Below are 57671 nucleotides of genomic sequence, written 5' to 3' on the forward strand. Positions count from 1 at the left end.
GGCGCAAGCGACGGGGATGAGGGGGCGGCGGTCGCTGGCGTCGGGGGTCGCCGCCGTCGGCCGTCTTGCGGAATCGGCCGTACCTGCCACGCGTTCCGCCGGGGCACGGGCATCCTTGAGGGGCGTTGCCAAGGGCCCGCGGAAGGGCCCGTAGAAGGACCCGTACCGCCCGCGGGATCCGTAGCACCCACGGGATCCGTAGCACCCGCGGGACCCGTACCGCCCGCAGGACCCGTAGCACCCGCAGGACCCGTAGACCTGCCGACCGTCCCGACGAAGGGAACACCCCGTCATGCGTTTCGCCGTCCTCGGCACCGGGATCGTGGGCCGCACCCTTGCGGCCAAGCTCGACTCCCTCGGCCACGACGTGGTCATCGGCACCCGCGACCCGGCCGCCACCCTGGCCCGTACGGAGACCGGCCCGACCGGCGTCGGACCGTACGCGGCCTGGCAGGCGGAGCACGCCGGGATCCGGCTCGCCGGTTTCGCGGAGGCCGCCGCCCACGCCGACTGTCTGGTCAACGCCACGGCCGGGCAGGCCAGCATCGAGGCCCTGGCCGCCGCCGACGCCGCGCACCTCCAGGGCAAGGTGCTGCTGGACATCGCCAACCCGCTCGACTTCTCCCGCGGTTTCCCGCCCGGGCTGGACCCGGTGGACGACGACAGCCTGGGGGAGCGGATCCAGCGGACGTTCCCGGGGCTGCGCGTGGTGAAGACCCTCAACACCATGAACTGCCAGGTCATGGTCGATCCCGGGCGGGTCGCGGGCGAGCACCACGTCTTCGTGTCGGGGGAGGATGCCGACGCCAAGAAGACCGCGCGGGAGCTGCTGTACTCCTTCGGCTGGCCCGAGGCGAGCGTGCTGGACCTCGGCGGCATCGAGACCGCGCGCGGCACCGAGATGCTGCTGCCGATCTGGCTGCGGCTGATGGGCTCCCTCGGGCACACCGACTTCAACTTCCACATCCAGGGCGCCGGGGGGCCGGGCGCATGGGGCGGCCACTGAGGGGGCCACTGACGGGGCCGCCGAGGGGCGGCCACTGACGGGAGGCCAGATGTTGCCGGTGCCCGGGGGCCGCCCGAGGGTGGTCGTGACGGAAGGAGTCCCGCATGAGAGTCATGCTCCGGGCGCACATCGACACCCAGGCCGGCAACGAGGGCGTCAAGACCGGTGCGCTGCCGCAGGCCATGCAGCGGCTGACGGAGGCCGTCAAGCCGGAGGCCGCGTACTTCGGCCTGTCGGAGGGCGTGCGCTCCTGCTGGATGGTCTTCGAGATGACGGACAGCGCGAAGCTGCCGGCGCTGCTGGAGGACCTGTTCCTGCAGTTCGACGCGAAGATCGAGGTCGCTCCGGTGATGAACGCGGAGGAGCTGAGGAAGGGGCTGGCCGAGCTCCGCGCCTCGGGCTGAGGCGCGGCCCGGCCGTCGCCCGTCGCCCGCCGGCCGCGCCCGGCCGTGCCCGGCCGTGCCCGGCTGTCCCGGCCGTGCCCGGCTGTCCCGGCCGGGTCTCCGGGGCGGGTCTCCGGGGCGGGCGGGGTCAGGAGGGGGCGTCCTCGCCCGTGGTGAGGCGGTGGGCCTGGGCGCGGCCGACCTCGCGCGTGCGGTGGAGGTAGTCGGCGATGACGGCGAGTTCCTCGTCGGAGTAGGTGTCGAGGACCGCCCCGAAGGCCTGGGCCGGGGTGTCCCAGGCCTGGGAGATGCGGCTGCGGGCGGCCGGGGCGAGCGCCACGAGCGAACGGCGGCGGTCGCCCGGGTCGGAGTGGCGTTCGACGATCCCCGCCTTCACCAGGCGGTCGACCAGGCGGGTGGCGGAACCCGAGGTCAGGCCGGTGAGCCGGGCGATGTCTCCCGTGCTGACCGGCTCCTCCTCCAGGTCGAGCATGGCCACGCACTGCAGGTCGGTCGGGTGCAGGCCCACCGAGTCGGCCATGGCCTGGTTGAAGACCATGTAGTCCGCGTAATGGCGCTGGCTCTCCACGATGACCCGTGCCATCAGCTCGGCACGGGTCCATTCACCCGAACGGGGGGAGTTGGTTGACATCGGATGCTCCCATGCTCCAAATTTGTGTGCGTGACGCAGAGAGTGCGTTGCGAACAATCTGTGTCGTGGAGATTGTAGCCGCGATGCACGATCCGAGGGAGCTTTCCATGTCGATCCTCGTCACCGGCGGACGCGGCGCCGTCGCCCGAGGCCTCACCGCCCTGCTGACCGAGCGCGGGATCCCCTTCCGCCTCGGCTCCCGCGAGCCCGGCACGCCCGGCGCCGTCCACTGCGACCTGACCGACCCGGCCACCTTCCCGGCCGCACTCCACGGGATCCGGTCCGTCTTCCTCTACGCCGAGGCGGAGGCGGCCGACGCCTTCGTCAAGGAGGCCGTCGCCGCAGGCGTCGAGCACGTCGTCCTGCTGTCCTCCTCCAGCGTGCTCGCCGAGGACGCCGACAGTGCCCTGTCCGCCGCGCACCTCGCCGTCGAGCAGGCCCTGCTGGCCTCCCCGCTGACCGTCACGCTGCTGCGCCCCGGCGCCTTCGCCGCCAATGCCCGGGGCTGGGCCGGGGCCGTGAGGTCCGGTGTGCCGGTCCGACTGCCGTACCCCGGGGCGTATGCGGACCCGCTCCACGAGGCCGACCTCGCCGAGGCCGCCTTCGCCGTCCTGACCGACCCCGCCCTGGCCGGCGGCTCCTACACCCTCACGGGGCCGCAGTCGCTGAGCTTCGCCGCGCAGCTGGCGATCCTCGGCGATGTCCTCGGACGGCCGGTGCCGTTCGAGAGCGTCACGCCCGAGGAGTGGAAGGCCGGCGTGGAGGGCTATATACCGGGTCCTTACGCGGACGCCCTGCTCGCCTACTGGGCCGCCCAGGACGGCCTGCCCACCGAGATCACCGACACCGTCGAGCAGCTCACCGGTCACCCGGCCCGCAGCTTCGAGAGCTGGGTGCGGGAGCACGCCGCCGACTTCTCCGCCTGACGCGGGGGTGCCGGTGGCGCGGGGGAACGCAGAAGGCCCCGGTCCGCACGAAGCGAACCAGGGCCTCCACCAGGGTGAGTGACGGGACTCGAACCCGCGGCCACCTGGACCACAACCAGGTGCTCTACCAGCTGAGCTACACCCACCATGTCCGGTCGGTTTTCCGACCGGCCGAAGAAAAGGGTACAGGGTCCGGGAGGGTGCTCGCTCCCCCCTTTCCCGCCGACCCTCTCTCCGGGGGGTTACTCGGTGGGCAGGACGTGCTTGGCGGCGATGGACCTGGCGGTGTCCGAGTCCGGTCCGGGCTGCGGCACGAAGACGGCCTCGCGGTAGTAGCGCAGCTCGGCGATGGACTCCTTGATGTCCGCCAGCGCCCGGTGGTTGCCGTTCTTCGGCGGGCTGTTGAAGTAGGCGCGGGGGTACCAGCGGCGCGCCAGCTCCTTGATCGAGGAGACGTCCACGATCCGGTAGTGCAGATAGTCCTCCAGCGTCGGCATGTCCCGCAGCAGGAAGCCGCGGTCGGTGCCGACCGAGTTCCCGCACAGCGGCGCCTTGCCGGGCTCCTTCACGTGCTCGCGCACGTACGCCAGGACCTGGGCCTCGGCGTCGGCCAGGGTGGTTCCGCCGGCCAGCTCGTCGAGCAGGCCGGAGGCGGTGTGCATCTCGCGCACCACGTCGGGCATGGTCTCCAGGGCGGCGTCCGGCGGGCGGATCACGATGTCCACGCCTTCGCCGAGCACGTTGAGCTCCGAGTCGGTGACCAGCGCGGCCACCTCGATAAGTGCGTCGTCCGTCAGCGAGAGCCCGGTCATCTCGCAGTCGATCCACACCATGCGATCGTTCATGTGTCCCACCTTAGGGGACCCCCACGTCATCGGACCGGGCCCGACGGACCTTCGTCGCCCGGCAGACGCCCACGCACGAGGTCCCCGCGCCGGTGGTGGCCGGCGCGGGGACCTCGGTCCTCCGCGATGACGTGGTTACGCGTGCTCGCGCAGGGCACGGCCCGGGGCATACAGCTCGGTGACCGTGGGACCGGTCGCGGCCAGGGCCGCCGCCGCCCGCTGGGGCTGCGGAGTGCGCTGGTGCGGCACCGGGTTCCCGGAGATGTCCGGGACGCTGTCGCCCTGGGGGCGGCGCGCCCGGTAGGCCGAGCGGTAGGCCGCGGGCGAGGAGCCCAGCTGCCGCCGGAAGTGCCCGCGCAGGGCGACCGGCGAGCGGAAGCCACAGCGTCCGGCGACCTCGTCGACCGAGTAGTCGGAGGTCTCCAGCAGCCGCTGTGCCTGGAGCACCCGCTGGGTGATCAGCCACTGCAGCGGCGCGCTGCCGGTCAGCGAGCGGAAGCGGCGGTCGAAGGTCCGCCGGCTCATGTACGCCCGGGCGGCGAGCGTCTCCACGTCGAACTGCTCGTGGAGGTGCTCAAGGGCCCATGCGACGACCTCGGCCAGCGGGTCGGCGCCGATCTCCTCCGGCAGCGACCGGTCGAGATACCGCTCCTGCCCGCCCGTGCGCCGCGGCGGGACGACGAGCCGGCGGGCCAGGGCCCCGGCCGCCTCGCTGCCGTGGTCGGTGCGCACGATGTGCAGGCACAGGTCGATTCCGGCCGCGGTGCCCGCGGAGGTCAGCACGTCGCCGTCGTCCACGAACAACTCGCGCGGATCGACATGGACCGACGGGTACCGCTTGGCCAGCGTCGGCGCGTACATCCAGTGCGTCGTCGCGGGCCGCCCGTCGAGCAGGCCGGCGGCGGCGAGCACGAAGGCCCCCGTGCACAGCCCGACGATCCGGGCGCCCTCCTCGTGCGCCAGACGCAGGGCGTCCAGTGCCTCCGGAGGTGGCGGCGATGTGATCGAGCGCCAGGCCGGAACGACGACCGTGCCTGCCCGGGCGATCGCCTCCAACCCGTACGGCGCGGTCAGTTCGAGTCCGCCGGTGGTCCGCAGTGGACCGTCCTCACCGGCGCACACGAGCAGTCGGTAGCGTGGAACTCCCGCGTCCTGCCGGTCAATGCCGAACACGGAGAGTGGAATGGAACTCTCGAAGATCGGACCGCCGCTGAAGAGCAGCACCGCGACAATCTCCCTGCGGCGGCGCCCCGCGAGCTTCCGGCCGGCGTCCGTGACGACGGCGGTGGAGTCCTGGCTCATGGCGCTAAGCCCCCCTTGGGTGTCGCGACTCCTTGGTCTGGTCGCACCTGCACGTTTCCCCTCGGCCTTGCACGTGTCCCCCGCCGTAAATACATGATCGAATCTACTGCGTCGCGTGGTGTCGGCGTGACAAGTTCAGCACGCACCGCTATGTCGACTTGGCAACTTGGCGAAAAGCATTCGATCAGGAAGCGTTCCACTCCGCGACCTTGGTGGGAAGTGCGCCTTCCGCCTGTGGCCAGTACGCATAGGGTCACCACGCCCCCCTTGATCCGTCGTCGCTGGTGGTGGCGGGGTCGGGTGGACATTCCGGCAACGGTTGCCACGGATGGTGAAGTTGGCTGAAAACATGCGGGAGCGGGTGTGCGAACCGGTCAGTCGTGGGGGGAGATCCCGCCGGACCCGTGGCATCCGCGGTGCGCGCCGGCGCCCGTGCGGGAGTGCCGGCCGCGGTGTCCGGGAGCCGACTGCTCGGCGGCGAGCAGCCGTCCCGCGGCGCGTTCGGCCTTCTCGGAGTGCCGCAGCATCACCCGGCACGCGGCCGTCACGGCGACCAGGCCCAGGGTCGCCACCGCGGCCCCGCCGAAGGAGGTCCCGTAGACGACCAGCACCACCGGGACCAGCAGGCAGCTGAATGCCGCCCAGCGCACCACGTCACCCGCAGGGTCGTCCTGCGGACGCCGGTGAGGGGAGTGCACGGACGGGTGAACGGAGTGACGGGCGGCGTGATGGGCGGACGGCGTCGGCTGGGCGGACTGGCCGGGATGGACCGGACGACCGGACACGGCGTGCTCCCTGCGGGCTCTGGCGGGCTGGCACCTCTGGGGCTGCTGACTCCTGGTCCAACGCGGCGCCAGGGGCCCCGGTCACTGCGCGCACGGGTGGCTCGTCACTGGCTGTAGGGGCCAGCGGCCATTGCCAAGGCGGCCCCTCTCATGCATGCTCCCTGGGACGCTCTCCAAGGGCCACAAGCCCTGTGCAGGACAGGAGTGTCGCCGTACCCTGGTGGGTAAAGGCCTGGGAAGATGCTTCCCGGACGCACGTTCCGTCACCCTCCGTTGCCGAATACTGAGGACTCTTCGCCGAGACACCCATGGCCGGTCACGAATTTCCCGAACCCGCGCACCGCAAGCGCAAGCGCCTCGCCGACCCCGTGTCGGCCGATCTGCGTGCGGTGGAAGAAGCACGCCACCCGTGCGACCCGGCCTTCCGGCACGGTGTCGTCGTCGGCTTCGACGGCTCGACCTCCAGTGAACGTGCCCTGGCCTACGCGATCGGGATGGCCCGCCGCTCCGGCTCCGGTCTGATCATCGTGCACGTGGCCAACCGGCTGCCGACCACCGTGTGGGCGGGCTGTGAGCCGCCCGTCTTCGTGGACGTCCCCGACCACCGCACCGAGGTCCTGGGGCTGGAGCTGGCCTGCGCCGACTACCTGGCCGAGGTCCCGTGGATCCTCGTCGAGCGCGGCGGGGACATCTGCCACGAGTTGGAGGAGGTCGGTCGCGAGTACTCGGCCGACGCCATCGTGGTCGGTTCCACTCACGGCATCGTGGGGCGGATTTTCGGCTCCGTGGCCGGCCGGCTCGCCAAGCGCGCCCAGCGTCCGGTCGTTGTCATTCCGTGACCGGTCGATCGCTCATTGTGCGGTTGTGCCCTCATGTGAAGGGTACATAAGAGTCGCTGGGTAGCAGCACAAAACTGCAGATCGAAGGGAGCCCGCCGTGGACAATGACGTCACCGCGGGAAGCAAGGCCTCCACGTCGACCCTGGGGAACCTGGCCCTGGGTCTCACCCTCCTCGCGTTCGGAATCGGCCACACCGGAGTGATCAGCGGGGTCTCCGCGGCGGATTCCGTTTCCCTCGCCACCTTTGTCGGTGGCATCGCCCTGTTCCTCCTCGGACTCCTGGAGTTCCGCGGCGGCAACGGCTTCAACGGCACCGCCTTCGCCGGTCTCGGCGCCTTCTGGTTCACCTGGGCCAGCGGAGCCGGGGACAAGGTGTCGCACCACGCCGCCGGAACGTTTCTGGTGCTCTTCGCGTTGCTCGCCCTGACCCTCGCGGTGAGCGCGCCGGGCGGGCTGTTCGGCCAGGGCGTCCACGGGCTGCTGTTCCTGGCCCTGCTCCTGCTGGCGACAGGCGCGTTCCTCGACAACGGCGCACTCGGCAAGGCCGGCGGCTGGGTGGCGGCGGTCACCGGGCTGCTCGCCTGGTACGGCACCACGGCGGCGCTCGCCGGCTGGCCCACGGCACTGGGCCGGGCCTCCGGCCGGGCGGTCGCCGCGAGCTGACCCGCCTTCCGGGGCACTGCGCGGCCAACGGGGAGAACGGTGACGGCCCCTCGTGCGAGGACGCACGAGGGGCCGCATCATGTCCGGCGGGCCGACTACTCGACCGTGACCGACTTCGCCAGGTTGCGCGGCTTGTCGATGTCCCGGCCCAGGGCCAGGGCGGTGTGGTACGCCAGCAGCTGGAGCGGGATGCCCATCAGGATCGGGTCCAGCTCGTCCTCGTTCTTCGGCACGACGATGGTGTGGTCGGCCTTCTCCTGCTCGCGGTGGGCGACCGCCAGGATCCGGCCGCTGCGGGCCTTGATCTCCTCCAGCGCCGCCCGGTTCTTCTCCAGCAGGTCGTCGTCGGGGACGATCGCCACGGTGGGCAGCGAGGGCTCGATCAGCGCCAGCGGGCCGTGCTTGAGCTCGGACGCGGGGTAGGCCTCGGCGTGGATGTAGGAGATCTCCTTCAGCTTGAGGGAGGCCTCCAGGGCGACCGGGTAGCCGCGGACCCGGCCGATGAACATCATCGACTTGGCGTCGGCGTACTGCGCCGCCAGCTTCTTGATGTCCTCCTCGCCGTCCAGGATCTCCTGGATCTGGGCGGGCAGCCGGCGCAGGCCCTCGATGATCCGCTTGCCGTCGGTGACCGACAGGTCCCGGATGCGGCCGAGGTGCACGGCCAGCAGCGCGAAGGCGACGACGGTGTTGGTGAAGCACTTGGTGGACACCACGCAGACCTCGGGGCCGGCGTGCACGTAGACGCCGCCGTCGGCCTCGCGGGCGATGGCCGAGCCGACCACGTTGACCACGCCGAGGACGCGGGCGCCCTTGCGCTTGAGCTCCTGCACCGCGGCCAGCACGTCGTAGGTCTCACCGGACTGCGAGACGGCGATGTAGAGGGTGTCGGGGTCCACGACCGGGTTGCGGTAGCGGAACTCCGACGCCGGCTCGGCGTCGGCCGGGATCCGCGCCATGCCCTCGATCAGCGAGGCGCCGATCATGCCGGCGTGGTACGAGGTGCCGCAGCCGAGGATCTTGACCCGGCGGATGCCACGGGCCTCGCGCGGGTCCAGGTTCAGGCCGCCGAGGTGGACGGTGTTGAACCGGTCGTCGATCCGGCCGCGCAGCACGCGGTCGACCGCGTCGGGCTGCTCGGAGATCTCCTTGTGCATGTAGGTGTCGTGGCCGCCCATGTCGTAGGAGGCGGCCTCCCACTCCACGGTCTCCGGGGTGGCGGTGGTCGACGTACCGCTGGTGGTGTACGTACGGAAGTCCTCGGCCCGCAGGGTGGCCATCTCGCCGTCGTTCAGGGTGACGACCTGGCGGGTGTGGGCGATCAGGGCGGCGACGTCGGAGGCGACGAGCATCTCCTTCTCGCCGATGCCGAGGATGACCGGGGAGCCGTTGCGGGCGACGACGATGCGGTCGGCGAAGTCGGCGTGCATGACGGCGATGCCGTAGGTGCCCTCGATGACCTTGAGCGCCTCGCGGACCTTCTCCTCCAGGCTGGCGGCCTGGGAGCGGGCGATCAGGTGCGTGATCACCTCGGTGTCGGTCTCGGACGCGAAGACCACGCCCTCGGCCTCCAGCTTGGCGCGCAGCTCGGCGGCGTTGTCGACGATGCCGTTGTGGACGACGGCGACCTTGTTCTCGGGGTCCAGGTGCGGGTGCGAGTTGATGTCGCTGGGCGCGCCGTGGGTGGCCCAGCGGGTGTGGGCGATGCCGGTGGTGCCCGCGAAGCGCTTGGGGACGCGCGCCTCCAGGTCCCGGACCCGGCCCTTCGCCTTGACCATCTTCAGCGCGCCGGACTTCGGGCTGTTGACGACGATGCCCGCGGAGTCGTACCCGCGGTACTCCAGCCGCTGCAGGCCTTCCAGCAGCAGCGGTGCCACGTCACGCTTGCCGATGTAACCGACGATTCCGCACATAGAGTTGCCCCTCCTGTATGTCCCTGTCCTGCGGCTCAGCCGTAGACGATGCGGCGCAGCTGGCGGAGCGAGAGCTCCGCGGGCGCCACGGCGCGGTGCGGCAGTTCCGCCGCGATCCGCTCGAAGATCTCGGTGTTGACCGCCCCGCCGGACTGCAGCTCGCGGTGGCGGCGGCGGACGAACTCCTCGGTCGTCTCGTCGAAGTACGCCAGCACGTCGAGCACCACCCGGACGGCCTCCCCGCGCTGGAGCGCGGTGCTGCGCACCAGGTGGTCGACAAGATCGTCATACGACGGGCGGCGGTCGAGCACCCGTAGATAGTGACGTCTGGGGCCCCGGAACGCAAAGATCCTGCCCGATTCCGGGCAGGATCCCTCTGGTCTGGACCAGAAAGCGGGCGCGAACGCGTCACGCAGGGGGCCGGAGGGGAGGCTCAGAACCGCCGCAGCACGGCCTGCTTCGCCGCCGAGAACTCGTCGGCGGTCAGGACCCCCGACCGGTGCAGCTCCCCGAGCTCGCGCAGCCGGCGCAGCAGGGCGTCGTGGTCCTCCCCGGCGGCCGGCGCGGACGCGGGCCCCTTCGCCAGCTCGTGCACCGGGGCCGCCTCGACCGGCGCCGGCGCCGAAGGGTGCGGCAGCCGGGCCAGCACGGCCGCCGCCACCAGGGCCATCAGCGGGTCCTTCTTGAACCCGAAGAGCTCCACGGCGTGCGGGTCGTACTTGGGGTCCGGCGCGGAGGAGGTGCTGTTGGCCAGGGTGAAGCGGAGGTAGCCGTTCTCCAGCCCCACCGCGGGGAACCACTCCACCGCCTTCAGGTCCTCCACCCCGAAGCTGCGCGGGCCCCCGGAGCTCTTGGCCTCCTCCGTCTTCCAGTTCCAGGTCAGGGTGATGCGGCTGCCGTCGAAGGCGGCCGTGCCGTCCCCGGCGCCCGCGGTGATCGGGACCGCCGGGCCGGGCAGCAGGTAGCGCCCGGCCGGGCCGGCGTCCACCTGGTCCAGCAGCAGGGCGTTGCGCACCTCGTCCACGAAGTACTCCGCGACCCCGGTCCGGTCCGACTCCACCGTCAGCACGTACGGGTCCGAGGCCTCCGCCAGCCGCCCGGCCGTCACCTGGAGCAGCGGGTCCGCCCCGTCACGCAGCCGCAGCCGCAGCCGTCCGGCCTTGCGGCCCGGCTCGTGACTGATCCCCGCCAGTGCCTGCAGCGGTACGGTCACCGCGCCCAGCGTCTGCCGCAGCAGACCGACGCTCTTGTCCCGGCCCGGCACGATGTGCACCGCGTCCCCGTCGAAGGTCCACGTACCGTCCTTCTGGATGATTTCCGCCATCCACGCATTCTCCCAAAGCCCCGGGCAAGGGAGTTGACCTATATCTGGGCTCCATGAGAGTCCTGCGCACCTGCGCCGTCCTGCTGGCCCTCGCCGCCACCCTCTCCTGCACGGCCGCCCGCGGCGCCGGCCACGACGGGCGCTCCGGTGACGACGGACGCCCCGGCGAAGGGCGTTCCGCCGGCCCGCGCCGGGTCGCCGAGCTCGGGCCCTACGAGCGGCTGCTGCCCGCCCCGCTCGGCGCGCAGGGCGGCGGCCCCGGCTACGCCCTCGCCCCCGGCACCGTGATCCGCACCCCGGTCGGCGACCGGGAGGTGCGCCGGACCGGTGAGCGGCTGGCCGGGGAGCTGCGCGCCCGCAGCGGTTTCCCGCTGCCGGTGGTCGACGGCACCGAGGGCGGCGGCGTCGTGCTGCGGCTCGACCGGGCCGAGGACACCGCGGGCCTCGGCGAGGAGGGCTACCGGCTGGAGACCACGGCGCGCGCGGTCACCCTCACCGCCCGCACCCCCGCCGGCCTGTTCCACGCCGTGCAGAGCCTGCGCCAGCTGCTGCCGGCGCCCGGGGCGCCGGCCGTGGTGCCGGGCGGACGGATCACGGACGCGCCACGGTTCGCCTACCGCGGGGCGCTCCTGGACATCGCCCGGCACTTCTTCACCGTGGAGCAGGTCGAGGCCTACGTCGACCAGCTCGCCCAGTACAAGATCAACACGCTGCACCTGCACCTGACCGACGACCAGGGCTGGCGCCTGGACATCGCCTCCTGGCCGCGGCTGGCGGCGTACGGCGGCGCGAGCGAGGTCGGCGGCGGACCCGGCGGCGCGTGGAGCAAGGAGGACTACCGCCGGCTGGTGGCCTACGCCGCCGAGCGGTACGTCGAGGTGGTCCCCGAGATCGACATGCCCGGCCACACCAACGCCGCCCTCGCCTCCTACGCGGAGCTGACCTGCGACGGCAAGGCCCCGGCCCGCTACACCGGCATCAAGGTCGGCTTCAGCTCGCTGTGCGTGGCCGCGGAGCGCACGTACGACTTCGTCGACGACGTCCTGCGCGAGGTCGCCGAGCTCACCCCGGGCCGCTACCTGCACATCGGCGGGGACGAGGCGCATGCGACGAAGCCGGCGGACTACGCGGCGTTCATGGACCGGGCGCAGCAGGTGGTGGCCCGGTACGGCAAGACGGTCGTGGCCTGGCACCAGCTCGCCGGGGCCAGGCCCGCGCCGGGGGCCGTCCTCCAGTACTGGGGCCACGACCGCACCCCGGCGGCGGACAAGGCCGCGCTGGCCGAGGCGGTCCGCAGGGGCCACCGCCTGATCCTCTCCCCGGCGGACCACGCCTACCTCGACATGAAGTACGACAGCGCCACCGGGCCGGGCCTGGCCTGGGCGGGCTACGTCCCGGTGCGACGGGCGTACTCCTGGGACCCGGGCGCGCACCTGCCGGACGTACCGGAGTCGGCGGTCCTCGGGGTGGAGGCCGCCCTGTGGACGGAAACGGTGGCGACGGTCCCGGACCTCCACCACCTGGCCTTCCCCCGGGCCCTGTCCCTGGCAGAACTCGCCTGGTCCCCGGCCACGTCCCACGACTGGCCCACCCACCGCCTCCGCCTGGCCGCCCAGTCCCGCCGCCTCACGGCCCAGGGCATCGCCTTCTACCGGTCACCGGAGGTGCCGTGGGAGTAGGCGCTCCGGCCCCCGGGCATGACTGTGCCCGCGAAGGGGGCCAGTCAGGGCTTCGCGGGCACAGGGGGGACGGGCGCGGGGTTCCGAGGGACCGTTTCAGGACACCGCGCGCCCGTCCCCTTGATCACCGTCGCGCGTAGGGCGCGACGGGGTTCTTGAGGGTGCCGATCAGCTGGAGCGCGGCGGACGGGTCGGCGAGGTCGACCATCTGCTTGTTGTTGCGCAGCTGCAGGCGGTTCAGGCAGGAGAGCTGGAACTCCTCCGCGAACAGGTCGTAGCGGGCGAAGCGGTCCGCCAGGGCCGGGACGGAGTCCTGGTAGGCGTGGGCGCAGTCGGCCACGGCCCGCCAGAAGGTGTCCTCCTCGCAGATGCCCTCGGAGACCAGGATCGAGCCGAGGAAGCGGAAGAAGCAGTCGAAGACGTCGGTGAAGATCGACAGCAGCTTCATGTCCTCCGGGATGTCGGCGCGGATGCGCTCGACCGCCGGCGGGAGGACCGCCTCGGGGTCCATGACCACGATCTCCTCGGCGATGTCCTTGAAGATCGCCCGCTGCACCACGCCGTCCCGCAGGACCAGGATGGTGTTCTCGCCGTGCGGCATGTACGCCAGGTCGTAGGCGTAGAAGCAGTGCAGCAGGGGGAGCAGGTACGCGTTCAGGTACGAGCGCAGCCACTCCTGCGGGGTCAGCCCCGACTCCTCGATCAGCGCGCCGACGAACGAGCGGCCGTCGGCGTCCAGGTGGAGCAGGGACGCCATGGTGGCCAGGCGCTCGCCCTCCGCGAGGGAGTTCACCGGGGACTCGCGCCACAGGGCCGCCAGCATCTTGCGGTAGGGGGAGTAGCGGTCGGTCGCGCGCTCGTACTGGCGGTGGTGGTAGCCGATGGCCGCCCGCTCGCGGATGATCGAGAAGCCGACCGACCGCAGGACCTCGTCGCCCTCGACGAGCTGGTGCAGCCAGTCGTTGATGGCGGGCGTGGCCTCCATGTAGGCCGCCGACAGGCCCCGCATGAAGCCCATGTTGAGGACCGAGATCGCGGTCTTCACGTAGTGCTTGGTGGGCGTGGTGGTGTTGAAGAACGTACGGATCGACTGCTGCGGCAGGTACGCGTCCTCGCCCTCGCCCAGCAGCACCAGCCGGCGGCTCGCGATCTCGGCGGCGAAGGTGACGGTGGTCTTGTTCCACCACTGCCAGGGGTGGACCGGGAAGAAGTGGTAGTCCGCCGGGTCCAGGTCCAGGGCGCGCAGTTTCGCCGCGAAGCCGTCGACCGCCGCGTCGCCGAGCTCGGCGCGCAGGAACGAGTCGTGGTCCAGGCCCGAGCCCGCGGTGAAGGTGGAGACGTCCTTGTGGGCGGCCGTCCACACCAGGTGCACCGGGCTCGCGGCCTCGGGGGCGTACGCGAGGTACTCGTGGACACCGAAGCCGAGGCGGCCGTTGTTGGCCACGAAGCAGGGGTGGCCCTCGGTCATGCCGGTCTCGATGTCCTGGAAGGAGGACTTGGCGAGCACCGCGGCCGGGACCTGCTCCTTGGTGTACTTGAACGCGGAGCCCGCCAGGGTGGAGGAGATCTCCTCCAGGTAGACCGGCAGCACCTCGGCGCTCAGGCCCAGGCTGTCCTTGAGCTCGATGTGGAAGTCGAGCGCGTCCAGCGGCCGCTCGGCCCCGTCCTTGTGCCGGGTGATCGAGGCCGCGTCCACGGCCCAGTGGTCCAGGGCGTGCCGGGCGGCGGCGAAACGGTACTCCACGCTGCCGTCGTCGCTGCGGACGGCGTACGTGCCGTCCCCGAGGTCCTGCGGGGTCAGCAGGCGCTCGTGCGCGAACTCGGCCAGCGCCTTGCGGACCAGGGCGCGGTTGGCGCGTGCCCACAGCTCGGGGGAGAGGTGGGTGACGGCGTCGGTGAGGCTCATGCCGACACCTCCGCGCTGCCCGCGGCGAAGATGCCGGTGGCGGCCTCGAACCGGTCCCGGGTGCAGAAGGACAGCAGCGCCGCCTTCTCCGGCTTGCGGACCTCGCGCTCGGGAACGAAGCCCACGGCCTCGTTCAGGGCGTGCACGGCGGTGTTGCGGACGTCCGGCTCGACGACGACACGGCGCGTGGCCGGGTCCTCGAACAGGCTCGCCATCACCGTGGTGATCACGGCGCGGGTGAAGCCGGACAGCGGGGTGTCGGTCGGGGCGACCAGGAAGTGCATGCCGACGTCGCCGGGCTCGGCGTCGTACAGGCCGACCAGCTCCAGCCGGCTCGGGTCGTACTTCTCCATCAGGAAGGCCGGCCGGCCCTCGTGCAGGCCGATGAACGCCTCGTGGTGCTCGGCCGCCGCGATCTCCATGTAGGCGCGCTCCACGTCGGGGAGGGAGGCGTCCTGCATCATCCAGAACGTGGCCTTGGGGTGGGTGACCCAGCCGTGCAGCAGCTCCGCGTCCTCGAAGGGGTCCAGCGGGCGTATCGCGAAGGTGCCGAGGACCTCGTCCTGGCGCGTGTAGAGGATGTCGGTGGTGCTCATGCCAGGGTGCCTTCCGGGGCGGCGAACTGCTGGAACGCGATGGACTTCTCGACCTTGTAGTACTCGCGGCCGAGCAGCTCGGCGACGATGAAGGCGTTGCGGTACGCCGCCATGCCCAGGTCGGGCGAGGTGATCGAGTGGTTGTGCGTCGTGCCGTTCTGCAGGTAGACCGCACGGCCGGTGGTGTCGACGCTGTAGTTGCGGGCGGCGTCCAGACGGCCGTGGCCGTCGAAGTTCAGCCGCTCGCGCACCGGGGCGAGGAACTGCGGCACCTGGTACTTGTAGCCGGTGGCCAGCACCAGCCCCTCGGTGGTCAGCGAGAAGTCCCGCTCCTGCTCCTCCTGGCGCAGCCCGAGGGTGTACGTGCCGGTGGTGGTGTCGTACGCGGCGCTGTGCAGGGCGGTGTTGGTCAGCAGGGTGGTCGGGACGGGCCCGTCCATGGTGACCTTCTTCTGGTAGAGCAGGTCGAAGATCGCGTTGATCAGCTCGCCGTCGATGCCCTTGAAGAGGTTCTTCTGCTGGGTCTCCAGCCGGTAGCGGGTGTCCTCGGGCAGGGCGTGGAAGTAGTCCACGTACTCCGGTGAGGTCATCTCCAGCGTCAGCTTGGTGTACTCCAGCGGGAAGAACCGCGGGGAGCGGGTGACCCAGTTGAGCCGGTAGCCGTGGGTGTCGATCTCGGACAGCAGATCGTAGTAGATCTCGGCCGCGCTCTGCCCGGAACCCACCAGGGTGATCGACTTCTTCTGCTGGAGCTCCGCCCTGTGCTGCATGTAGGTGGAGTTGTGCAGGTAGTCGCCGCCGAGGCCGGTGCAGGCGTCCGGCACGTACGGCGGGGTGCCGGTGCCCAGGATCAGCCGGCGGGCGCGGTGGGTGTCGCCGCGGTCGGTGCGGACCTCGTACAGCTCGCCCTGCTCGTCGTAGGTGACCTCGGTGACGGTCGTGGAGTACAGGACGTTGTCGAGGCGGTCGGCGGCCCAGCGGCAGTAGTCGTTGTACTCGGTGCGCAGCGGGTAGAAGTTCTCGCGGATGTAGAACGAGTACAGCCGGTCCTTGTCCTTCAGGTAGTTGAGGAAGGAGAAGGGCGAGGTGGGGTCGGCCAGGGTGACCAGGTCCGACATGAAGGGCGTCTGGAGGTGGGCGCCGTCCAGGAACATCCCCGCGTGCCACTCGAAGTGCGGCTTCGACTCGATGAAGAGACCGTCCAGCTCCTCGATCGGCGCGGTCAGGCAGGCGAGCCCCAGGTTGAACGGGCCGAGGCCGATGGCGATGAAGTCGTGGGTCTCACGAGGCGAAGGCAAGGGATTCTCCCAGGTACTGCTCGGCGTGTGCGGCGAGGAGGTCGAGGACGGCGGCGATGTCGGCCGTCGTGGTCTGCGGATTGAGGAGGGTGAACTTCAGGTACTGGTCGCCGTCCACCTTGGTGCCCGCCACCACGGCCTCACCGGAGGCGAACAGGGCCTTGCGGGCGTGCAGGTTGGCCTCGTCGACCAGGTCGCGGCGGACCTCGCCCGGCGGCACGAAGCGGAAGACCAGCGTGGACAGCTGCGGCCGGACGACGACCTCGAAGCGCGGGTCGGCGTCGATGAGCTTCCAGCCCTCGGCGGCCAGTGCACAGACCTCGTCGAAGAGCGAGCCGACGCCGTCGGCGCCCATCACGCGCAGGGTCATCCACAGCTTGAGGGCGTCGAACCGGCGGGTGGTCTGGATGGACTTGTCCACCTGGTTGGGGATGCGCTCCTCGGCCATGCGCCGCGGGTTGAGGTAGTCCGCGTGGTACGTGGCGTGCTTGAGGGTGTCGCGGTCGCGGACCAGCACGGCGCTGGAGGAGACCGGCTGGAAGAAGGACTTGTGGTAGTCGACCGTGACCGAGTCGGCGAGCTCGATGCCGTCCAGGAGGTGCCGGCGGGTGGGGGAGACCAGCAGGCCGCAGCCGTAGGCGGCGTCCACGTGCATCCACGCGGAGTGCTCGGCGGCCAGGCGGGCGATCTCGGGGAGCGGGTCGATGGACCCGAAGTCGGTGGTGCCGGCGGTGGCGACCACGGCCATCGCGAACAGGCCCTCGCGCGCGCAGTTCTCCAGCTCCAGGGCGAGCGCGGCGGTGTCCATCCGCTTGGTGCGGTCGACCGGGACGGGGATGACGGCCTCGTAGCCCAGGCCCAGCATGGCGGCCGACTTCTTCACGCTGAAGTGGCTGGCCTCGGAGGCGAAGATGCGCAGCTTGGGCAGCACCTCGGACTTGGGCAGCTCCCGCTCGCTGTTCTTCATCACCAGGCGGCAGGCCTCGTCGCGGGCGAGCAGCAGGGCGTGGAAGTTGGACTGGCTGCCGCCGGAGGTGAACACGCCGTCGGCGCCGGGGCCGAGACCGATGCGCTGGGCGGTCCAGTCGATCAGCCGGCGCTCGATGAGGGTGCCGCCGATGGACTGGTCCCAGGTGTCGAGGGAGGAGTTGACGGCGGAGAGGACGGCCTCGCCGAGCACGGCCGGGATGACGACCGGGCAGTTGAGGTGGCCCAGGTAGCGCGGGTGGTGGAAGTAGACCGCGTCGCGCAGGTAGACCTCCTCCAGCTCGTCGAGGACCGCGGCCGGGTCGTTCAGGGGCCGGTCGAGGTCGATCCCGGCGATGGCGGGGGCCAGTTCGTCGACGGATATGCCCGTGTGGGGCTTGTCGGTGGACGCGAGTTTCGCGGCCACGCGTTCGACGCCCTCGGTGACGCAACGCCGGTAGTCGTCAGCGGTCGTGTCATTGAGCAGATGCGAACGCATCAACAGTTCCTCCGGGCAGGCAAGAGGTGGGGGTGACTTGCGAGGCTTAGGTTAGCCTAACCTAACTACAAATCCCAAACGAAGAGCCCCGGCGCCGTGCCGGGGCTCTTCGGGTGAAACTGTCTGAAAATGCTCGCTCAACTGCCGCGCTACAGCGCGGAGTCGGGCTCCTCGCTCGGCGCCTGGCCGGCGTACGCCTCGGCGAGCAGCTGCTCCTCGCTGGCGCCGAGCCGCCAGTACCCGGTGAACCGCACCGAGCGCCGGTCGATGGAACGTTCCTGCACCAGATGGCGGCGGACCGCCCGTACGGTGCCGGCCTCGCCCGCGACCCAGGCGTACGGGGCCTGCGCGGACGGCAGTTCCGCCGCGCGCAGCACGTCCAGCACCCGCTGGGTGCGGCCGGGCCCGGTGTCCTCACGGACGATCCAGGTGATGTCCGCGTCCTCGGGCGCGGCCAGTTCCAGCCGGTCGTCGGCGTGCGGCACCTCGAACCAGGCGGTGACCCGCGCGTCCCGGGGCAGCCGCTCCAGGATGGCGGCGGCCGCCGGCAGCGCGGTCTCGTCGGCGTACAGCACCGTCAGGTCCGCAGTGGCCGGCCGCTGGAAGCGGACCGACTTGTTCTCGGCCACGGCGGGGCCGATGGCCATGATGCGCATGCCCGGCTCGGCCCGGCCCGCCCAGTGCGCGGCCGGCGAACCGGCCCCCTCCGCGGCGGCGTTCCCGCTGGGGTCCTCGTGCAGGACGAAGTCGATGTCGACCTCGACCCCTCCCGCCTCCGTACGGCGCTGCGCGCGCACGGTGTACGAACGCATCACCGGGCGCTCGGCGTCCGGCACGCCCCGCCAGGCCGCGAACCAGGTGTCCTCGTCCGTGGACGGGAGCACCGTGTCCTTCTGGTGCGGCAGCGGCAGGAAGAGCGACAGGCTCTGGTCGAAGCCGCCCGAGCGGAAGTCCGCGAGGGACTCACCGCCGAAGGTGACGCGCAGGAACGAGTGCCCGAGCCGCCGGGTGCGCACGACGTCCAGGTCGAAGAACATGAAGTCGGCCATGGTGGGTCAGCTGACCTTCTTGGCCTTCTCGACCGCGGCGGCGAGGTCCTCCAGCAGCTGCGCGCACTTGTCGTACGAGAAGATCGGCTCGGTGACGCGGGAGACGACCTGGCCCGCCTTGACGGCCGGCAGACCCGCCCAGGTGGGCTTGCCGGCCTTGAGCTCGGCGTCCTGGAGGGTGCCGGTGCGGTTGTCGAGCATGATGAGGTCGGCCGGGTACTTGCCGGCGTTCTCCCAGGACAGCTCCTCGAAGAACCCCTCGGCGTTCGGGGTCGGCTCGACGAAGGTCAGGCCCAGCTCCTGGAAGTACTTGGTGTCGGCGCTCATCTTCGGCACCGAGACGTAGAACAGCTCGGCGGAGCCGGAACCGATCAGGACCTTCAGGCCGGGGTTGGCCTTCGCGGCGGAGCGCAGGCGCTCGGCGGCCTTCTCGAAGCGCGCCTTGGCGGAGGCGACGGCCGGTGCCTTGAGATCGGCGCCCAGGGACTCGGCCAGCGCGGCGTGCCGGGCGATGGCGTTCGGGACGGTGGTGTCCGGGCCGGCGAAGAGCATGGCGCTCGGCGCCATGCCGAGGATCTTGTCCTTGGACTCGGCCGGGACGTACCACGGGTCGTCCTTGACCCACATGTTGGTGACGAGGAGTTCGGGGTTCAGGGCCGCGTACTTCTCGATGTTGAACTCGCCGTACACGTTGCCGATGATCTCGACCTTGGAGATGTCCATCGAGCCGGCCTGCACGTCGGCCTTGCCGTCGGCGGTCCGGGTCGGGCCGAAGACGCCCTTGACCTTGATGCCGAAGTCGTACAGCGCGGCGGCCGTACCGACGAAGGCGACGATGTTCTTCGGGGTCGACTTGGCGGTCACGTCCGTGCCGCGGTCGTCCTTGAAGCTCCAGGCCTTGCCGTCGCCGCCGCCCTTGCCCGAGCCCTCTTTCTTGTCACCGCAGGCGGCCAGGGCGCCGCCGAGGGCGAGGACGCCGCCCGCGGCGAGGATGCCGCGACGGGTGAGGAGGTTCGCTCGGGACTGGGGCATGTCGGTGTCCGCTTTCGTACGTTGCCGGGGCGGCTTTCAGCCGTTCGGGACGAAGGTTAGCCTAACCTCAGATCGCCGAGTAAGGGGGGCCTAAGTAACGCCCCGGCATCGATCACGGAAGGCCGGCGGACGTCAGCCGGAGAAGCCGAGTTCGCGTGCGATGAGCATGCGCTGGACCTCGCTGGTGCCCTCGCCGATCTCCAGGATCTTGGAGTCGCGCCACATCCGGGCCACCGGGTACTCGTTCATGAAGCCGTACCCGCCGTGGATCTGCGTGGCCTCACGGGCGTTGTCGACCGCGACGGTGGAGGAGTACAGCTTCGCGATCGCCGCCTCCTTCTTGAACGGCTCCCCGTGCACCAGCCGGGAGGCCGCGTCGCGCCAGCCGATCCGGGCCATGTGCGCCCGCATCTCCATGTCCGCCAGCTTGAACTGGATGGACTGGTTCTCGCCGATCGGACGGCCGAACGCCTGCCGCTCCCGGGCGTACTTGACCGACTCGTCCACACAGCCCTGCGCCAGGCCCGTGGCCAGCGCCGCGATGGCGATCCGGCCCTCGTCCAGGATCCGCAGGAACTGCGCGTACCCGCGGCCCTCCTCGCCCACCAGGTTCTCCAGCGGCACCCGGACGTCGTCGAACGACAGCTCCCGGGTGTCGGAGGCGTTCCAGCCGACCTTGGAGTACGGGGCCGCCACCGTGAAGCCGGGGGTGCCGGACGGCACGATGATGGAGGAGATCTCCGGACGGCCGTCGTCCTTGCGGCCGGTCACGGCGGTGACGGTGACCAGACCGGTGATGTCCGTACCGGAGTTGGTGATGAAGCACTTCGAGCCGTTGATCACCCACGCGTCGCCGTCCTTGACGGCGGTGGTGCGGGTGCCGCCCGCGTCGCTGCCGGCGCCCGGCTCGGTCAGCCCGAACGCGCCCAGCATCTCGCCCGAGCACAGCTTGGGCAGCCACTGCCGCTTCTGCTCCTCGGTGCCGAAGCGGTACAGCGGCATGGCGCCCAGCGAGACGCCCGCCTCCAGGGTGATGGCCACCGAGGAGTCGACCCGGGCCAGCTCCTCCAGGGCGATGCCCAGCGCCAGGTAGTCGCCGCCCATGCCGCCGTACTCCTCGGGGAACGGCAGGCCGAACAGGCCCATGCGGCCCATCTCGCGGACGATCTCGTACGGGAACTCGTGCCGCTCGTAGAAGTCGCCGATCTTCGGCGCGACGACGTCGTGCGCGAACTCCTCGACGGTACGGCGGAGTTCCTCGTGCTCGGGGGTGAGCCGGTGGTCGAGGGTCATGACGGGGCTACTCCTTGTGGGAGAGGGCGCGGACGGTACGGGAAGGGCTGGGCCGGCCCAGCTGTTCGGCCATCCACACGCTGGTGGCGGTGAGGGCGGCCAGGTCGACCCCGGTCTCGATGCCGAGGCCGTCGAGCATCCACACCAGGTCCTCGGTGGCGAGGTTGCCGGTGGCGCTCTTGGCGTACGGGCAGCCGCCGAGGCCGCCCGCGGAGGCGTCCACGGTGGTCACCCCGTGCTGGAGGGCGGCCAGGGTGTTGGCCAGGGCCTGCCCGTAGGTGTCGTGGAAGTGCACCCCGATGCGGTCGGTGGTGACCCCTGCCTCGTTCAGCCCGGACAGGAGGGTCTGCACGTGCCCGGGGGTGGCGACGCCGATGGTGTCGCCCAGGCTCAGTTCGTCGCAGCCGAGGTCCAGCAGCGCCTTGGCGACGCGGACCACCTGGTCCACGGGGACCGGGCCCTCCCACGGGTCGCCGAAGCACATGGACAGGTAGCCGCGCACGTGCACCTTGTCCTCCTTCGCCCGCGCGACCACCGGCTCGAACATGGCGAGCGACTCCGCCACGGTCCGGTTCAGGTTGCGGGCGGCGAAGGTCTCGGTGGCCGAGCCGAACACGGCGATCCGGCTCGCGCCCAGGGCCAGCGCCCGCTCCAGCCCGCGCTCGTTGGGCACGAGCACCGGCAGGGCGACATGGCCGAGGTCGGTCAGCCGGGGCACCAGTTCCTCGGCGTCGGCGAGCTGCGGCACCCAGCGGGGGTGGACGAAGCTGGTGGCCTCGATCGTGGTCAGGCCGGCGGCGGCGAGGCGGTGGATGAACTCCGCCTTCACCTCGGTCGGCACCGCGGTCTTCTCGTTCTGCAGGCCGTCGCGGGCGCCGACCTCGTGGATCCGCACCCGGGCCGGCAGGCCGGCCGCGGGCACGGTCATCGGCAGGCCGTTGCGGGGCGCGCCGTTCCCGGGCGGGCCGTTCTCGGGCAGGCCGGTCATTGCTCCTCCTCGGGGGTGACCACGGCCAGCACCTGGTCCATGGCCACCGTGGTGCCGGGGGTGACGTCGAGCTCGGTGACGGTGCCGGCGTGCGGGGCGGAGATGACGTGCTCCATCTTCATGGCCTCGACCACCAGCAGGCTCTGCCCGGCCGCCACCTTGTCGCCGACGGCCACCTTCACCACCGTGACGGTGCCGGGCATGGGGGCGGCCAGGGTGTCGGCGCCGGAGTGCCCGCGGCCGCCGAGGCCCGCCTCGACCGGGTCGTACGTCTGGACGTGCCAGGAGTCCCCGTCGCGGCCCAGCCAGAGCCCCTCGGGGGAGGGGACGTGGGCGAAGCGGTGGGTGACGCCCTCCAGTTCGACGGTGAGCCGGTCGGCGGTGCGGTCCACGATCCGGCCCCGGACCGGGGCCGCGCCCTCCGGGGCGAGCTCCAGCTCCTGGCCCCGGCGTCGGCTGCGGACGGTGACCGGGTCCTGGCCGGGGACGCGGAAGTGGTGGACCGTCCAGGCCGGGGTGCCGCCCAGCCGCCAGCCGTCGGCGGCGCCGAACGGGTCGGCCCAGCCCGCGGCCGGGGCACCGGCCTGCGCGGTGGCCAGCAGCGCCGCGGCGGCGTACACCTCCGCCGGGACGCCCTCGGGGAGCAGCGCCGCCAGGTCCCGCTCGACCAGGCTGGTGTCCATGTCGCCGGAGACGACGGCCGGGTGGGCCAGCAGCCGGCGCAGGAAACCGGTGTTGGTCTGCACGCCCAGGATCACCGTGTCCGCCAGCGCCGCGCGCAGCGACCGCAGGGCCGCGGCCCGGTCCGGTCCCCACGCGATGACCTTCGACAGCATCGGGTCGTACGTGCTGCCGGTGTCCACGCCCGCCGCCAGACCGGAGTCCGTGCGGACGGTGTCCGAGGCCGGCTCGGACAGGGCGAGCACCCGGCCGCCGGAGGGCAGGAAGCCGCGCGCCGGGTCCTCGGCGCAGATCCGCGCCTCGATCGAGTGCCCGTCCAGCCGGACGTCCTGCTGCCCGAACGCGAGCTTCTCCCCGGCCGCGACCAGCAGTTGCTGCTCCACCAGGTCCAGCCCGGTGATCCGCTCGGTGACCGGGTGCTCCACCTGGAGGCGGGTGTTCATCTCCATGAAGTAGTACGAGGAGGGGTCACCGCCCGGCACGATGAACTCCACCGTGCCCGCGCCGACGTAGCCGCACGAGCGGGCCGCGTTCACCGCCGCCTCGCCCATCGCCGCCCGCAGCTCCGGGGTCAGCAGCACCGACGGGGCCTCCTCCACCACCTTCTGGTGGCGGCGCTGGAGCGAGCACTCGCGCTCGCCCAGGTGCACCACGGTGCCGTGGGCGTCGGCGAGCACCTGGATCTCGATGTGCCGGGGGCGGTCGACCCACCGCTCCACCAGCAGCGTGTCGTCGCCGAAGGAGGACCGGGCCTCGCGGCGGGCCGCCGCGATCTCCTCGCCCAGCAGGGCGGCGTCGCGCACCAGGCGCATGCCCTTGCCGCCGCCGCCCGCCGAGGGCTTGAGCAGCACGGGCATGCCGATCTCCGCGGCCGCGGCGGCGAGTTCGGCGTCGCTCAGGCCGCTGCCCGAGGAGCCGGGGACGACGGGCACGCCCGCCGCCCGGACCGTCTCCTTGGCCCGGATCTTGTCGCCCATCAGCGAGATCGCGGCGGCCGGCGGGCCGATGAAGGCGAGACCGGCGTCCGCGCAGGCCCGGGCGAACTCGGCGTTCTCGGCGAGGAACCCGTATCCGGGGTGGACGGCCTCGGCGCCGGTGCGCCGGGCCGCGTCGATCAGCTTGGGGATCGACAGATAGCTCTCGGCCGCGGCGGCCGGGCCGATCCGGACGGCCGTGTCCGCCTCCCGTACGTGCCGGGCGTCGGCGTCGGCGTCGCTGAACACGGCGACCGAACGGACGCCCAGTGCGCGCAGGGTCCGGACGACCCGGACCGCGATCTCGCCACGGTTGGCGACAAGGACAGTGCTGAACATCTTCTTCGCGTCCCTCACATCCGGAAGATGCCGAAGCCGGGCTCGCCCAGCGGGGCGTTGGCGCATGCGGTCAGGGCGAGACCCAGGACCTGCCGGGTCTCCAACGGGTCGATGACCCCGTCGTCCCAGAGCCGGGCGGTGGCGTAGTACGCGTTGCCCTGCTCCTCGTACTGGGCGCGGATCGGCGCCTTGAAGGCGTCCTCCTCGTCGGCCGACCACTCCTGGCCGGCGCCCTCGATCTGGTCGCGCTTGACCGTGGCCAGCACGGACGCGGCCTGCTCACCGCCCATGACGGAGATCTTGGCGTTGGGCCACATCCACAGGAAGCGGGGGCTGTACGCCCGCCCGCACATGGAGTAGTTGCCCGCGCCGTAGGAGCCGCCGACCACGACGGTCAGCTTGGGCACCCGGGTGCAGGCCACGGCCGTGACCATCTTGGCGCCGTGCTTGGCGATGCCGCCGGCCTCGTAGTCGCGGCCGACCATGAACCCGGAGATGTTCTGCAGGAACAGCAGCGGGATGCCGCGCTGGTCGCACAGCTCGATGAAGTGCGCGCCCTTCTGGGCGGACTCGGAGAACAGGATGCCGTTGTTGGCGACGATGCCGACCGGGTGGCCGTGGATCCGGGCGAAGCCGGTGACCAGCGTGGTGCCGAACTCGGCCTTGAACTCCTGGAAGCGGGAGCCGTCCACGATCCGCATGATGATCTCGCGGGCGTCGTACGGGGTCCGGGAGTCGACCGGGACCGCGCCGTACAGGCCGTACGGGTCCACCTTCGGCTCCTCGGCCGGCTCCACCGGCCAGGGCAGGGCCCCGCGCTCGGGCAGGGTCGCCACGATGTTCCGTACGATCCGCAGCGCGTGGGCGTCGTCCTCGGCGAGGTGGTCGGTGACGCCCGAGGTCCGCGCGTGCACCTCGCCGCCGCCGAGCTCCTCGGCCGTGACGACCTCACCGGTCGCGGCCTTCACCAGCGGCGGGCCGCCCAGGAAGATCGTGCCCTGGCCGCGCACGATGACGGCCTCGTCGCTCATCGCGGGGACGTACGCGCCGCCGGCGGTGCAGGAGCCGAGGACGGCGGCGATCTGCGGGATGCCCGCGCCGGACATGCGGGCCTGGTTGTAGAAGATCCGGCCGAAGTGCTCGCGGTCGGGGAAGACCTCGTCCTGCATCGGCAGGAAGGCGCCGCCGGAGTCGACCAGGTAGAGGCAGGGGAGACGGTTCTCCAGGGCCACCTCCTGGGCCCGCAGGTGCTTCTTGACCGTCATCGGGTAGTAGGTGCCGCCCTTGACGGTGGCGTCGTTGGCGACGATCACGCACTCGCGTCCGCTGACCCGGCCGATGCCCGCGATCACCCCGGCGGCGGGGGCAGCGCCCCCGTACATGCCCTCGGCGGCCAGCGGGGCCAGCTCCAGGAAGGGGGAACCGGGGTCGAGGAGGGTGTCCACGCGGTCCCGGGGGAGGAGCTTGCCGCGGGCGGTGTGCCGGGCGCGGGCCTTCTCGCCGCCGCCCAGGCGGGCCGCGTCGAGGCGGGCGCGCAGGCCCTGGGCGAGCTCCTGGTGGGCGGCCTCGTTGGCCCGCCAGGCCTCGGACGCCGGGTCGGCGGTGCTGTGGAGCACCGGTGCCTGCTGCATCGCTGTCGAGCTCCCTTGCTCGTGCTGTTCGTACACCTGGGTTAATCACCGTTAACGCGTACGGGCATCAGGTTAACGAGCGCTAACGGCCCTGTCTAGAATGGATTGCCATGAGCAGCAGAGCCGTCGCCCCCACCCGTCGTGAGCAGATCCTGAGCGAGGCCGCGCGCCTCTTCGCCGAGCGCGGGTTCCACGGGGTGGGGGTGGACGAGATAGGTGCCGCCGTGGGCATCAGCGGGCCCGGGCTCTACCGGCACTTCGCGGGCAAGGACGCCATGCTGGCGGAGCTGCTCGTGGGCATCAGCGAGCGGCTGCTGACCGGTGGGCGGCACCGGGTGGCGGAGGCCGCCGGGGACCCGGCGGCGGTCCTGGCCTCCCTCATCGACGGGCACATCGACTTCGCCCTGGACGACCGGGCGCTGATCACCCTCCACGACCGGGAGCTGGACCGGCTGCGCGCGGACGACCGCAAGCTGGTGCGCCAGCTCCAGCGGCAGTACGTCGAGCTGTGGGTGGAGGTCGTGCGCACCCTGCACCCGACCGCCGGCGAGGCCCAGGCCCGGGTGGCCGTGCACGCGGTCTTCGGCCTGCTGAACTCCACCCCGCACCTGGGCTCGCTGGGCCGGGAGGCGACGGAGTCGCTGCTGCGGCGGCTGGCGCACGGGGCGTTCGGGGCGCTGACGGGCCGAGCTGCGGGCGACGCGTCCGGACGGCGGACGGAACCGGCGGCTCCGCCGGCGCGACGGCAGAATGGGCCCCATGCCGATAGAGACGCCCGTCCCGAGCCGCGCCGAACTGATCGACCACCTGATCCGGACCCGCATCGCGGGCCAGGTCGCGACCCCCCGCGAGAACAACCTCTCGCACTACCGGAAGCTGGCCAACGGCGACCGCCACTACTGGCTGGGCCTGGACCTGGGCGACCGCTGGACCGACGAGCAGGACGTGCTCGCGGTCATGGCCGAGCGCGTAGGAGTGGTGGACGACCCCGCCCACCGGGCCGGCCAGGACACCATCGACCCCGAGCTGACCGTGGACGGTCTGGAGCGGATGGCCGCCCGGCTGCACAAGGCGGCGCTGGACCGGCAGCGCGTGCTGTTCGCCACCGGTCACCCGGGCGGTCTGCTGGACGTGCACCGGGCCACGGCCGAGGCGCTGCGCCGGGCGGGCTGCGAGATCGTGGTCGTCCCGGGCGGGCTGACCGCCGACGAGGGCTCGGTGTGGCAGTTCGCCGACATCGCGGTCCTGGAGCGGGGCGCCACGCTGTGGCACACCCATTCGCCGGCGCCGATGGCCGCGATCCTGGACGCCCTCGCCGCCGAGGGCCGTCCGCTGCCCGACCTGGTCGTCGCCGACCACGGCTGGGCGGGCTGCGCGGCCCAGCGCGGCCTGGACGCGATCGGCTACGCCGACTGCAACGACCCGGCCCTGTTCCTCGCCGAGGCCGAGGGCACCCTCCAGGTGGCGGTCCCGCTGGACGACCACGTCCGCGACCCGCGCTTCTACGACCCGATGGTGGCCTACCTGCTGCACACGGCGGGGCTGCTCGGGGAGTAGCCGGGGCAGGTGGCGGGCGTCCGGGGACGCGGCCGGTCAGCGCGGTACGCGGACCACGCCCTCCTGGATGACCGTCACCGCCAGCCGGCCGTCCTGGGTCCAGATCCGGGCCTGGCCCAGGCCCCGGCCGCCGTGGGAGGTGGGGGAGTCCTGGTCGTACAGGAGCCACTCGTCCGCGCGGAACGGCCGGTGGAACCACATCGCGTGGTCCAGCGAGGCGCCGACGACGTCACCGACCGCCCAGCCGCCCCGGCCGTGCGCGAGCAGGACCGAGTCCAGCAGGGTCATGTCCGAGACGTACGTGGCCAGGCACGTGTGCAGCAGCGGATCGTCCGCCTCCAGCTTGCCGGCCGTACGGAACCACACCTGCGAGCGCGGCTCGACCGGCTCGCCGATGGAGCCCCAGGGCGGGGTCGTCGCGTACCGCAGGTCCACGGCGGCGCGCGCCGCCAGCAGCCGCTCGACCGTGCCCGGGTCCTTGAACAGGTCCCGGTGGACCGGCAGCGCCTCGGCCGCGGTCGGCAGGGTCTCGGGGTCCGGGGCCTCGGGCATGGTGACCTGGTGGTCGAGGCCCTCCTCGTACCGCTGGAAGGACGCGGAGAGGTGGAAGATCGGCTGGCCGTGCTGGACGGCGACCACCCGGCGCGTGGTGAAGGAGCGGCCGTCGCGGATCCGGTCGACCGTGTACACGATCGGCGCGCCCGGGTCGCCCGTGCGCAGGAAGTACGAGTGGAGCGAGTGCGGCGCGGTGCGGTCGGTGGGCACCGTCCGGCCGGCCGCGACCAGCGCCTGGGCCGCGACCTGTCCGCCGAACACGCGCGGGACCAGGGAGGTGCGGCTGGTCCCGCGGAAGATGTTCTCCTCGATCTGCTCCAGGTCGAGCAGATCGAGGAGATCGGTGAGTGCCTCGCTCAAGGGGACTTACAGCCCCATCGACTTGGCGATGATCGACTTCATGATCTCGCTGGTGCCGCCGTAGATGCGGTTGACGCGGTTGTCGGCGTACAGGCGGGCGATCGGGTACTCGTTCATGTAGCCGTAGCCGCCGTGGAGCTGGAGGCAGCGGTCGATCACGCGGTGCGCGACCTCGGTGCAGAACAGCTTGGCGGAGGCGGCCTCGGCCGGGGTCAGCTCGCCCGCGTCCAGGGCCTCCAGGGCGCGGTCGGCGACGGCCTGGGCCGCGTCCACCTCGGCCTGGCAGGCGGCCAGCTCGAACTTGGTGTTCTGGAAGTGCGCGACCGGCTTGCCGAAGACGGTGCGGTCGGTCACGTACTGCTGGGCGAACCGCACCGCGGCCGCGGCCTGGGCGTACGCGCCGAAGGCGATGCCCCAGCGCTCCGAGGCGAGGTTGTGGCCGAGGTAGGAGAAGCCCTTGCCCTCCTCGCCGAGCAGGTCCTCCACCGGCACCTTGACGTCGACGAACGCCAGCTCGGCGGTGTCGGAGGTGCGCAGGCCCAGCTTGTCGAGCTTGCGGCCGATGGAGTAGCCCTCGGACTTGGTGTCCACGGCGAACAGGGAGATGCCGAAGCGGCGGTCCTGCTCGGTCGGGGCGGAGGTACGGGCGCAGACGATGACGCGGTCGGCGTGCACACCGCCGGTGATGAAGGTCTTGGCGCCGTTGAGGACGTAGTGCGTGCCGTCCTCGGAGAGCTTGGCGGTGGTCTTCATGCCCGCGACGTCGGAGCCGGTGCCCGGCTCGGTCATCGCCAGCGCCCACATCTCCTCGCCGGTGACGAACTTCGGGAGGTAACGCTTCTTCTGCTCGTCGGTGGCGAGCATCTTGAGGTAGGGCAGCGCGAGCAGCACGTGCACGCCGGAGCCGCCGAAGTTCACGCCGGCGCGGGCGGTCTCCTCGTAGAGGACGGCCTCGAACTTGTGGGTGTCCAGGCCGGCGCCGCCGAACTCCTCGGGCACGTTGATGCCGAAGACGCCCAGCTCGCCGAGCTTGTAGTAGAAGTCGCGCGGCGCCTGGCCGGCGGCGAACCACTCGTCGTAGACGGGCACGACCTCGGCCTCGACGAAGGCGCGGATCGTCTCGCGGAACGCCTCGTGGTCCTCGTTGAACACCGTACGGCGCACGGCCGGCTCCCTTCGTCGCGGCGGTCCGCCGCTTATGTCTAAGCGCTTGCTCATATTAAGTTACCGGCGGGTTGTCCACCCTGTCCAGAGCCATTTCCGTGCCCGGCCCGGCAGCGGGGGCCCGCACCTCCTGGCGCAGGGCGAACCACAGCTCCATCCGGGTGTCCGGGTCGTCCAGGTCACGGCCGAGCAGGACCGCGCAGCGGGAGATCCGCTGCCGGACGGTGTTGCGGTGCACCCCCAGGGCCGCCGCCGACCGGTCCCAGCTCCCGTGGTGCGCCAGCCACGCCCGCAAGGTCGCGCGCAGCGCGGGCGGCAGCGGCCCGAGCAGCGCCTCGGCATGGGCCCGGGCCTCCGCCTCGCCGACCAGCCCCGCCAGACCCGCCTCGGTGTGCCGGGCCAGTGGCGCGCGCGAGGCCTCGGCGCGCTCCAGGGCCCGGGCGGCCTGCGCGTCGGCGGTGGCCAGGCCCTCCGGGCCGGCCGGGGCGGAGACGCCCAGGCGCCAGCCGGGCTGCGCGGCCGGCTCCCGCTCGGTGACCAGCCGTACGCCGCCGGACCCGTCCACGGCCACCAGTACGGTCCCCAGCGCGGCCGCGAGCCCCGCCGGGTCCGGGCCGCCGCGGGCATGGACGGCGTACCAGGGGCCGGGGCCCAGGACGTCCGCCGCGGAGCCGCCCAGCAGCAGCCGGGTCAGACCGGCGGCCTCCGTCCCGGCCGGCCGCTCGGCCGTGAGCAGGGTCAGCAGCACCGCCGCCACCGAGGCCACGGTGTGGTCCCCGGGCGTCCGCGCCGGGGTGGCGGTGCCCAGCGCGGCGGGCCGACCCAGGGCGTAGGCCGCCAGGTGCCAGCCCCCGGCCTGGTCGGTGGCCGTGGCCGGGCCGCCCGCCCGGCCGACCCGCGCCAGCAGCGCCTCCAGGGCGGCCGGCGCCCCCTCCGCCCCGGGCGGAAGCGCGGCACCGGCCGAGCGGCCGTCCGGCCGCAGCACCACATGGCCGCCGAGGCTCGCCGCGAGCCGGGAGAGCACCGCCGGGACCGGGTCCGGCCGGGCGGCGGCCGCCGCGAGGGCCTGCTGCGCCTCGGTGACCCGGCGCAGCTCGCGCGTGCGGGCCTCGGCCATCAACCGCCAGACCGCCCGGGCCACCGCCGCGAACGGCGTGCCCGGATCCACCTCGACCAGCGGCAGCCCGGCCGCCGCGCAGGCGCCGGCCAACGCCTCCGGGACCCGCTCGTGCACCGGCGTCACGCCGAAGCCGAGCGCCGCGACCCCGGCCCGGACCAGCCGGGCGACGTACGGCGCCGGAGCGTCCGACCAGGCGCCCGCGGTCAGCAGCAGTTCACCGCCGAGCAGATAAGGGGTCGGATCGGCCATCTCGGAGGCGTGCACCCCGTGCACGGGCGCGTCCGGCGGGCCGGCGGCCAGCCGCAGCCCGAGCTCCGGCTCGCCGAGCAGCGTGCCGAGGCCGACGGCGGGCGTGGGCGGGCCAGGTCGCATGAACACTCCATACACATCAGGGCAGGACCATGGATAAAACGTACACTTCGCGCGGGTTCGGGTGCCGCTTACGCTCGAAGCACCGCACACATCAGCCGCCACAGAAGGGCACCCCATGAGCACCGAGCAGACGCCGCGCGGCCCCGTCGACTCCTCCCGCATCCCGCGGTACGCCGGCCCCGCCACCTTCGCCCGGCTGCCCCGCCTGGACGAGGTCGGCTCCGCCGACGTCGCCGTCGTCGGCGTGCCCTTCGACTCCGGTGTCTCCTACCGCCCCGGCGCCCGCTTCGGCGGCAACGCCATCCGCGAGGCCTCGCGCCTGCTGCGCCCGTACAACCCCGCCCAGGACGCCTCCCCCTTCGCCCTCGCCCAGGTCGCCGACGCCGGTGACATCGCGGTGAACCCCTTCAACATCAACGAGGCCGTCGAGACCGTCGAGGCCGCCGCCGACGAGCTGCTGGGCGCCGGCTCCCGCCTGATGACCCTCGGCGGCGACCACACCATCGCCCTGCCGCTGCTGCGCTCGGTCGCCAAGAAGCACGGCCCGGTCGCCCTGCTCCACTTCGACGCGCACCTCGACACCTGGGACACCTACTTCGGGGCCGAGTACACCCACGGCACCCCGTTCCGCCGCGCCGTCGAGGAGGGCATCCTCGACACCGAGGCCCTCTCCCACGTCGGCACCCGCGGCCCGCTGTACGGCAAGCAGGACCTCGACGACGACGCCAAGATGGGCTTCGGCATCGTCACCTCCGCCGACGTCTACCGCCGCGGCGCCGACGAGATCGCCGACCAGCTCCGCCAGCGCATCGGCGACCGCCCGCTGTACATCTCCATCGACATCGACGTGCTCGACCCGGCCCACGCGCCCGGCACCGGCACCCCGGAGGCCGGCGGCATGACCTCCCGCGAACTGCTGGAGATCATCCGCGGGCTGTCCTCCTGCAACCTGGTCTCCGCCGACGTCGTCGAGGTCGCCCCGGCGTACGATCACGCCGAGATCACCTCGGTCGCCGCCTCCCACACCGCCTACGAGCTCACCACGATCATGAGCCGGCAGATCGCGGCGGCCAAGGGGAAGTAAGGCCCCGCCCCCCGCGGCAGAGCAGAAGAAAGGCGCACAGCGCGTGACGCACGACCACGACCTGGTACTCCGCCCCACCGAGGCCCAGACGGCGGCCGCCCTGGCACCGCCGCCCGGACGGACGGGCGGGGACCTGGTCGTGGAGACGCTGCGCGGCCTCGGCGCGACCACCGTCTTCGGCCTGCCCGGCCAGCACGCGCTGGCCCTGTTCGACGCCGTCGGCCGCTCCGACCTGCGCCTGGTCACCCTCCGGGTGGAGAACAACGCGGGTTTCGCGGCCGACGCCTACGGCCGTATCACCGGTGAGGCCGCGCCGCTGCTGCTGTCCACCGGGCCGGGCGCGCTGACCGCACTGCCCGCCCTCCAGGAGGCGGCCGCCGCCTCCGCGCCCGTGCTGGCCATCTCCTCCCAGGTGCCCGGCGCGGGCCTCGGCGGTGCCCGCCGCGGCCACCTGCACGAGCTGCGCGACCAGGCCGCCTCCTTCCGCGACGTGGTCAAGTCGGTCCACACCGCCCGGACGCCGTCGCAGATCCCCTCGGCCGTCGCCGCGGCCTGGGAGTCGGCGCTCACCGCCCCGCACGGCCCGGTCTGGGTGGAGATCCCCGAGGACGTCCTGCGCGCGGAGACCCTGCTCCCGCAGGTCACCGGCGTGGACGCGACCCCGCACGAGCTCGTCCCGCGCCCGGAACTGACCGCGCTCGCCGCGCACTGGCTCCAGGGCGCGGCCCGCCCGGTGATCGTCGCGGGCGGCGGCGTGGTCCGCGCCGACGCCTCGGGCAAGCTCCGGCAGCTCGCCGAACGGCTGAGCGCCCCGGTGGTCACCACCTTCGGCGGCAAGGGCGCCTTCCCCTGGAACCACCCGCTGTCCCTCCAGTCCTGGCTGGAGGACCGCCACACGACCGACTTCCTGGAGGACGCCGACGTCCTGCTCGTCGTCGGCTCCGGCCTCGGCGAGCTCTCCTCGAACTACCACACCTTCCGCCCCACCGGCCGGGTGATCCAGATCGAGGCCGACCTCGGCAAGCTGGAGTCCAACCACCCCGCCCTCGGCATCCACGCCGACGCCCGGCTCGCCCTCCAGGCCCTGCTGGAGACCGTCGACGAGCGCCCCGACCCGGACGCGCCCGCGCGCGTGGCCGGGCTCCTCGCCGCCGTCCGCGAGCGCATCGACGCCCAGGACCTCGCGCTGGAGCAGTCCCTGCTCAGGTCCGTCCGCACGGCGCTGCCGCCGCGCTCCCCGTCCTTCTGGGACATGACGATCCTGGCCTACTGGGCCTGGTCCGCCTTCGACGCCCGGCACCCCAACACCCTGCACTCCGCCCAGGGCGCCGGCGGCCTCGGCTACGCCTTCCCCGCCGCCCTCGGCGCCTGCGTCGCCGAACCCGGCACCCCCGTCCTGGCCGTCTCCGGCGACGGCGGCGCCATGTACTCGATCGCCGAGCTGGCCACCGCCCGCCAGCACGACCTCGACGTCACCTGGCTGATCGTGGACGACGGCGGCTACGGCATCCTGCGCGAGTACGCCACCGGAGCCTTCGGCCGGGCCACCGCCACCGAGCTGGCCCGCCCCGACTTCACGGCCCTGGCCGCCTCGTTCGGCGTACCGGCCGCCACCACCACGCCCGAGACCCTCGCCGCCGACCTCGAGGCCGCCCTCGCCACGCCCGGACCGTCCGTGCTGGTCCTGAACGCCACCCTCCGGATGTTCGCCCCCACCCACCTCTGAACGGCACGCCCGTCCCACCCGCCGCAGACTTGTTGCGGCGGGATGAAATCCGCCGGTCGGCGCGTTGGGGCTGGCGGACGGGACGACGGACCGGGGAGGTCAGGTGGCGGCGGCGCAGACGGCCGACAGGACGCGGGGCTGGGCCAGGAGGCTCGCGGAATACACATGGCGCTACAAGCTCAACGTGCTGCTGGCGCTCGGCTCCTCGCTCGCGGGCATGGCCGTCATGGCCCTCGTACCGCTGGTCACCAAGGTGATCATCGACGACGTCATCGAGGACGGCACCCGCCCGATGGCCCCGTGGGCGGGCCTGCTCATAGCCGCGGCCGTGCTCGTCTACGTCCTGACGTACATACGCCGCTACTACGGCGGCCGGCTCGCCCTCGACGTGCAGCACGACCTGCGCACCGACATGTACGCCACCCTCACCCGCCTCGACGGGCGCCGCCAGGACGAGCTGTCCACCGGCCAGGTCGTCGGCCGGGCCACCAGCGACCTGCAGCTCATCCAGGGCCTGCTGTTCATGCTGCCGATGACCATCGGGAACTTCCTGCTCTTCGGGATCTCCCTCGGCATCATGCTCTGGCTCTCCCCGCTGCTCACCCTCGTCGCCCTGCTGATGGCGCCCGCCCTGTGGTTCATCGCCCAGCGCAGCCGCGCCCGGCTCTTCCCCGCCACCTGGTACGCCCAGGGCCAGGCCGCCGCCGTCGCCACCGTCGTCGACGGGGCCGTGACCGGCGTCCGCGTGGTCAAGGGCTTCGGCCAGGAGGCCCAGGAGACCGGCAAGCTGCGCGAGGCCGGCCGGAAGCTGTTCGCCGGACGGCTGCGGACCATCCGGCTGAACTCCCGCTACACCCCCGCCCTCCAGGCCGTCCCGGCCCTCGCCCAGGTCGCCATGCTGGCCCTCGGCGGCTGGATGGCCACCGAAGGCCACATCACCCTCGGCACCTTCGTCGCCTTCTCCACCTACCTCGCCCAGCTCGTCGGCCCGGTCCGGATGCTCGCCATGGTCCTCACCGTCGGCCAGCAGGCCCGCGCCGGCGTCGAACGCGTCCTGGAACTCGTCGACACCGAGCCCGTGATCGAGGACGGCACCGAGGAACTGCCCGCCGACGCCCCCGCCACGGTCTCCTTCGAGGACGTCTCCTTCGGCTACGACCCCGACCGGCCCGTCCTCGACGGCTTCAGCCTCACCGTCGCCCCCGGCGAGACCGTCGCCGTCGTCGGCGCCTCCGGCAGCGGCAAGTCCACCCTGTCGCTGCTGCTGCCCCGCTTCTACGACGCCACCCACGGCACCGTCCGCGTCGGCGGCCGGGACGTGCGCGAGCTGACCTTCGACTCGCTGCGGGCCGCGATCGGGCTCGTGCCCGAGGACTCCTTCCTCTTCTCCGACTCCGTCCGCGCCAACATCGCCTACGGGCGCCCCGAGGCGACCGAGGCGGAGATCGAGGCCGCCGCCCGCGCCGCCCAGGCCCACGGCTTCGTCAGCGCCCTGCCCGCCGGGTACGACACCAAGGTCGGCGAGCACGGCCTGACCCTGTCCGGCGGCCAGCGCCAGCGCATCGCGCTCGCCCGGGCGATCCTCACCGACCCGCGGCTGCTCCTGCTCGACGACGCCACCTCCGCCGTCGACGCCCGCATCGAGCACGAGATCCACGAGGCCCTGCGCTCGGTCATGGCCGGGCGCACCACCCTGCTCATCGCGCACCGCCGCTCCACCCTCGCCCTGGCCGACCGGATCGCCGTGCTCGACCGGGGCCGGCTCGCCGACCTCGGCACCTACGAGGAGCTGGAGGCCAGGTCCCCGCTGTTCCGGCGGCTGCTGACCGACCCCGACGCGCTGGCCGGCGGCTCGCCGCGGCTGCCCGAGCCGGACGCCAAGGTGCTCGCGGGCATGGAACGCGACCTCGCCCGGGACCTGGAGATCGAGGCCGAGATCGACTCCGAGCCGGTCAACGCCAAGCGCCGGGTCGTGGACGGCATCACCCCCGAGCTGTGGCGCCGCCAGGAGCGCGAGGACAGCGCCGCCGCCGCGGGCGCGCCCGCCGCGGCCTCCGGCGCACCCGGCGCCGGTCACTCCATGGCCGGCGCCGTCGCCGGCATGCCGGCCACGCCGGAACTGCTGGCCAAGGTCGCCGCCCTGCCGCCCGCCACCGACACCCCCGACGTGGACGAGGACCGGGCCGCCGCCGCCGAGGACAGCTACGGCCTGCGCCGGCTGCTGCGCGGCTTCTGGGCCCCCCTCGCGGTCAGCCTCGCCCTGGTCGCGGCCGACGCGGGCGCGGCCCTGCTGCTGCCCGTCCTGATCCGGCACGGCATCGACCAGGGCGTCCAGCAGGCCGCGCTGGGCGCCGTATGGGCGGCCGCCGGCCTGGCCCTGGCCGTGGTCGTCGCCCAGTGGGCCGCCCAGATCGCCGAGACACGGATGACCGGCCGGACCGGCGAGCGGGTGCTCTACGCCCTGCGCGTGAAGATCTTCGCCCAGCTCCAGCGGCTCGGCCTGGACTACTACGAGCGCGAACTCACCGGCAAGATCATGACCCGGATGACCACGGACGTGGACGCCCTGTCCACCTTCCTCCAGACCGGTCTGGTCACCGCCGTCGTCTCCGTCTTCACCTTCTTCGGGATCCTCGTCGCCCTGCTCGTGCTGGACGTGGAGCTGGCGCTCATCGTCTTCGCCGCCCTGCCGCTGCTGGTCGTCGGCACGATCGTGTTCCGCCGCAGGTCCGTCAAGGCGTACGAGCTGGCCCGCGACCGGGTCAGCATCGTCAACGCCGACCTCCAGGAGTCCGTGTCGGGCCTGCGCATCGTGCAGGCCTTCCGCCGCGAGCGCTCCGGCGCGGTCCGGTTCGCCGAGCGCAGCGACTCCTACCGGCAGGCCCGGGTACGCGGCCAGTGGCTGATATCCGTCTACTTCCCGTTCGTACAGCTGCTGTCCTCGGTCGCCGCCGCGGCCGTGCTGATCGTCGGCGCGGGCCGGGTCGAGGCCCAGACCCTGACCACCGGTGCCCTGGTGGCCTACCTGCTGTACATCGACCTGTTCTTCGCGCCCGTCCAGCAGCTCTCCCAGGTCTTCGACGGCTACCAGCAGGCCACGGTCTCGCTCGGCCGGATCCAGGACCTGCTGCGCGAGCCGACCGCCACCCCGCTGCCCGCCCGGCCCCGCGAGATCGGGGAGCTGCGCGGCGAGATCGCCTTCGAGGGCGTCCGGTTCGCCTACGGCACCGCCGAGGAGCGCGGCGAGAAGGGCGAGGCGCTCGCCGGGATCGACCTGCGGATACCGGCCGGCCAGACCGTCGCCTTCGTCGGCGAGACCGGGGCGGGCAAGTCCACCCTGGTCAAGATGGTCGCCCGGTTCTACGACCCCACGGCCGGCCGGGTCACCGCCGACGGCGTCGACCTGCGCGAGCTGGACCTGACGGCCTACCGCCACCGGCTGGGCGTCGTCCCCCAGGAGTCGTACCTCTTCCCGGGGACCGTGCGCGACGCCATCGCCTACGGGCGGCCCGGCGCGACGGACGCCGAGGTGGAGGCGGCCGCCAAGGCGGTCGGCGCGCACGACATGATCGCCACCCTGGACGGCGGCTACCTGCACACCGTGGCCGAGCGGGGCCGCAACCTCTCCGCCGGCCAGCGCCAGCTCATCGCCCTGGCCCGGGCCGAACTCGTCGACCCCGACGTCCTGCTGCTCGACGAGGCCACCGCGGCCCTGGACCTGGCCACCGAGGCGCAGGTCAACCAGGCCACCGACCGGCTGGCGGGCCGCCGCACCACCCTGGTGGTGGCCCACCGGCTGACCACGGCGGCCCGGGCCGACCGGGTCGTGGTCATGGACCGCGGCCGGGTCCTGGAGGACGGCACCCACGGCGAACTGCTGGCCCGCGGCGGCCGGTACGCCGAGCTGTGGCGGACCTTCGTCGGTGAGGACGAGCGGGCGGTGGCCTGAGGCCACCGCCCGGGCGGGGCCCGGCGGCCCGAGAGGCGGCCGGCTCCCGCTTCGGGCGCGGCGGCCGGCGCCCGGCCTCGGGTCCGGCGCCGGGCTCAGCCGAGGGTGGCGAGGGTCTCGCGGACCTTCTGGGCGAGGGCGGGCGGCAGCGCGCCGTAGCCGACCTGGTCGGCCGCTTTGCTGCCGGCACTGCCCGCGTCGCCCGACACGACGGAGGCGAGGAAGGGGCGCGAGCGGGCCAGACCGGCGCCGTCGTTGCCGCGGTCGCACAGCACGGCGTACCCGAGCTGGACGATCGGATAGGCCCCGGCAGCCTTGGTGGTGAAGTCCGGGTCCACGGCAAGATCCGCTCCGGTGCCGGAGATCCGGGCCGTGGCCAAGGCCGCGGTGGCCGACTCCGTGCCGACGGTGACCGGCTCGGGTGCGCCGGTGGCCAGCCGGACGGTGGTCAGGCCCGAGGCCTCGCCGCCGAGCCGGGTGAACGAGACGGCCCCGGCGGTCTGCTTGACCGCCTGGGCCACGAGCGCGCTCGACACGCCCTGCCCCCCGCCGACGGCCGCCAGTGAGGACTGCGGGAGGGTGCCCCAGCCGGTGGGCGAGACCTTCGAGAGGTACTGGGTGAAAGCCAGCGTCGTGGCGGACTCGTCGGTCGGGGTCACCACCTGGATCGCCGTGTCGGGCAGCAGCCGGCCCCGGTTGGTGGCGGCGATCTCCGGGTGGTTCCAGCGGGTGACCTGGCCCCGGAAGATCCGGGCGAGCGTGGGCGCGTCCAGGGTGAGCAAGTCCACGCCCGGCAGGTTGACGACGACGGCCACCGGCATCACGCCGAGCGGCAGGTGGACCGGCTTCCCACCGGGGCAGCGGGCGGCGGCGGCCCCGGCCTGGGGCTGCGTCAGGGTCCGGTCGACCACGGCGAAGTCGGCGGAGCCCTCCTTGAACTGCTGGATCCCGGCGCCGGAACCGGTGGGCGCGTAGGCCGGCCGGGTGCCGGGGCAGGCCGCCTGGTAGTCGGCGATCCAGCGGTCCATGGCCGGCTTGAGGGCACTGGCCCCGGCGGAGGTGAGGGCCCCGTCGGGTCCGCAGGCCGGGGCGGTCGCGCCGGAGCCCGCTCCCTGGGAGCCCGCGGCGGAGCCGTGGCTCCCCTTGTCGTCGTCCCGCAGGCCCTGCCAGGCCGCGACCCCTCCGGCCGCGAGCGCCACCACGACCGCCACGGCCACCATGGCCCTGATCCGCCGCCCCCGCTGCGGCGCCCCGGTCTCCGGCTTCGACGGGGCGGGGTCGTCGTCCCCGGACCGTACGGGTACGGAGCCCGGGCCCGGATCCTGGTCCCGGCCCTGGGCAGGCGGCTCCGCCGGCTCCGTCGTGAGCGTGGGCGGGGGTCCGAAGACGCCCTCGGGCGCCACGGACACGCCGACCGGCACCTCCGGCGCGGCGGGAGCCGGGGGAGCCGGAGGAGGCGGGGAAGCCGCGGGAGCCGGGGGCGCGGGGGCGTCGGCCCCGTCGGCCCCGTCGGCCGCTGACAAGCTGGCGGCCAGGAAGGTCATCAGGTCGGGGACGGTCGGGCGGTCCGCCGGGTTCTTGGACAGGCACGGTCCGACCAGCGGGAGCAGCGCCGGGGGCAGGCCCGCCAGATCCGGGTCCTCGTGGACGACCCGGTAGCCCACCGCGTGGGGGTGGGCGCCGTCGAACGGACCATGACCGGTGGCCGCGTGGACCAGGACCGAGCCGAGGGCGAACACGTCCGCGGCCGGGCCGACCTCGGCCCGGAGAAACTGCTCCGGCGCCATGAACGGCGGCGTGCCGACCACCACCCCGGTCCCGGTCAGCGCCGTCGCGTCGGAGCCGTCCACGGCCCGCGCGATCCCGAAGTCGATGACCCGGGGCCCGTCCTGCGCGAGCAGGACGTTGCCGGGCTTGAGGTCCCGGTGCACCAGCTCCACCCGGTGGATGTCCCGCAGCGCCTCCACCAGCCCGGCCGCCAGCCGCCACACCTCGGCCACCGGCAACGGGCCCCGCTCGTGGACCCGTTCGGCCAGGGAGGACCCCGCCACGAACAAGGTGGCCAGCCAGGGCGCCGCCGCGTCGGCGTCGGCGTCCACCACCGGCGCGGTGAACGCCCCGCTGACCTGCCGGGCGGCCTCCACCTCGCGGCGGAAGCGCTGCCGGAACGTGGGGTCCTCCGCCAGCTCGGGCCGGATGACCTTCACGGCGACCTGCCGCCCGGACAGCGACCGCGCGCGGTAGACCACGCCCATCCCGCCGGCGCCGAGCCTGCCCTCCAGCCGGTAACGGCCGACCGTCCGCGGATCCCCGTCCCGCAGCGTCACGTTCCCAACCCCCGCCATCCCGCCCCCGACGTACGGACCGGGATCAGCGTAGCCCCGGCGATCTCCTTGCGCTGCGCAACCTTCTCCCCGGCTCGGGCGTCGTACGGACGTACGCACGTAGTACGTACGACCTATCGGGGGGAATCGTGTTCCAGCCAACGGGAAGGGCGGGCCGTTCCGTCGTCGCCCTGGGGGTGTTCGCGGCCGGACTGGGCCTGGCCGCCGCCGGCCTCGCCGCACCCCGCGCCGAGGCGGCCACCCGCGGCTGCCGGGGCGAACTCGCCCACACCCTGGCCCTTCCCGACGGCGAGATGCGCATCTACCGCACCCGCACCCAGGCCTGCGCCGTCACCGTCTCGCACCACCCCGGCACCCGGGACCACCTGGCCGTCAGCATCCAGCCGCGCGGCGGGGTCCCGGTGCGGGAGGCGGGCCGGTTCACCCACTTCGCCGGACCCGTCACCGTGCACACGGTCAGCCGCTGCGTCTACGCGCGCGGCGAGATCGGCCGCGAGGCGGTCGCCTCCGGCTGGATCCTGTGCTGACACTGCGGCCCAACCAGGTCTGTTCACCGCCCTGTTGATCCCGCTAGGTTCACCGCGACCGCAGTGAACTCAAGGGGAGGGTGAATGCGCAAGGCGCTCAGATGGCTGCTGTCGCTCGTGGTGCTCATAGGCACCATGGGCGCGGCCGGCGTCACGGCCCGGGCGGCCACCGCCGCAGGGCCGGTGACCGGCCCGGACATCAAGGACCAGATCCTGGCCGTTCCGGGGATGAGCCTGATCGAGGAGAAGCCGTACCCCGGCTACCGCTTCTTCGTACTCACCTACGAGCAGCCGGTCGACCACCGGCAGCCGTGGAAGGGCACCTTCAAGCAGCGCTTCACGCTGCTGCACAAGGACACGACCCGCCCCACGGTCTTCTTCACCTCCGGCTACAACGTCAACCCCAACCCGCGCCGCAGTGAGCCGACGACCATCGTCGACGGCAACCAGGTGTCGCTGGAGTACCGGTTCTTCACCCCCTCCCGGCCCGACCCGGCCGACTGGGGGAACCTGGACATCTGGCAGGCCGCCAGCGACCAGCACCGCCTCTTCACCGCCCTGAAGGCGATCTACCCCAAGAACTGGCTGGCCACGGGCGGCAGCAAGGGCGGCATGACCGCCACGTACTACGAGCGCTACTACCCGCGCGACATGGACGGGGTGGTCGCGTACGTCGCGCCCAACGACGTCGTCAACGACGAGGACTCGGCCTACGACCGGTTCTTCAAGAAGGTCGGCACCAAGGAGTGCCGCGACAAGCTGAACGCCGTGCAGCGCGAGGCCCTCGTCCGGCGTGAGCCGCTGGAGGCCAAGTACGCCGCGTACGCCGCCGACAACGGCTACACCTTCACCACCGTCGGCACCCTGGACAAGGCCTACGAGGCGGTCGTCCTGGACTACGTCTGGGCCTTCTGGCAGTACAGCCTGCTCGCCGACTGCGCCACGATCCCGGACGCCGCCACCGCCACCGACCAGCAGATCTGGGACACGGTCGACGCCATCTCCGGCTTCTCGGCGTACACCGACCAGGGCCTGCAGACCTACACGCCGTACTACTACCAGGCCGGCACCCAGCTCGGTTCGCCCGACATCAAGCAGCCCCACCTGGGCAACCTCAGCCGCTACGGCTACCAGCCGCCGCGCAACTTCGTGCCGCGCGAGATCCCGATGACCTTCCAGCCGGGGGTCATGGCGGACGTCGACCGCTGGGTGCGCACCCACGCCGAGCGCATGCTCTTCGTGTACGGCCAGAACGACCCGTGGGGCGCCGAACCGTTCCGCCTCGGCTACACCGTCCGCGACAGCTACGTGATGATCGCGCCGGGCGCCAACCACGGCGCGAACGTCGCCAAGCTGCTCGACGGCGAGAAGGCCCTGGCCACCGCGAAGATCCAGGAGTGGGCGGGCGTGAGCCCGGCCGCCGGTGCCCGGGCCGCGGCCCCGGCCCCGCTGGCCGCCCCGGACGCCTACCTCGACCAGCCCGAGGGCCGCGCCGCGCAGCTGCGCCGGTAGGCCCGTGTCGGAGCCCCGCTGGGCGGCGTGCCGTCAGTACGTCAGCCCGTGGCCCAGCGGGTAGCGGCCCGGCACGGGCACCGGAAGGTGCCCGGCCGGCCGCACCGCGCCCGTGAGCACCCGGGCCGCGGCCCGCATCTCCACGTCCGTCCAGGAGTACGTCGCCAGCTCCGCCGCGCACCGCGGCAGCCGGGCGGCGTCGTACGGATTGCGCACCGCCACGGCCACCACCGGCACGCCCGTCGCCACCAGGTCCGTCACCAGCGTGCGCTGCGGACTCTCGCCCTCCGGCACGTTGTACGTGCACACCAGCACCGCCTCGTGCCCCGGGGCCGCCGCCACCGCCCGCTCGGGCGGCACGGCCGTCGCCGCGCAGCCCAGCGCCGTCAGCTCCCGGGCCAGGACCGCCGTGGGCGGACCCGTGGTGCCGCTCGGCGAGACCGGGTCGGCGCCCGTGACCAGCAGCCGGGGCAGGGCCGCCGGGTCCAGCGGGAGCAGCCCGTCCGGGTTGGCGAGCAGGGTGGTGGTGCCCGCCGCGATCTCGTCCGCCGCCGTCCGGTGCGCGGGCGTGCCGACCGCCGCCGTCACCCGGCCCGGCGAGGTCCACGGATCGCTGAACAGGGCCCGGCGGGCCTTGAGCTCCAGGATCCGCAGGACCGATTCCTCGATCCGCCGCTCGGTCAGTTCGCCCGAGCGGACCGCGGCCAGCACGCCGGCGTGCGCCAGCGGCAGGTCCGGCGGGTTGAGCAGCTGGTCGCAGCCGGCGAGCAGGGCCAGTACCGGCACCCGGTCGTCCCCGTACTTCTGGCGGACCCCCGCCATGTCCAGGGCGTCGGTGGTCACCACCCCGCGAAAGCCCAGGCGTTCGCGCAGCACCCCCGTGATGACCGGCCGTGACAGCGTGGCCGGGTCCCCGGACGGGTCCAGCGCCGGCACCACCAGGTGCGCGGTCATCACCGCGTCCACCCCGGCCGCCACCGCCGCCCGGAACGGCGGTTCGTCCAGCTCCTCCCACTCGGCCCGGCTGTGCTCCAGCACCGGCAGGCCCACGTGGCTGTCCGTCGCCGTGTCCCCGTGGCCCGGGAAGTGCTTGGCCGTGGCCGCGACCCCGGCCGCCTGGTACCCGGTCACCTGGGCGGCCACCAGGGTCGCCACCTGCTCCGGGTCCGCGCCGAACGACCGTACGCCGATCACCGGGTTGGCCGGGTTCACGTTGACGTCCGCGACCGGCGCGTAGTCCATCCGGATGCCCATCGCGGCCAGCTCCGTGCCCGCGATCGCCGCGGCCCGGCGGGCCGCGGCGGCCGAGCCCCCGGCGCCCAGGGCCATCGCCCCCGGCAGCAGGGTGGCCGGGGCTCCGATCCGGGCGATGATCCCGTGCTCCTGGTCGGTCGACAGCAGCAGCGGGATCCGCGCGCCGCTGGTCAGGGCCGCCTGCTGGAGCCCGTTGGACAGGGCGGCGATCTGCTGCGGGGAGCGGGTGTTGTGCGCCCAGGCGAAGTAGATGATCCCGCCCAGGTGGTAGCGGGCCACCAGTTCGGCGGCGGTGGACACCCCGAACCGGGCCCGGTTCGCCTCGGCGTCCTCGGGGTCGGGATCGGTCGCCGAATGCCCGTAGGCACGGCTGACGAACAGCTGGCCGACCTTCTCGGCCAGGCTCATCCGCGCCACCAGTCGCCCGGCCCAGGACCGGTCGCCCGGCTCCGGTCCGGCGGGCGCGCCGCCCGGGACCACGGAGGCGGCGGAGGCCCCGGCGGCCGAGACGGCCGCCACGGCGGCTGCGGCGAGCAGGGTGCGGCGGGACGCGTGGTACGGCACCCGGGCACGCTACTGCGGGGCCGGCGCCCCCGGCCCGGGGACACTCGCCCGGTCCCCCGTACGGGCCCGGGCCCAGTGCTCCTGGAGGGTCCGGACGGCCTCCTGGATCGCCGGCCGGCGGGCCGCCCCGGTCCGCCACAGCGCGTACAGCCGCCGCAGCGGCGCGGGTTCGAGGGGGACGGCCACCGCGCCCGGCGGCAGCGGGCCGGTGCCCAGGTGCGGCACCACGGCGATCCCGAGCCCGGCCGCCACCAGGGCGACCAGGGTGTGGTTCTCCTCGGCCACGTGCACCACGTCCGGTTCGAAACCGGCCGCCCGCACGGTGCGCACCAGCCAGTCGTGGCACACCCGGCCGGGCGGCTGGCAGACCCAGCGGTGGCCGCCCAGTTCGTCGTGGCGCACCACCGCGCGCCCGGCGAACGGATGGTCCGCGGGGACGATCAGGTCGCACCGCTCCGAGCCCAGGAAGACCTGCTCCAGCCCCTCGGGCGCGGGCAGCGGGGCGCTGTCCCAGTCGTGCGCGACCGCCAGGTCGGTGACCCCCTTGACCACCAGGTCCACCGACAGGTGCGGGTCCACCTCCGACAGCCGTACGTCCAGCTCCGGATGGCGACGGGCCAGGTCGGCGAGCACGCCCGGCAGCAGCCCGCGCGCCGCCGAGGAGAACGCGGCCACCGTCAGCAGCCCGCCCGGCCGGCCCCGCCGCTCCTCCAGGCCGGTCTCGGCGCGTTCCACCAGGGCCAGCAACTCCTGGGCGCAGGAGGCCAGGTGGCGCGCCTCCTCGGTGAGCGCTACCCCGCGCCCGCGGCGCTCCAGCAGCGTGGTCCGGGTCTCCCGCTCCAGCTTGGCGATCTGCTGGGAGACGGCGGACGGGGTGTAGCCGAGGGCGGCCGCCGCGCCCGCGACCGAGCCGTGGACGGCGACCGCGTGCAGGGCGCGCAGCCGGGACAGGTCGAGCATGCGGCAATCGTAAGCAACGCTTCATCCGAACCGGAAGAGATCCGCGCTGGTGCTGAACGGTCGGTGCGCCGAAGCTCGGAGCATGCGTCCCGTTCACCTTGCACTCGCCGTCCTCGTCGCCGCCGTCTGGGGATTCAACTTCGTCGTCATCGAGATCGGACTCGGCCACTTCCCGCCCCTGCTGCTGTCCGCCCTGCGCTTCCTGGCCGCCGCGCTGCCCGCGGTGTTCTTCGTCGGACCGCCCAAGGTCGCCTGGAAGTGGATCGTCGGGGTCGGACTGTCCCTGGGCGTGGCCAAGTTCGGCCTGGTGTTCACCGGCATGGCCGCGGGCATGCCGGCCGGACTGTCCTCCCTGGTGCTCCAGGTCCAGGCCGTCTTCACGGCGCTGTTCGCCGCCGTCGCGCTGCGCGAGCGGCCCGGCCGGACCCGGCTGGCGGGCATGGCCGTGGCGCTGGCGGGGATCGCCGTCGCCGCGGTGGACCAGGGCGCCTCCGGGCCCGTGCTCGGCTTCGTCCTGGTGGTCGCGGGCGCGGTCTGCTGGGGCGTGTCCAACGTGCTGACCCGCAAGGCCGCGCCGCCGGACGCGCTGAACTTCATGGTGTGGGTGTGCACGGTCCCGGTGCTCCCGCTGGCGGCCCTGTCGCTGCTGCTGGAGGGCCCGGACCGGGACCTGGCCGCGCTGCGGTCCCTGGACTGGTCCGGGGCGGCCGTCATCGGCTACGTCGCCTGGATCTCGACCGTGTTCGGGTTCGGCGCGTGGGGGTACCTGCTGCGCCGCTACCCGGCCTCGGCGGTGGCCCCGTTCAGCCTGCTGGTGCCGGTCTTCGGGATGTCCTCGGCGGCGCTGGTGCTGGGGGAGCAGGTCTCGGGTCTGCGCTGGCTGGCCGCCGTGCTCCTGGTCGGCGGGGTGGCGCTGACCTCCCTGACGCCGGCCGGGGCGGGCGGGCGTGCGGCGGATGCCCGTTCCGCGGGCGCTCCGGCCCGCTCCGGTGCGGGCCGGGCGGAGGCCGGTGCGGCGGTCGGTGCCGAGGTCAGTACGGCCGCTGCTGCTGGAGCGGAAGCCGCCAGTCCTGCCCGATGAGGCCGACCCCGAACGAGCGGTGCGGCTCCTCCGCGACCAGGGCGAAGCCGGCCCGCTCGTAGAGGCGGCGGGCCGACAGCAGGACGTCGTTGGTCCACAGCACCAGCTCGCGGTAGCCGACCGAGCGGGCGAAGTCGACCACGGCCCGCACCAGCAGGGTGCCGACGCCGTGGCCGCGGCCCGCCGGATCCACCAGCAGCAGCCGCAGCCGCGCGGTGCCGGGGGCGTCGCCGTCCCGGACGCACATCACCGAGCCGACCCGGCGGCCGTCCAGCTCGGCGATCCAGACCCGTTCCAGGTAGGGGTCGTGGTCCTCGGCGAAGTCGGCGACGATCCGGGCCACCAGGCCCTCGAACTCGGTGTTCCAGCCGTACTCGGCGGCGTACAGCGCGCCGTGGCGCTCCACGATCCAGCCGAGGTCGCCCGGTTCGGGGTCCCGCAGTCGTACGTCTTCCTGCCCGGCCATGGGCCGGATTCTAGGCGGGCCGGGCGGTCCCGGCCCGCCGAACGCTCACTTCTTGCCGCCGAGGATGCTGCCCAGGAGGTCCCCGAGGTCGGGGCCCTCGGACGCGGGGCCGCCGGCGGGGGCGGCGCCCGGGGCCGCGCCGGCCCGCGGGGCGCTCCCCTTGCCCGCGCGCTTGGCGAGGACGGCCAGGACGACCGGGACCAGCATCTCGACGACCCGGCTGACGGCCGGGGCGGGCAGACCGGTCTTCTTCGCGACGGCGTCGGCCACGGGCTTGGCCACCTTGGCGAGCACCCCGGCCATCATCCCGCCGCCCAGCAGGCCGCCGAGGCCGCCGCCGAGCGTGGCGACGCCCTGCAGCGGCTGCTGGTCGGCCACCTCGGCGAAGGCCTGGCGGACCTCGTCGCCGCCGTCCCCGTCGGCCCGCTCCCGGAGCCCGCCGGCGAGGGCGCCGACCGTGGTGTCCACGGCCTCGCGGGCGCCGTTCGCGTCGGTGCCGAGCAGCCCGGCGATCTCCTGGAGCTTGTCGTCACCGAGCTCGTCGATGACGTCGTCCTGGAACGAAGATTCACTCATGCCGGAAACGCTACGTGCGTGGTGATTTGACGGCACGTCGACGCGCCTGCCCCGGGCCGTTCGGTAACGGAAAAATAAAGTCCGCTCAGGGTGTGCAACCGTTCGCGGGCGCCGCGGGTCGTACGGTGCGTCGGAACTTCCGGGAGGGGATCTGGGGGGATCGGGAAGTCCGACGAGGGAGGGGTAACCGTGAGGGGGTCCGGCCGTCGGCCGGGCCCCCTTCATCGTGGGCGCGGCCTGGAGAAGGGCCGGTTGTCCACAGGGCCGCCGCGGTGTCGGTGCGCGGCGGTAACGTCGGGCCATGTCCAATCTGGCGGTGGTCGAAGGGGTACTCGAGCGGATCACCTACGCCAACGAGGAGAGCGGCTACACCGTGGCCCGGGTCGACACCGGCCGCGGCGGCGGCGAGCTCCTCACGGTGGTGGGTGCCCTGCTCGGCGCGCAGCCCGGCGAATCGCTGCGGATGGAGGGCCGCTGGGGCTCCCACCCGCAGTACGGGCGGCAGTTCGTCTGCGAGAACTACACGACGGTGCTGCCGGCCACCGTCCAGGGCATCCGCCGCTATCTCGGCTCCGGCCTGATCAAGGGCATCGGCCCCCGGATCGCCGACCGCATCGTGGAGCACTTCGGCACCGACACCCTCGACGTGATCGAGGCCGATCCGAAACGGCTGATCGAGGTGCCGGGCCTCGGCCCGAAGCGCACGCGGCTGATCGGCGCCGCCTGGGAGGAGCAGAAGGCCATCAAGGAGGTCATGGTCTTCCTCCAGGGCGTCGGGGTCTCCACCTCCATCGCCGTGCGCATCTACAAGCAGTACGCCGACGCCTCCATCTCCGTGGTGCGGAACCAGCCCTACCGGCTCGCCGCCGACGTGTGGGGCATCGGCTTCCTCACCGCCGACCGCATCGCCCAGTCCGTCGGCATACCCCACGACAGCCCCGAGCGGGTCCGCGCCGGCCTCCAGTACGCCCTGTCGCAGTCCACCGACCAGGGGCACTGCTTCCTGCCCGAGGAGCGGCTCATCGCGGACGGGGTCAAGCTGCTCCAGGTCGACACCGGGCTGGTCATCGAGTGCCTCGCCGACCTCGCCGCCGACCCGGAGGGCGTCGTACGGGAGACCGTGCCCGACCCGGCCGGCGGCGACCCGCTGACCGCGGTCTACCTGGTGCCGTTCCACCGGGCCGAGCTGTCGTTGACCGGGCAGTTGCGGCGGCTGCTCCACGCCGAGGAGGACCGGATGCCGGGCTTCCAGGACGTCGACTGGGAGCGGGCGCTGGGCTGGCTCGCCGGGCGGACCGGGGCCGACCTCGCCCCGGAGCAGCGGGACGCGGTGCGCCTCGCGCTGACCCGTAAGGTCGCCGTCCTCACCGGCGGGCCGGGCTGCGGCAAGTCCTTCACCGTCCGCTCGATCGTGGAGCTGGCCCGCGCCAAGAAGGCCAAGGTGGTGCTGGCCGCGCCCACCGGCCGGGCCGCCAAGCGGCTGTCGGAGCTCACCGGCGCCGAGGCCTCCACCGTGCACCGGTTGCTGGAGCTCAAGCCCGGCGGGGACGCGGCGTACGACCGGGACCGGCCGCTGGACGCCGACCTCGTGGTGGTCGACGAGGCCTCGATGCTGGATCTGCTGCTGGCGAACAAGCTGGTCAAGGCCGTGGCCCCGGGCGCCCACCTGCTGTTCGTGGGTGATGTGGACCAGCTGCCCTCCGTCGGCGCGGGCGAGGTGCTGCGGGACCTGCTGGCCGAGGGCGGCCCGGTTCCCGCGGTGCGGCTCACCCGGATCTTCCGCCAGGCCCAGCAGTCGGGCGTGGTCACCAACGCCCACCGGATCAACTCCGGGGTGCCCCCGCTGACCGAAGGCCTGCCGGACTTCTTCCTCTTCGCCGAGGAGGACAACGAGGCGGCCGGCCGGCTCACGGTGGACGTCGCGGCCCGCCGGATCCCGGCCCGGTTCGGCCTGGACCCCCGCCGTGACGTGCAGGTCCTCGCGCCCATGCACCGCGGCCCGGCCGGGGCCGGCACGCTCAACGGGCTGCTCCAGGAGGCCATCACCCCGGCCCGGCCCACGGTGGCCGAGAAGCGGTTCGGCGGCCGGGTCTTCCGGGTGGGCGACAAGGTCACCCAGATCCGCAACAACTACGAGAAGGGCGCCAACGGCGTCTTCAACGGCACCGTCGGCGTGGTCACCGCCCTGGACCTCGACGAGCAGCGGCTCACGGTGCGCACGGAGGAGGACGAGGAGGTCGGCTACGAGTTCGGCGAGCTCGACGAGCTCGCCCACGCCTACGCCGTCACCATCCACCGTTCCCAGGGGAGTGAATACCCGGCGGTCGTGATCCCGGTCACCACCACGGCTTGGATGATGCTCCAGCGAAATCTTCTCTACACGGCGGTGACCAGGGCGAAGAAACTGGTCGTGCTGGTCGGTTCCCGCAAGGCCCTGGGGCAGGCGGTGCGTACGGTTTCCGCAGGCAGGAGGTACACCGCGGTCGCGGCTAGGCTGTCCGGCCGCATACCGGTGGGAATCATCCCCTAGGGTTTTGGCTACCGGCGCGGAGGGGGCAGGATGTTCAGGTTGGGCGGCACTGAGTGCCGTCTTCAACACCAAAGGCCGACCCCGAGTGCACTCTCCTGCGCCAAATGGGGGAAGGTAGAGGCAGTCAGGGCACCTCGAAGAAGAGGCACTACGTCGGTGAGGGATGACGTGAGCGACAACTCTGTAGTACTCCGGTACGCGGACGGTGAATACACCTACCCGGTGGTCGACAGCACCGTCGGTGACAAGGGCTTCGACATCGCGAAGCTGCGGGCCCAGACCGGTCTGGTCACCCTGGACAGCGGCTACGGGAACACCGCGGCCTACAAGTCCGCCATTACCTACCTCGACGGTGAGCAGGGCATCCTGCGCTACCGGGGTTACCCCATCGAGCAGCTGGCCGAGCGCTCGACCTTCCTCGAGGTCGCGTACCTGCTGATCAACGGTGAGCTGCCGACCGTCGACCAGCTCGCGTCGTTCCGCAACGAGATCACCCAGCACACGCTGCTGCACGAGGACGTCAAGCGCTTCTACGACGGCTTCCCGCGCGACGCGCACCCGATGGCCATGCTGTCCTCCGTGGTCAGCGCGCTGTCGACGTTCTACCAGGACAGCCACAACCCGTTCGACGAGAAGCAGCGCCACCTCTCGACGATCCGGCTGCTCGCCAAGCTCCCGACGATCGCCGCGTACGCGTACAAGAAGTCGGTCGGCCACCCGGTGGTCTACCCGCGTAACGACCTCGGCTACGTCGAGAACTTCCTGCGCATGACCTTCTCCGTGCCGGCCCAGGAGTACGAGCTCGACCCGGTGGTCGTCTCCGCGCTCGACAAGCTGCTGATCCTGCACGCGGACCACGAGCAGAACTGTTCCACCTCCACCGTCCGCCTGGTGGGCTCCTCGCAGGCGAACATGTTCGCCTCCATCTCCGCCGGCATCAGCGCCCTGTGGGGCCCGCTGCACGGTGGCGCCAACCAGTCCGTGCTGGAGATGCTCCAGGGCATCTCGGCCGGCGGCGGCGACGTGGACTCCTTCATCCGCAAGGTGAAGAACAAGGAGGACGGCGTCCGTCTGATGGGCTTCGGCCACCGCGTCTACAAGAGCTTCGACCCCCGGGCGAAGATCATCAAGGCGGCCGCCCACGACGTGCTCTCCGCCCTCGGCAAGAGCGACGAGCTGCTCGACATCGCGCTCAAGCTGGAGGAGCACGCGCTCGCCGACGAGTACTTCGTCGAGCGCAACCTCTACCCGAACGTGGACTTCTACACCGGTCTGATCTACCGGGCCATGGGCTTCCCGACCGAGATGTTCACCGTGCTCTTCGCGCTCGGCCGCCTTCCCGGCTGGATCGCCCAGTGGCACGAGATGATCAAGGAGCCGGGTTCCCGCATCGGCCGCCCGCGCCAGATCTACACCGGCGAGGTCCTGCGCGACTTCGTCCCGGTCGAGGCCCGCTGACCCCAGGCCCGCTGACCCGAGTCCGCTGAACGGGCCCTGCCGAGCAGGGCCCGTCGGGCAAGCGAAAAGCGCCCCGCCGTCGATCCCCCCACGGGTCGACGGTCGGGGCGCTTTCCTTTCCCCGGAACGGATTCCCCCCACGGGACCCGAACCGGGGCGTCGGTGTCTGCCGGGACCCGTACGGGTCGGGAAGGCCGCTCAAAGCTCCCACGGGCACGCGCCCCGGCCGGCTGCGCCGGGCGTCCCCCAAGACGTCCCTGGCTCGCCCCATTAGACCCGCGACCACCCCGGATGGTTACGTTCCCGTCACTGTGATCTGCGTCTCCTGTGAAGGAGGTGTGTGGGCGGCGAGGAGGTCGGACACTAGCGGAAGCGGCGCAACCGGAGGCTGTTGGTGACCACGAACACCGAGGAGAAGGCCATGGCCGCCCCGGCGATCATCGGGTTGAGGAGTCCGGCGGCGGCCAGCGGCAGGGCCGCCAGGTTGTAGCCGAACGCCCAGAACAGGTTGCCCTTGATGGTCGCCAGGGTGCGGCGGGAGAGCCGGATGGCGTCCGCGGCGACCCTCAGGTCCCCGCGCACCAGGGTGAGGTCCCCGGCCTCGATGGCGGCGTCGGTACCGGTGCCCATCGCGAGCCCGAGGTCGGCCTGGGCCAGGGCGGCCGCGTCGTTGACCCCGTCGCCCACCATGGCGACCGTACGGCCCTCCGCCTGGAGCGCGCGGACGACGTCCACCTTGTCCTGGGGGAGCACCTCGGCGATCACCCGTTCGATGCCCACCTGACGAGCCACGGTGTCGGCCACGGCCCGGTTGTCGCCGGTCAGCAGGATCGGGGTGAGGCCGAGCCCCCGCAGCCGGGTCACCGCCTCGGCGCTGGTCGCCTTCACGGCGTCCGCGACCGTCAGCACGCCCCGGGCCTCGCCGTCCCAGGCCACCAGGACCGCCGTCGACCCCTGCGCCTCGGCCTCCGCCTTCGCGGCGGCGAGCGGGGCGGGCAGGGCGATCGACCAGTCGGTCAGCAGCCGCTCCCGGCCGACGAGGACGGCGTGTCCGTCGACCACGCCCTGGACGCCGAGCCCGGGGACGTTGCGGAAGCCCTCGGGGACGGGCAGGGTGCCGGTCCGGTCGATGGCGCCGGTGGCGATCGCCCGGGCGACGGGGTGCTCGGAGGCGTGCTCCAGCGCGCCCGCCAGCCGTAGCAGTTCCTCCTCGTCCACCCCGTCGGCGGGCCGGGCGGCGGTGAGGGCCATCGTGCCGGTGGTGACGGTGCCGGTCTTGTCGAGGACGACGGTGTCGACCTTGCGGGTGGACTCCAGCACCTCGGGGCCCTTGATGAGGATGCCGAGCTGGGCGCCGCGCCCGGTGCCGACCAGGAGGGCCGTGGGCGTGGCCAGGCCCAGGGCGCACGGGCAGGCGATGATCAGTACGGCGACGGCGGCGGTGAACGCGGCGGTGGCGTTGGCCGTGACCAGCCACCAGGTGAGCCAGGTGCCGAGCGAGATCAGCAGGACCACGGGCACGAAGACGGCGGAGATCCGGTCGGCGAGCCGCTGGACCTCGGCCTTGCCGTTCTGGGCGTCCTCGACCAGCTTGGCCATCCGGGCGAGCTGGGTGTCGGCCCCGACCCGGGTGGCCTCGACGACCAGTCGGCCGGCGGTGTTGACCGTGGCGCCGGTGACGGCGTCGCCCGGGCCGACGTCCACGGGCACGGACTCGCCGGTCAGCATGGAGGCGTCCACGGCGGAGGTGCCCTCGACCACGGTGCCGTCGGTGGCGATCTTCTCGCCGGGCCGGACCACGAAGTGCTCGCCGACCGTCAGCCGGGCGACGGGGATGCGGACCTCGGTGCCGCCGCGCAGCACGGTGACGTCCTTGGCGCCCAGTTCCAGCAGGGCCCTCAGGGCGGCGCCCGCCTTGCGCTTGGACCGGGCCTCCAGGTAGCGGCCGAGCAGGATGAAGGTGACGACTCCGGCGGCGACCTCCAGGTACAGGGTCGAGGAGGCGTCCGTACGGGCCAGGGTCAGGTCGAAGCCGTGCCGCATGCCGGGCATGCCGGCGTGGCCGAGGAACAGGGCCCACACCGACCAGGCGAACGCGGCCAGGGTGCCGACCGAGACCAGGGTGTCCATGGTGGCGGCGCCGTGGCGCGCGTTGGTCCAGGCGGCCCGGTGGAAGGGCAGGGCGCCCCAGACGGCCACGGGCGAGGCCAGGGTGAGGCAGAGCCACTGCCAGTTGTCGAACTGCAGGGCCGGGACCATCGACAGCACGACGACGGGCAGGGCGAGCACGGCCGAGACCAGCAGGCGCTGCCGCAGGGCCGCGAGTTCGGGGTCCTGGGCGGGGGCCGCAGCACCCTCCGCGGCGCCCTCGGGGGCTCCCTCGTCGGCGGCTTCCGGTCCGGGTTCCGGCGGTGGGGGTTCCTCGGCGGTGTAGCCGGTCCTCTCCACCGTGGCGATCAGGTCGGCGACCTGGACGTCACCGCCGTAGGAGATCTTGGCCTTCTCGGTGGCGAAGTTCACCGTCGCGGTGACCCCGTCCATCCGGTTGAGCTTCTTCTCGATCCGGGCCGCGCAGGAGGCGCAGGTCATCCCGCCGATCGAGAGTTCCACCGCGGCTATGGGCCCGTCGTGCACAGTGCTGCTGCTCATGTCCGGTTCCAAGGGGGAGGGCCGGGTCGGTTCGGTACCAGTATCAGCTGGCCGGAGCCGACCCGGCGGGTCGACGCTGGGGTGGGGCTCAGGCCCGGTCGGCGAGCGCGTAGCCGGCCTCGTCCACGGCGGCGCGGACGGCGTCCTCGGCGAGCGGGGCGTCGGAGACCACCGTGACCTCGCCGGTGGCGGCGACGGCCTTGACCGAGGTGACCCCGGGGAGCGCGGAGAGCTCGGCGGTCACCGCGCCCTCGCAGTGCCCGCAGGTCATGCCGGTCACGCGGTAGACGGTGGTGGTCCGGGTGTCCGTCTCGGCGGTCATGTCGTTCTCCTCTTCAGGGGCGTGTCGGGTCGGCGGCAGGCCGCGACCGTACGCCCCGGCCTTCCACCACACTCGACTATATACCCCTAGGGGGTATCGAGGCGAGCATCTCCGGCGGCCGTCCCGGGTGTCGCGGCGACCATCGGCTCCAGGTAGCGCAGCAGTACGGTCTTGAGCTCGGCGACGTAGGCGGCGCGCTCGTCCCCCTCGGTGGCGAGGATCAGGTCGAGGGACGACTTGATGATGCCGAGGGTCATGTTCGAGACGTGGCGCAGGACGGTCGGGTCCGCGTCCGGGGCGAAGGTGTGCAGGATCCCCTCCACCCGGGCCAGCAGGCCGGTGTGCAGCTCCTCGTGCTCCTGGGCGATGCCGGGCACCCCGGAGCCGTGCATCAGGGCCCAGAAGGCCGGGTTCTCGCAGTTGAACGCGATGACCGGGTCGAGAACCGCGTCCAGCAGCTGGGGCAGCGGCTTGTCCAGGTTCTCCGGCAGGAAGGCCTGTCCGTGCATCTCGTGCGCGCGCCGGAGCAGCTGGCCGCCCAGCTCGACGGCGATGGCCTCCTTGTTCGGGAAGAACTGGTAGAGCGTGCCCGGCGAGACGCCGGCCTCCCGTGCGATCGCGTTCGTGCTGGCGGCGGCGTAGCCGGTGCGGCAGAACACGCCGGCCGCGGCCGCCAGGAGCTGGGCGATCCGCCGCTCCCCGCGGGCCTGCCGGCGGCGTGGCGCGGCCGTCTTCTTGGCGCTCCCGGATTCCGGCACTTCATCCCCTTTGCTGTGCGTGCTTCTCGTGGGTGATTGACAAACGCGAGGGGTCACTCGCATTCTGAGGTGGTGAATGCGAGCGGTGGCTCGTGTTTTCAGTGTATTTCCGTCGTGGTCCGTTCGTGGTCGAAGTACATCGTGGTCGACGGTGCGCTTCGCGGTGGAAGGTGGAGGGGGACACCGCGTCATGTCCGATGTCAGGAAACCGCCGGGAGGCGGGGGCTGGACCCGGTTCGTCACGGCCCGGCCGCGCCTGTCGCTGCTGCTCACGCTGTTCGTCACGGCCCTGGCCGTGCTCGCCGGCGGCGGGGTGGCCGACCGGCTCGGCAGCGGCGGCTGGGAGGACCCGGCCGCCCGGTCCACCTGGGCCGCCGAGGCACTGGAGCGCGAGTTCCCCGCCTCCCAGCCCAATCTGCTGCTGCTCGTGGACGCCGGTCCGGCCGGGGTGGACGATCCCGCGGTCGCCGCCGAGGCCGGCCGGCTCGCGGGGCGGCTCGCCGCCGAACCGGGGGTCGTCGGGGTCGGCTCGTACTGGGCCACCGGACTGCCCGGCCTGCGCTCCGAGGACGGCCGGCAGGCGCTGATCACCGCCCGGGTGCAGGGCGAGGAGAAGACCGCCTCCCGGACCCTGGAGCGGATCGCCCCCGCCTACGGCGGCACCCACGGGCCGGTGCGGGTCTCCCTCGGCGGACCGGTCGCGGTCCAGCGCGAGGTGACCACCACCATCCAGGAGGACCTGCTGCGCGCCGAGCTGATCGCCCTGCCGGTCACCCTCGTCCTGTTGGTCCTGGTCTTCGGCAGCGCCGTGGCCGCCCTGCTGCCGCTCGGCGTCGGGATCGTCGCCATCCTCGGCACCAACGCGGTGCTGCGCGGCCTCACCGAGGTCACCGAGGTCTCGGTCTTCGCCCTGAACCTCACCACCGCGCTCGGTCTCGGACTCGCCGTCGACTACGCCCTGTTCATCGTGCGGCGCTTCCGGGAGGAGCTCGCGGCGGGCCGGGAGCCGGCAGAGGCGGTCGGGGCCACCCTGCGCACCGCAGGGCGCACCGTGCTCTTCTCGGCGCTGACCGTCGCGGTCGCCCTCTCCGCCATGCTCTTCTTCCCGATGTACTTCCTGCGCTCCTTCGCCTACGCCGGGATCGCGGTCGTCCTGATCGCGGCGGCCGCCGCCCTGATCCTGCTCCCGGCCGCCCTGGTCCTGCTGGGCCGGCGGGTGGACGCCCTGGACCTGCGCCGGCTGTGGCGGCGCGGCCGGGCCCGGGGCGCCGACGCCCCGGCCGGCGGCGGGCGGGCCTGGGCGCGCTCGGCGGCGCTGGTGATGCGCCGGGCCCCGCTGTTCGCCGCGGGCACCACGGCGGCGCTGCTGCTGCTCGGACTGCCCTTCCTCGGGGTGAAGTTCGGCACCGTCGACGACCGGCAGCTCCCGGCCACGGCCCCCTCCCACCTGGTCCAGCAGCAGATCCGGGACCACTTCCCCGCCGCCCCCGGGGCCTCCCTGGTGGTCCTGACCGAGGGGACCGCGGGCGAGGCCGACTACGCCGCCTACCGCGGCCGCCTCCAGGCGCTGCCCGGCGTGGTCGGGGTCGACGGGCCGGTGACCTCGGGCCGGTACGCCTACTTCACCGTCCTCGGCGAGGGGGAGGCTGCCGGGCAGCCGGCGCAGGACCTGGTCGGCCGGGTACGCACGGTCGAGGCGCCCTTCGGGACGGCCGTCGCCGGCGAGGCGGCCCGGCTGGTCGACACAAGGCACGCCATCGCCGAGCAACTGCCCTGGGCGCTGGGCCTGATCGTGGTCGCGACCCTGCTGCTGGTCTTCCTGCTCACCGGGAGCGTGCTGATACCGGTCCAGGCCGTCGTGCTCAACGCGCTGAGTCTGACGGCCATGTTCGGAGCGGTGGTGTGGGTCTTCCAGGAGGGCCATCTCGCAGGCCCGCTGTCCTTCACCCCGACCGGGGACATCGAGACCACCCTGCCGGTGCTGATGTTCTGCATCGCCTTCGGACTCTCCATGGACTACGGGGTGTTCCTCATATCCCGGATCAAGGAGGAGTACGACCGCACCGGCGACCACGAAGGCGCGGTCCGCACCGGACTGGCCCGCACCGGCGGGCTGATCACGGCGGCGGCGGTGATCCTCGCGGTGGTGATGGTGGGCATCGGAGCCTCCCGGGTGACCAACACCAAGATGCTGGGGCTCGGCATCGCCCTGGCGGTCCTCATGGACGCGATGGTGGTGCGCAGTCTGCTGGTCCCGGCGGTGATGAAGCTGACCGGCCGGGCCACCTGGTGGGCACCGGGCCCGCTGCGCCGGCTGCACGAACGGTTCGGCCTGAGCGAGGGCGAGGGCCCGGCCGGGGCCGAGGCCGGGGGCACGTCGGGGGGCGAGTCCGGTGGCGTGGACGAAGGGGGGCCACAGGCGGGGGACCCGTCCGGGAAGGCCCTGGCGGGCAGCCGCTGACGGTGGCGGGGCCCGGGGCGGGCCCCGCCACTCCCGGCACGCCGCTCAGCCGTCGCGCCGGCCCCGGTTGCCGGGGCGCTGGGCCACCCAGGCCCGGATCGTGTCCGCGTACCAATAGGGCTTGCCGCCCTCCACATGATCGGGCGGGGGGAGGAGCCCATGCTTGCGGTAGGAGCGCACGGAGTCGGGCTGGACCCGGATGTGGGCGGCGATCTCCTTGTACGACCACAGCTTCCGGTCGGTCATGGCACACCTCCTTGTCCACGCCCCAGGGGCGGCCGGGAGGCCGTCGGGGGAGCCGGGGCGCGGACGCGACGATCACGCGAGTTGTGCCCGGAGAACGACAGCCGGTGACTGTCGGAGAGCGGTTGTGGACCGGCTGTGACGGAAGGGCCGCGTAATGCGGACATGTGTGACACGGGAGCGATTCCTGTGACGCCAGCGCCACAGGAATCGCGGGACCGGCGGTCAGGGCGAGGCAGGAGGACGGGAGGAGGAAAGGCGGTAGAGCGGAGGGCGTTCGACCAGGTCCACCAGGGTGCGATGGCCGGTGCGGCGGGCGGTGAGGCCCGCCTCGGAGACGGCCGCGGCCGCGTAACCGTCCCAGGCGTCCGGTCCCTCGACCCGCCCCCGGGCGACCGAGGCCACCCAGCCACGCAGCTGGCGGTCGTAGGCGTCGGCGAAGCGCACGGTGAAGTCCTGGGGGATCTCCCCGCCCCAGCGCCCGGCGGACTGGACGACCATCGCGTGT

The 57671-nt window shown here is 72.9% G+C and carries 45 protein-coding genes, 1 tRNA gene and 2 pseudogenes (1 of these 48 running past the window's edge); 17 read left to right on the plus strand and 31 right to left on the minus strand.

Annotated features, from left to right (window positions below; translation table 11 throughout):
- The first annotated feature begins 292 nt into the window (after window positions 1-292).
- Both EF918_RS02065 and EF918_RS02070 read left to right on the plus strand, forming a co-directional pair.
- The gene (locus EF918_RS02065; RefSeq protein WP_125639595.1) at window positions 293-1006 is read left to right on the plus strand and encodes an NADPH-dependent F420 reductase; all 714 of its coding nucleotides are present in this window, start codon (window positions 293-295) and stop codon (window positions 1004-1006) included.
- 104 nt (window positions 1007-1110) lie between these two features.
- The gene (locus tag EF918_RS02070; protein WP_125639598.1) at window positions 1111-1410 is read left to right on the plus strand and encodes a DUF3303 family protein; all 300 of its coding nucleotides are present in this window, start codon (window positions 1111-1113) and stop codon (window positions 1408-1410) included.
- Between the two features lie 127 nt (window positions 1411-1537).
- Here EF918_RS02070 and EF918_RS02075 read toward each other — a convergent pair whose 3' ends face one another.
- Window positions 1538-2041 (minus strand): MarR family winged helix-turn-helix transcriptional regulator, encoded by a 504-nt coding sequence (locus EF918_RS02075; protein WP_260609712.1) that lies wholly within the window; start codon window positions 2039-2041, stop codon window positions 1538-1540.
- A 107-nt stretch (window positions 2042-2148) separates the two neighbouring features.
- On the opposite strand from EF918_RS02075, the gene EF918_RS02080 reads away from it, so the two are divergent.
- Window positions 2149-2967, plus strand: a complete 819-nt coding sequence (locus EF918_RS02080) for an NAD(P)H-binding protein (RefSeq protein ID WP_125639601.1) — start codon at window positions 2149-2151, stop codon at window positions 2965-2967.
- 73 nt (window positions 2968-3040) lie between these two features.
- Here the strand turns inward: EF918_RS02080 and EF918_RS02085 are convergent.
- The 4 genes from EF918_RS02085 to EF918_RS02100 all read right to left on the minus strand — a co-directional run bounded on the left by EF918_RS02085 (window position 3041) and on the right by EF918_RS02100 (window position 5812).
- Window positions 3041-3113, minus strand: a tRNA-His gene (locus EF918_RS02085).
- 96 nt (window positions 3114-3209) lie between these two features.
- Window positions 3210-3812: an oligoribonuclease gene (orn, locus tag EF918_RS02090; protein WP_125639604.1), complete on the minus strand. Its 603-nt coding sequence runs from the start codon at window positions 3810-3812 to the stop codon at window positions 3210-3212.
- A 135-nt stretch (window positions 3813-3947) separates the two neighbouring features.
- A complete protein-coding gene (locus EF918_RS02095) occupies window positions 3948-5114 on the minus strand; it encodes a helix-turn-helix domain-containing protein (RefSeq protein WP_125639607.1) in 1167 nt (388 codons plus the stop codon).
- A 374-nt stretch (window positions 5115-5488) separates the two neighbouring features.
- Entirely contained in the window at window positions 5489-5812 is a 324-nt protein-coding gene (locus tag EF918_RS02100; RefSeq protein ID WP_125639739.1) for a hypothetical protein, read from the minus strand.
- Window positions 5813-6207: 395 nt separating this feature from the next.
- Between EF918_RS02100 and EF918_RS02105 the strand changes: the two genes are divergently transcribed.
- Both EF918_RS02105 and EF918_RS02110 read left to right on the plus strand, forming a co-directional pair.
- The gene (locus tag EF918_RS02105) at window positions 6208-6738 is read left to right on the plus strand and encodes a universal stress protein (RefSeq protein WP_125639610.1); all 531 of its coding nucleotides are present in this window, start codon (window positions 6208-6210) and stop codon (window positions 6736-6738) included.
- Between the two features lie 97 nt (window positions 6739-6835).
- A complete protein-coding gene (locus EF918_RS02110; protein ID WP_125639613.1) occupies window positions 6836-7402 on the plus strand; it encodes a GPR1/FUN34/YaaH family transporter in 567 nt (188 codons plus the stop codon).
- A gap of 95 nt (window positions 7403-7497) precedes the next feature.
- Here EF918_RS02110 and glmS read toward each other — a convergent pair whose 3' ends face one another.
- The 3 genes from glmS to EF918_RS02125 form a co-directional block, all read right to left on the minus strand.
- Complete coding sequence (gene glmS, locus EF918_RS02115; RefSeq protein ID WP_125639616.1) at window positions 7498-9315, minus strand: glutamine--fructose-6-phosphate transaminase (isomerizing); 1818 nt, start codon at window positions 9313-9315, stop codon at window positions 7498-7500.
- 35 nt (window positions 9316-9350) lie between these two features.
- Window positions 9351-9626 carry a hypothetical protein gene (locus EF918_RS02120; protein ID WP_125639620.1) on the minus strand — a complete coding sequence of 92 codons (276 nt, stop codon included), beginning with the start codon at window positions 9624-9626 and terminating at the stop codon, window positions 9351-9353.
- A 122-nt stretch (window positions 9627-9748) separates the two neighbouring features.
- The gene (locus EF918_RS02125; protein WP_125639624.1) at window positions 9749-10639 is read right to left on the minus strand and encodes a DUF4429 domain-containing protein; all 891 of its coding nucleotides are present in this window, start codon (window positions 10637-10639) and stop codon (window positions 9749-9751) included.
- A gap of 53 nt (window positions 10640-10692) precedes the next feature.
- On the opposite strand from EF918_RS02125, the gene EF918_RS02130 reads away from it, so the two are divergent.
- Window positions 10693-12318, plus strand: a complete 1626-nt coding sequence (locus tag EF918_RS02130) for a beta-N-acetylhexosaminidase (RefSeq protein ID WP_125639628.1) — start codon at window positions 10693-10695, stop codon at window positions 12316-12318.
- 124 nt (window positions 12319-12442) lie between these two features.
- On the opposite strand, the gene EF918_RS02135 is transcribed toward EF918_RS02130, so the two are convergent.
- The 10 genes from EF918_RS02135 to EF918_RS02180 form a co-directional block, all read right to left on the minus strand.
- Complete coding sequence (locus EF918_RS02135) at window positions 12443-14224, minus strand: IucA/IucC family siderophore biosynthesis protein (RefSeq protein WP_125639630.1); 1782 nt, start codon at window positions 14222-14224, stop codon at window positions 12443-12445.
- Complete coding sequence (locus tag EF918_RS02140) at window positions 14221-14820, minus strand: GNAT family N-acetyltransferase (protein WP_125639633.1); 600 nt, start codon at window positions 14818-14820, stop codon at window positions 14221-14223. Before EF918_RS02140 ends, EF918_RS02135 begins: the two co-directional genes overlap by 4 nt.
- Window positions 14817-16118, minus strand: a complete 1302-nt coding sequence (locus EF918_RS02145; RefSeq protein ID WP_125639637.1) for a lysine N(6)-hydroxylase/L-ornithine N(5)-oxygenase family protein — start codon at window positions 16116-16118, stop codon at window positions 14817-14819. The genes EF918_RS02140 and EF918_RS02145 overlap by 4 nt, the downstream gene beginning before the upstream one ends.
- The gene (locus tag EF918_RS02150) at window positions 16102-17583 is read right to left on the minus strand and encodes an aspartate aminotransferase family protein (protein ID WP_125639640.1); all 1482 of its coding nucleotides are present in this window, start codon (window positions 17581-17583) and stop codon (window positions 16102-16104) included. The genes EF918_RS02145 and EF918_RS02150 overlap by 17 nt, the downstream gene beginning before the upstream one ends.
- A 149-nt stretch (window positions 17584-17732) precedes the next feature.
- Window positions 17733-18632, minus strand: coding sequence for a siderophore-interacting protein (locus EF918_RS02155; protein ID WP_125639643.1), 900 nt, complete (start codon window positions 18630-18632; stop codon window positions 17733-17735).
- A gap of 6 nt (window positions 18633-18638) precedes the next feature.
- Entirely contained in the window at window positions 18639-19664 is a 1026-nt protein-coding gene (locus tag EF918_RS02160) for an ABC transporter substrate-binding protein (protein ID WP_125639646.1), read from the minus strand.
- Window positions 19665-19796: 132 nt separating this feature from the next.
- Window positions 19797-20957, minus strand: coding sequence for an acyl-CoA dehydrogenase family protein (locus EF918_RS02165; protein WP_125639649.1), 1161 nt, complete (start codon window positions 20955-20957; stop codon window positions 19797-19799).
- Between the two features lie 7 nt (window positions 20958-20964).
- Window positions 20965-21945 (minus strand): hydroxymethylglutaryl-CoA lyase, encoded by a 981-nt coding sequence (locus EF918_RS02170; protein ID WP_125639652.1) that lies wholly within the window; start codon window positions 21943-21945, stop codon window positions 20965-20967.
- Window positions 21942-23939 carry a biotin carboxylase N-terminal domain-containing protein gene (locus EF918_RS02175; RefSeq protein ID WP_125639655.1) on the minus strand — a complete coding sequence of 666 codons (1998 nt, stop codon included), beginning with the start codon at window positions 23937-23939 and terminating at the stop codon, window positions 21942-21944. Before EF918_RS02175 ends, EF918_RS02170 begins: the two co-directional genes overlap by 4 nt.
- A 14-nt stretch (window positions 23940-23953) precedes the next feature.
- Complete coding sequence (locus tag EF918_RS02180; RefSeq protein WP_125639658.1) at window positions 23954-25570, minus strand: carboxyl transferase domain-containing protein; 1617 nt, start codon at window positions 25568-25570, stop codon at window positions 23954-23956.
- A gap of 110 nt (window positions 25571-25680) precedes the next feature.
- Here EF918_RS02180 and EF918_RS02185 point away from each other — a divergent pair.
- Together EF918_RS02185 and EF918_RS02190 are read left to right on the plus strand one after the other, a co-directional pair.
- A pseudogene (locus EF918_RS02185) lies at window positions 25681-26253 on the plus strand (TetR/AcrR family transcriptional regulator); the annotation flags it as partial.
- Between the two features lie 76 nt (window positions 26254-26329).
- The gene (locus tag EF918_RS02190; RefSeq protein ID WP_125639661.1) at window positions 26330-27127 is read left to right on the plus strand and encodes a phosphatase; all 798 of its coding nucleotides are present in this window, start codon (window positions 26330-26332) and stop codon (window positions 27125-27127) included.
- Between the two features lie 36 nt (window positions 27128-27163).
- Here the strand turns inward: EF918_RS02190 and EF918_RS02195 are convergent, their stop codons facing one another.
- The 3 genes from EF918_RS02195 to EF918_RS02205 are packed head-to-tail and all read right to left on the minus strand — an operon-like array spanning window position 27164 to window position 30698.
- Entirely contained in the window at window positions 27164-28042 is an 879-nt protein-coding gene (locus EF918_RS02195; protein WP_125639664.1) for an acyl-CoA thioesterase II, read from the minus strand.
- 6 nt (window positions 28043-28048) lie between these two features.
- Window positions 28049-29206, minus strand: a complete 1158-nt coding sequence (locus tag EF918_RS02200) for an acyl-CoA dehydrogenase family protein (protein WP_125639667.1) — start codon at window positions 29204-29206, stop codon at window positions 28049-28051.
- 55 nt (window positions 29207-29261) lie between these two features.
- Complete coding sequence (locus tag EF918_RS02205) at window positions 29262-30698, minus strand: PucR family transcriptional regulator (RefSeq protein ID WP_125639670.1); 1437 nt, start codon at window positions 30696-30698, stop codon at window positions 29262-29264.
- A 115-nt stretch (window positions 30699-30813) separates the two neighbouring features.
- Between EF918_RS02205 and speB the strand changes: the two genes are divergently transcribed.
- The 3 genes from speB (at window position 30814) to EF918_RS02220 (ending at window position 37457) form a co-directional block, all read left to right on the plus strand.
- A complete protein-coding gene (gene speB / locus EF918_RS02210; RefSeq protein WP_125639673.1) occupies window positions 30814-31782 on the plus strand; it encodes an agmatinase in 969 nt (322 codons plus the stop codon).
- A 43-nt stretch (window positions 31783-31825) separates the two neighbouring features.
- Window positions 31826-33508, plus strand: a complete 1683-nt coding sequence (locus EF918_RS02215) for a thiamine pyrophosphate-binding protein (RefSeq protein ID WP_125639676.1) — start codon at window positions 31826-31828, stop codon at window positions 33506-33508.
- 103 nt (window positions 33509-33611) lie between these two features.
- Window positions 33612-37457, plus strand: coding sequence for an ABC transporter ATP-binding protein (locus EF918_RS02220; protein WP_125639679.1), 3846 nt, complete (start codon window positions 33612-33614; stop codon window positions 37455-37457).
- 95 nt (window positions 37458-37552) lie between these two features.
- On the opposite strand, the gene EF918_RS02225 is transcribed toward EF918_RS02220, so the two are convergent.
- Window positions 37553-39784 carry a serine/threonine-protein kinase gene (locus EF918_RS02225; RefSeq protein ID WP_260609713.1) on the minus strand — a complete coding sequence of 744 codons (2232 nt, stop codon included), beginning with the start codon at window positions 39782-39784 and terminating at the stop codon, window positions 37553-37555.
- A 146-nt stretch (window positions 39785-39930) separates the two neighbouring features.
- Between EF918_RS02225 and EF918_RS02230 the strand changes: the two genes are divergently transcribed.
- Together EF918_RS02230 and EF918_RS02235 are read left to right on the plus strand one after the other, a co-directional pair.
- Window positions 39931-40329, plus strand: coding sequence for a hypothetical protein (locus EF918_RS02230; protein ID WP_125639685.1), 399 nt, complete (start codon window positions 39931-39933; stop codon window positions 40327-40329).
- 84 nt (window positions 40330-40413) lie between these two features.
- A complete protein-coding gene (locus EF918_RS02235) occupies window positions 40414-41841 on the plus strand; it encodes a S28 family serine protease (protein WP_125639688.1) in 1428 nt (475 codons plus the stop codon).
- 33 nt (window positions 41842-41874) lie between these two features.
- On the opposite strand, the gene EF918_RS02240 is transcribed toward EF918_RS02235, so the two are convergent.
- Together EF918_RS02240 and EF918_RS02245 are read right to left on the minus strand one after the other, a co-directional pair.
- Complete coding sequence (locus EF918_RS02240; protein ID WP_125639691.1) at window positions 41875-43659, minus strand: glycoside hydrolase family 3 protein; 1785 nt, start codon at window positions 43657-43659, stop codon at window positions 41875-41877.
- A gap of 9 nt (window positions 43660-43668) precedes the next feature.
- A complete protein-coding gene (locus tag EF918_RS02245; protein ID WP_125639694.1) occupies window positions 43669-44619 on the minus strand; it encodes a LysR family transcriptional regulator in 951 nt (316 codons plus the stop codon).
- Between the two features lie 82 nt (window positions 44620-44701).
- Between EF918_RS02245 and EF918_RS02250 the strand changes: the two genes are divergently transcribed.
- A complete protein-coding gene (locus EF918_RS02250; protein WP_125639697.1) occupies window positions 44702-45700 on the plus strand; it encodes an EamA family transporter in 999 nt (332 codons plus the stop codon).
- On the opposite strand, the pseudogene EF918_RS37915 reads toward EF918_RS02250, so the two are convergent.
- A pseudogene (locus tag EF918_RS37915) lies at window positions 45651-46154 on the minus strand (GNAT family N-acetyltransferase); the annotation flags it as partial. The gene EF918_RS02250 and the pseudogene EF918_RS37915 overlap by 50 nt on opposite strands.
- A 57-nt stretch (window positions 46155-46211) precedes the next feature.
- Window positions 46212-46742: a DUF937 domain-containing protein gene (locus EF918_RS37920; RefSeq protein ID WP_125639705.1), complete on the minus strand. Its 531-nt coding sequence runs from the start codon at window positions 46740-46742 to the stop codon at window positions 46212-46214.
- Between the two features lie 301 nt (window positions 46743-47043).
- Here EF918_RS37920 and EF918_RS02265 point away from each other — a divergent pair, with 301 nt between their 5' ends.
- Both EF918_RS02265 and EF918_RS02270 read left to right on the plus strand, forming a co-directional pair.
- A complete protein-coding gene (locus tag EF918_RS02265) occupies window positions 47044-49272 on the plus strand; it encodes an ATP-dependent RecD-like DNA helicase (RefSeq protein WP_125639708.1) in 2229 nt (742 codons plus the stop codon).
- A gap of 168 nt (window positions 49273-49440) precedes the next feature.
- Window positions 49441-50730, plus strand: coding sequence for a citrate synthase (locus EF918_RS02270; protein WP_125639711.1), 1290 nt, complete (start codon window positions 49441-49443; stop codon window positions 50728-50730).
- 363 nt (window positions 50731-51093) lie between these two features.
- Here the strand turns inward: EF918_RS02270 and EF918_RS02275 are convergent, their stop codons facing one another.
- The 3 genes from EF918_RS02275 to EF918_RS02285 form a co-directional block, all read right to left on the minus strand.
- On the minus strand, window positions 51094-53379 hold the full coding sequence (locus tag EF918_RS02275) for a cation-translocating P-type ATPase (protein ID WP_125639714.1): 2286 nt from the start codon (window positions 53377-53379) through the stop codon (window positions 51094-51096).
- 88 nt (window positions 53380-53467) lie between these two features.
- Window positions 53468-53701, minus strand: coding sequence for a heavy-metal-associated domain-containing protein (locus EF918_RS02280; protein WP_125639717.1), 234 nt, complete (start codon window positions 53699-53701; stop codon window positions 53468-53470).
- 86 nt (window positions 53702-53787) lie between these two features.
- On the minus strand, window positions 53788-54459 hold the full coding sequence (locus EF918_RS02285; RefSeq protein WP_260609714.1) for a TetR/AcrR family transcriptional regulator: 672 nt from the start codon (window positions 54457-54459) through the stop codon (window positions 53788-53790).
- Between the two features lie 190 nt (window positions 54460-54649).
- On the opposite strand from EF918_RS02285, the gene EF918_RS02290 reads away from it, so the two are divergent.
- Window positions 54650-56920, plus strand: coding sequence for an MMPL family transporter (locus tag EF918_RS02290; protein WP_125639723.1), 2271 nt, complete (start codon window positions 54650-54652; stop codon window positions 56918-56920).
- 45 nt (window positions 56921-56965) lie between these two features.
- Here the strand turns inward: EF918_RS02290 and EF918_RS02295 are convergent, their stop codons facing one another.
- Window positions 56966-57166: an AlpA family transcriptional regulator gene (locus EF918_RS02295; protein ID WP_125639726.1), complete on the minus strand. Its 201-nt coding sequence runs from the start codon at window positions 57164-57166 to the stop codon at window positions 56966-56968.
- A 222-nt stretch (window positions 57167-57388) separates the two neighbouring features.
- Window positions 57389-57671: the final stretch of a Gfo/Idh/MocA family protein gene (locus EF918_RS02300; RefSeq protein WP_125639729.1), read on the minus strand. It continues 761 nt past the right edge of the window; 283 of the gene's 1044 nt are visible here — the last part of the coding sequence; the start codon falls outside the window, past its right edge; its stop codon occupies window positions 57389-57391.

The sequence above is a fragment of the Streptomyces sp. WAC06614 genome, assembly GCF_003949795.1.
GTDB lineage: Bacteria > Actinomycetota > Actinomycetes > Streptomycetales > Streptomycetaceae > Streptomyces.

Bases quoted from the DNA above. Each gene is read 5' to 3' on its own strand.
- EF918_RS02135 (WP_125639630.1), bottom strand. From the start codon at position 14,224: ATGAGCCTCACCGACGCCGTCACCCACCTCTCCCCCGAGCTGTGGGCA.
- EF918_RS02150 (WP_125639640.1), bottom strand. From the start codon at position 17,583: ATGCGTTCGCATCTGCTCAATGACACGACCGCTGACGACTACCGGCGT.
- EF918_RS02165 (WP_125639649.1), bottom strand. From the start codon at position 20,957: ATGACCCTCGACCACCGGCTCACCCCCGAGCACGAGGAACTCCGCCGT.
- EF918_RS02140 (WP_125639633.1), bottom strand. From the start codon at position 14,820: ATGAGCACCACCGACATCCTCTACACGCGCCAGGACGAGGTCCTCGGC.
- EF918_RS02075 (WP_260609712.1), bottom strand. From the start codon at position 2,041: ATGTCAACCAACTCCCCCCGTTCGGGTGAATGGACCCGTGCCGAGCTG.
- EF918_RS02180 (WP_125639658.1), bottom strand. From the start codon at position 25,570: ATGCAGCAGGCACCGGTGCTCCACAGCACCGCCGACCCGGCGTCCGAG.
- EF918_RS02250 (WP_125639697.1), top strand. From the start codon at position 44,702: ATGCGTCCCGTTCACCTTGCACTCGCCGTCCTCGTCGCCGCCGTCTGG.
- EF918_RS02070 (WP_125639598.1), top strand. From the start codon at position 1,111: ATGAGAGTCATGCTCCGGGCGCACATCGACACCCAGGCCGGCAACGAG.
- EF918_RS02290 (WP_125639723.1), top strand. From the start codon at position 54,650: ATGTCCGATGTCAGGAAACCGCCGGGAGGCGGGGGCTGGACCCGGTTC.
- EF918_RS02190 (WP_125639661.1), top strand. From the start codon at position 26,330: ATGCCGATAGAGACGCCCGTCCCGAGCCGCGCCGAACTGATCGACCAC.
- orn (WP_125639604.1), bottom strand. From the start codon at position 3,812: ATGAACGATCGCATGGTGTGGATCGACTGCGAGATGACCGGGCTCTCG.
- EF918_RS02105 (WP_125639610.1), top strand. From the start codon at position 6,208: ATGGCCGGTCACGAATTTCCCGAACCCGCGCACCGCAAGCGCAAGCGC.
- EF918_RS02280 (WP_125639717.1), bottom strand. From the start codon at position 53,701: ATGACCGCCGAGACGGACACCCGGACCACCACCGTCTACCGCGTGACC.
- glmS (WP_125639616.1), bottom strand. From the start codon at position 9,315: ATGTGCGGAATCGTCGGTTACATCGGCAAGCGTGACGTGGCACCGCTG.
- EF918_RS02295 (WP_125639726.1), bottom strand. From the start codon at position 57,166: ATGACCGACCGGAAGCTGTGGTCGTACAAGGAGATCGCCGCCCACATC.
- EF918_RS02155 (WP_125639643.1), bottom strand. From the start codon at position 18,632: ATGGCCGACTTCATGTTCTTCGACCTGGACGTCGTGCGCACCCGGCGG.
- EF918_RS02170 (WP_125639652.1), bottom strand. From the start codon at position 21,945: ATGACCGGCCTGCCCGAGAACGGCCCGCCCGGGAACGGCGCGCCCCGC.
- EF918_RS02130 (WP_125639628.1), top strand. From the start codon at position 10,693: ATGAGAGTCCTGCGCACCTGCGCCGTCCTGCTGGCCCTCGCCGCCACC.
- speB (WP_125639673.1), top strand. From the start codon at position 30,814: ATGAGCACCGAGCAGACGCCGCGCGGCCCCGTCGACTCCTCCCGCATC.
- EF918_RS02080 (WP_125639601.1), top strand. From the start codon at position 2,149: ATGTCGATCCTCGTCACCGGCGGACGCGGCGCCGTCGCCCGAGGCCTC.
- EF918_RS02245 (WP_125639694.1), bottom strand. From the start codon at position 44,619: ATGCTCGACCTGTCCCGGCTGCGCGCCCTGCACGCGGTCGCCGTCCAC.
- EF918_RS02235 (WP_125639688.1), top strand. From the start codon at position 40,414: ATGCGCAAGGCGCTCAGATGGCTGCTGTCGCTCGTGGTGCTCATAGGC.
- EF918_RS02160 (WP_125639646.1), bottom strand. From the start codon at position 19,664: ATGCCCCAGTCCCGAGCGAACCTCCTCACCCGTCGCGGCATCCTCGCC.
- EF918_RS02095 (WP_125639607.1), bottom strand. From the start codon at position 5,114: ATGAGCCAGGACTCCACCGCCGTCGTCACGGACGCCGGCCGGAAGCTC.
- EF918_RS02125 (WP_125639624.1), bottom strand. From the start codon at position 10,639: ATGGCGGAAATCATCCAGAAGGACGGTACGTGGACCTTCGACGGGGAC.
- EF918_RS02175 (WP_125639655.1), bottom strand. From the start codon at position 23,939: ATGTTCAGCACTGTCCTTGTCGCCAACCGTGGCGAGATCGCGGTCCGG.
- EF918_RS02275 (WP_125639714.1), bottom strand. From the start codon at position 53,379: ATGAGCAGCAGCACTGTGCACGACGGGCCCATAGCCGCGGTGGAACTC.
- EF918_RS37920 (WP_125639705.1), bottom strand. From the start codon at position 46,742: ATGAGTGAATCTTCGTTCCAGGACGACGTCATCGACGAGCTCGGTGAC.
- EF918_RS02205 (WP_125639670.1), bottom strand. From the start codon at position 30,698: ATGCGACCTGGCCCGCCCACGCCCGCCGTCGGCCTCGGCACGCTGCTC.
- EF918_RS02265 (WP_125639708.1), top strand. From the start codon at position 47,044: ATGTCCAATCTGGCGGTGGTCGAAGGGGTACTCGAGCGGATCACCTAC.
- EF918_RS02065 (WP_125639595.1), top strand. From the start codon at position 293: ATGCGTTTCGCCGTCCTCGGCACCGGGATCGTGGGCCGCACCCTTGCG.